Raw genomic sequence first — 57671 nt, forward strand, 5'->3', positions numbered from 1 at the left:
GCGAGTCGGCCAACCGCCCCAGCGACTCGATCAACCGGGTCTGTTGGGCCTCGATGACCCGCGCCGCCGCCGCTTGCGCGTTTTGTATCGCTTCGTTGATGCGTAGCGCCACCGTCTCGATGCCCAGTCGTAGCAGGCCGTCGTCGATGTGCGGTCCGGTAAGCCATTGGTGCCCGTCGACCGTCACTTGGACGGTGCCCGATTCGTCTGAGCCCTTGAAGGATTCGGCTTTGAGATTGTCGGCCTGCGCGTCCCCCATCGACTGGATCTGCTCGGCCGTGCGCAGCACCTAAGCCACGACCGGGTGCATCTCGGTGTTCATCTGGCGGTCCTTATTAGTCGTTGCTGCCGTAGCGGGTGGCGAAAACGTCTGCCTGCACGCGAATAGCTTGGTCCGGCGACCGCAGCTGCGTCATTCCGGTCTGCAGTGCGTCGGTGATGAACTCTTCATCTTCTCGATCCGAGATCCCCAGGTGCCGGAACGCGTCGAGCACAAAGGAGTGCTGAATCGACAGCGCCCGTTGCCGAGCCAGGTCCCCGATGGCGAATATCTCTGCGGCGAGGCTGGATTCGGTCATCTTCGCCGCATCGGGTGACAGCTCGACCAACGAGATTCTGCCGTCCATGGTCGCCGTCACCGACACGGTCTCGGGGGGATTCGTCACCTTCGCCGTCGGCATCGCGCCGTCGTCGTCTCCGGCGTCGGCGGCCCCGACGTCACCGTCGTTCTCGACGAGCGCGTCGATCAATTCGCCTCCGGCGTCCGCGGCCGGCGCCGACTCGACCAACGAATCGATGAGCGACGGTTCGGCGTTGTCGTGGCCGGTCTCGTCTCCGAAGTCCAGGAACGAGCCGCTTTCCCGGCCGAACCCGTCATCGAAGCCGTAGTGCGCATCGCTTTCGGGCTCCGGGTTGTCGCCGAAATCCCAAGCGGCAGAATTCCCGTCGTCGCCGTGCTGCGTGGTTTCCACTGTAGCGTCTGCCCTTCCGAACGTCTGGGGTTGTCGAACTCAGCCCGGCAGAATCTGTTGGTCGCGGTTGTCGCTCGTCTGGGTGTCGGTGCTGATGTAGGCGGTCGCGCTGGCCCGTAATTTTCCGGCCAGGTCGGTGCACACACCGGCCATGTTGGTGCACGGCGCTTCGCGTTCGCTCTCCGTGTTGAACATGACCCCCCAGAAGACCGCGTAGATCAATCCGTGATCCCAGACCAGTTTGTAGGCCAGCCCGTTGGTTGTTGCCGTCGCATTGTCGATTTCGGCCGCGGCTTCTTCCTTCTCGACGGCCAATTGCTCTAAGTACACGGTCGCTACTTCAATTTGGTTTGCCATGGCCTTCTTTCCTCGACGTTCTCAGCGGACGCGTTCGCTCGCCTGTGCGGTGCCGTCGACCGCGGTGTAGACCGGCGCGCGCTCGGAAGTCTGGCCGCCCGTGGCCGCGCCGTCGGGATCGCTTGGGAGGACGTCCTCCTCGGCGGCAGCAGCCTTCGGGGCGGGGCCCGTCTTCGCCGGTGCACTCGTCTTCGACGGGCTCGGCGAACCCGACACCGCGCTCGGCATTCGGCCGACGGCGGGCATGGCGTAGGCCGGTGAGCCGCCGGTTTGCGGCGCCGCGCCTTCCGACGACGGCGCGCCCGGCCAGTCACCGGGGGCGCTTTCACCTTCCCGGGTGGTCGGGGCGCCCGCGGACGACGCGGCCCGCTGATGGTAGTCGGCCAGCACCGCCTCCGACCTTTCCTGCATGTCCACATACCACGTCAGCACCTCGTGTTGTCGGTTGATGTCTCCCCTCCTCCCGTACTCGTCGTACCAGAAGTCGGCGATGTAGAGCTCGTAGGAGGTGGGGTGGACCGTGACGGCCCACTTGTGGGCGTCCACCACGCCCCTGGCTTGGCTGGCGATCTGGTAACACGAGCTGTTGCCCAGCTGGATCAGATACTTCTTCTGTTGGTCGAAATTGGCTTCGACCGCCGCCGACGACTCGCCCTCCCAATACTCGAAGGGGCGGAACCGTTGCATGACGGCGTCCGTTTGCAACGCCAGCACATAGCTGTTCCAGTCGCCCTCGAACCTGGTGTACGCCGGGCCCTGGTCGGGCGCCTCGATATCGTCGATCGCCTGCCGGAGGTCGTAATAGCCGTCATAGCCGGGTGTTTGGGGCGGCGACGCGAATTCTTCGTCGCCGCCGCTTTTCTGCGCGACAGGTGTGCTCGCGGACTCGGGCGTGGCCGACGACCCCTCGGTGAGCGCGTCGGCGGCGGCCTGATCGGCTTCCTCGTAGGCCAGCGCCGCGTTGCGCAGCGACTGCGCCAGCAGCAGATATTCGGCCTCGGCTCGTTTGATGCTCTCGCGAACCGCGCTGGCGTTGTAGTTCAGCTGCGTGCCGGAATCCACGACGAAGGAAATGTCGCACGACAGCTGCGGATTCTGCTGCGGCGGAGTGGGCAGCGGCACCTCGAGCTCGGCGGCCCTGGCCATCAGCTCGTCGTACTCGACCTTCAACATCTCAGCCATGGACGACTCTCCTTCTTCGTCGAAGTCATCACCGCGAGATCGAACGAGCGCTGGCCCGCGCGAGCGAGGCTCATCGTAATCCAGCAAAGCCCTCGTCGCAGCGCAGTCGTGCGGCCGCGGCCGGGGCGACTAGGCCAGTCGAGTGACCTCGACGACCACGTCGAGATCGGTTGCGCCCTGCCCCGAGAAGATGCTTTCGAGCGAGGCCACATCGGTGTAGTCACGGCCGACGCCCACACCGACGTACTGCTCGGTGATCTCGGTGTTGTTGGTGGGGTCGTAGTTCCACCACCCACCGGTCCAGGCCTGAACCCACGCGTGGCTTCGGCCGTCCACCGTTTCCCCGACGACCGCGTTCCGCTTGGGATGCAGATAGCCCGACACGTAGCGAGACGGAATTCCCATCTCGCGCAACAGCATCAGCGTCAAATGGACGAAGTCCTGGCAAACGCCCCGGCCCGCCTTGAGGGCGTCGATACCGGGCGAGTGCACCCCGGTGGTGCCCGGAAGGTAGTCCAGCTCGCCGTTGACCCAGTCGGCCGCGGCGATCACCGCTTCCTGCGGCTCATAGCTGTTGACGATCTTCTTGCCGACGGAACCGAGCCGCTTGCTGGTCGGCGTGTACTCGGTGGGCTGGAGCAGTTCGTCGAATCGGTCGATCACGCCCGCCGACCGCAGGTCCTTCCAGCTGACGTCCTTCGCGGCGGGCTCGGGCTGTTCGGTCTCGACCACCGACGACGACGTCACCGTCAGATCGGTGTGCGGCGCATGCAGATCGAACGCCGTGACGGCGGTGCCCCAATAGTCGATGTACCGGTAGGACCGGGTGGCCGGAATGGTCTCCACCCGGTTGAGGATCACGTTTTGCCGGGTGTCCGAACTCGGCGTCAACCGGGCCTCGTTGTAGGACGCGGTCACCGCCGACTGGTAGGCGAACCCGGTGGTGTGCACCACCCGCAGCCGCCACATCAGGTGTCCCCGTTCCGGGCGACCATTGCGGCACAATGACCCGCATCCGACCATGCCACCCATGGCGTGACATGAAAGTACTGCAGCGACAACGCATCTCCAACATCGCGGTAGGTCGTCTGGAGGCCGGCCAGGCGAGTCTCGAGCGTGTCGAGTAACACTCCCGGCGGCAGGAACTCCAGGTCGCTGCGGGCCTGCCCCAGCAGCCGCTGCGCTTCAGGGGTGGCCCCCACCCGGCTCGTCGGGTTGCGCACCAAGTCTTCGATGCTCTCTTCGGCGAGCTTCAGCGAATAGAACACCGACCGCGGGAACAACCGGTCCAGCATCATGAACTCGACCACCCGACCGGCGTCCAACGCGCCGCGATAGGTGCGCAGATAGGTGTCGTGGGCGCCCGCCGAGCGCAGCAGCGTCACCCACGCCGGGCAGGAGGCGCTATCCCCCACCCGAGACAGCAAGAGCCGCACCGTCATATCGACGCGCTCGATCGCGCGGCCCAACAACATGAATCGGTAGCCGTCGTCACGCGAGAGCATCGAGTCGGCCAGGCCGGCGAACATCGCGGCCCTGCCCTCGATGAAGGACAGAAACTCATGTGGCCCAAGGTGTTTGGCGGCGTGCTCGCGTTCGGGCAGCGCATGGTAGGTGGTGTTGAGGCATTCCCAGATCTCGATGGACGTCACTTCTCGCGCCGACTTCGCATTTTCGCGCGCCGCCGTGATCGCGTCGGCAATCGAGCTGCCGCCGTTGTTTTCGGTGCTGTAGGCCACCATGTCGGTCAACGACCAGACATCCAGGTTGTGGTCCGGGGCCTCGATGCCGAGCACCCGCAGCAGCAGCCGCGACGCCTGGTCGGGGTCGACGCTGGAATCCTCCAGCAATTGGTGCAGCGCGCCGTCCAGAATGCGCGCGGTGTCATCGGCCCGCTCCACGTAGCGGCCGATCCAGTAGAGCGCCTCGGCATTTCGCGCCAACATCAGCGAACCGTCCTCTGCTGTTGTTGCTGCTGCTGTTGCTGTTTTTGCTCCTGCTTTCTGCGGGGCTTGTCTTCCGGAGGATGCTCGGCCTGCAGCGACTGCTGGGGTGGCTCCGCCGAGTCGTCGGGCTCGGGGTCCGTCATGGATTTCGGCAACGAACGCACCACCTCGGCGGCGCCCAGCTCGCGATCGGCGGCCGACGCCCGCGGCGCCAGCACCCAGGTGTCCTTGGAGCCCCCGCCCTGACTCGAGTTGACCACCCGTGACCCCTCGACCAACGCCACCCGGCTCAGCCCGCCCGGCAACACCCACACCTCGTCGCCGTCGTTGACCGCGAACGGCCGCAGGTCGACGTAGCGCGGCGCCAGCACGTTGTCGATCCGCGTCGGCACGGTCGACAGCTCCATCATCGGCTGCGCAATCCAGCTGCGCGGATCCTCGCGGATCTTCTTCCGGACGGCCGCCAGTTCTTCTCGGATGCCTCCGGACCGAACACGATGCCGTACCCGCCGGATCCCTCGACCGGTTTGATGACGAGTTCGTCGACCCGGTCGAGGACCTCCTCGCGCTCGTCATCCAGCCAGCACCGGTAGGTGTCCACGTTGGCCAGCAGCGGCTTCTCGCCGAGGTAGTACTCGATCATCGTCGGCACGTAGGTGTAGACGAGCTTGTCGTCGCCCACAGCGTTGCCGATCGCGCTGGAGATCACGACATTGCCGGCGCGGGCGGCGTTGACCAAACCGGCCACCCCCAGCACCGAGTCGCCGCGGAACTGCAGCGGATCGAGGAAGATGTCGTCGATGCGCCGATAGATGACGTCGACCTGGCGCTCCCCCTCGGTGGTGCGCATGTACACCTGGTTGTCCCGGCAGAACAGGTCACGGCCCTCGACCAGTTCGACGCCCATCTGTCGAGCGAGCAGGGAGTGCTCGAAGTACGCCGAGTTGTAGACGCCGGGGGTCAGCACCACCACGGTCGGGTCGGCCTCGTTGGTGGCCGCGGAATTGCGCAGCGCCCACAGCAGGTGCGAGGCGTAGTCGTCGACGGCCCGCACCCGGTGGGTGGCGAACAGGTTGGGGAAGACCCGGGCCATGGTGCGCCGGTTCTCCATCACATACGACACGCCTGAGGGCGAGCGCAGGTTGTCTTCGAGCACCCGCCAGGTGCCCTTCTCGTCGCGGATCAGGTCGATGCCGGCGACGTGGATGCGCACGCCATTGGGCGGGACGATGCCGAAGGCCTGGCGGTGAAAGTGCTCGCAGGAGGTGACCAGGCGACGCGGGATCACGCCGTCGTTCAGGATCTCCTGGTCGCCGTAGATGTCGTCGAGATACATCTCCAGGGCTTTGACCCGTTGGACGATGCCGCGCTCGAGCCGGTTCCATTCGGCTGCCGAGATCACGCGCGGCACCAGGTCCAGCGGAAATGGCCGCTCCTGACCCGATAGCGAGAACGTGATGCCCTGGTCGATGAACGCCCGGTGCCAGCGCGTCGGCACGAGCTCGCAGGTCCGAGGCGTCCGAGGGCGCCAGCTCGGCGTAGATGCCCTTGTACGGGCCCCGGACGTTGCCCTGCGCGTCGAACATCTCGTCGAAGGCCATCTCGTAGGCGTCCGACGAGTTGTATCCGCGGAAGATGCGCTCGGAGCGCGCCAACGGTCGTGCCGCACCCCGCGACCCCCGACTGGCTTTCTCAACCTGGCTCGGAAGACTCACTTTTAGGATGCTGCCGCAAATCGACGTTATGGCAGGCCACGAGTTCCCGTTTTGGGAGAAAACGTAACCGACTGCTAGCCTGAGCAGTCGCAATCGGGTGTGGGGCGCCCCCCGAAACGAACACCGCAACACCACATCGACGAAGGACAGTTCCGCATGGCCAACATCAAGTCGCAGCAGAAGCGCATCAAGACCAACGAGCGCGCCCGACTGCGCAACAAGTCGGTGAAGTCCTCGCTGCGCACCGCCGTGCGCGCGTTCCGTGAGGCCGCCGAGGCCGGCGACAAGGACAAGGCCGCGGAGTTGCTGGTGTCGACCAACCGCAAGCTGGACAAGGCGGCCACCAAGGGCGTCATCCACAAGAACCAGGCCGCGAACAAGAAGTCGGCGCTGGCGCGGTCCCTCAACAAGATCTGATCCCTGGGCTATCGGCCCCGGTCGGCCACCAATTCGGCCACTTTCCGGACCGCGGACTCCAGCGCGTAGTCAGCTTCCGCGGCGGTTCCCTTGACGTCGGCGTTGAGCTCCGCCACCACTTTCATCGCGGCCGCCACGCTGTCGCGCGACCAGCGCCGGGCCTGTTTCTGCGCTTTCTGCACCCGCCAGGGCGGCATGCCCAGCTGCCCGGCCAGCCGGTACGGGTCACCGGAGAGCGGGCCCACCCGGCCGATGGTGTGGATGGCCTCGGCCAGCGCGTCGGCCAGCACCACCAACGGCTCGCCGCGCATCATCGCCCACCGCAACGCCTCGGCCGCGCCGGCGACGTCGCCGGCCACGGCCTTGTCCGCGATGTCGAAGCCCTTCACCTCGGCCTTGCCGCTGTGATAGCGGCGCACCGCGGCCTCGTCGACCTCGCCGCCGGTGTCGGCGACCAGCTGTGAGCAGGCCGAGGCCAGCTCGCGCACGTCGGAGCCGACGGCGTCCAGCAGGGCGGTCACGATGTCCTCGTCGACCTTGACTCGCAACGCGCGAAACTCTCTGCGGATGAAGTCGACGCGTTCGCTCAACTTGGTGATCCGGGCGCAGGGATGCACCTGGGCGCCCAGCGCCTTCAACTGGTCGGCCAGCGACTTGGCCCGCCCGCCGCCGGAGTGCACCACCACCAGCGTGGTGGCCGGCGGCAGGTCGGCGGCCACCGTGGCGATCATCGCGACCGCGTCCTTGCCGGCTTCGGCCGCGGCCTCCAGCACGACGATGCGTTCGTCGGCGAACAGCGACGGGCTCAGCAGCTCGGCGAGCTCGAACGTGCTGACATCGCCGGCCCGCATCCGGTTGACCGGGATGTCGGGGTTCTCAGAGGTGCCGGCGCGATCGCGCGCCGCCCGCAGCACGTCGGCCACGGCCCGTTCGACCAGCAGATCCTCGTCCCCCAGGACCAAGTGCAACGCTGACGCCTCGCTCACCCCACGATGGTGTCACGCAGGGCCGACCAATCTGCGCGGGGATCCAGCAGCTCCGACGCCGTCCAGGCCAGCGCGCACAGCACCACGACCAGCCCCGCCGCCCGGGTCGAGGCGCGAAACCAGGGCCGCCGCCACAGCACCGCGGCCAGCACCAGCAGCAGCGCGGTCGAAAAGCCGACCAGCAGCACGCCGGCCAGGCCGTCGGGTACCGGCACGGTCGCCGCGAGCGCATGCGCCGCCACGTGCGCCACCTTGGCCACCCACCACACCTCCGGGCCGGTGAAACGCATCAGCAGCTGTGCACCGGGCGGCCACAGCACGCACAGCACGGCCGCAGCGCTGCCCAGCACGGTGACGGGTGCGATGACCGGCGCCGCGGCCAGGTTGGCGGCCACGGCCACCAGGCTGAACCGGCCCGAGATGCCGGCGACCAATGGCGCGGTCACCACCTGCGCGGCCAACGCAACCGCGAGGCCATCTGCCAGCGGCTTGGGGCAGCCTTTGGCGGCCAGCCGACGCGACCAGCCCGGCGCGACGACGATCAGCGCGCCCGTCGCCAGCACCGACAGCGCGAAGCCGGCATCGACGGCCAGCTGGGGACCGACCGCGAGCAGTAGCAGCACCGTGGCCGACAGCGCGGGGATCGCTTGGCGCCGGCGGGCGGTCAGCATCCCCGCCATCGCGATGGCGCCCATCACCGCCGCCCGCAGCGCGCTCGCGGTCGGCTCGACGACGATCACGAACGCCAGCAGGGCCACCCCGGCCAGCAGCACGGCCGCCCGCGGGCCGATCAGCCGCCCGGCGAACAGCGCCGCCACGCACACGATCGTGACGTTGGCCCCCGATACCACCGTCAGGTGGGTCAGGCCGGCCGCACGGAATTCGCCGACGGTCTCGGCGGTGAGGGCCGAGGTGTCGCCGAGGACCAGGGCGCCCAGCAGCGCCGCCGGCGCGGCGGTCAGGTCGTGGCGACCGGGGCGGTTGATCCGCGCGGAGAACCGCAGCGGCTGGCCCACCCGCACGTCGAAATCCGATGCCCCCGCGAAATCGGTTACCCGGCCGGATATCTCGTCATCGCGCAGCCGTTGCAGAGTGGCACGAAACGTCAGCCGGCCCGAGCCCAGCGAGAGCGGGCTCTCGCTGGGCGTTACCGTCACCGGGGCGATCGTCCCGAATGCCGCGGTGATCGGATGGCGAGCCACCGCGTCGGCGCGCAACGCGATCGCCACCAGCCCGGCCGCGACGGCCCGGCCCCGCGGGTGGCGTCCGGACCGGCGCGCCGTGCACCACGCCACGGGGCCGGCCGCGGCGACCAACGCCAGGGAACACGATGCCAACGCCCGCCCGACCGGCCACACGATGCCGCAGGCGGTGACGATCCAGCCGGTCAGCGCGGCCGGTACCAGCCGCACATTGAGGCGGGCGAGTTCCAGGCCCGGCGCCGGCGCCGCCAGGTCAGACACGAACCAGGGTCCGCAGCTTGTCCAGCCGCGAGGGGCCGATGCCGTCGACGTCGGCGAGCTGGTCGACGCTGGTGAACTTGCCGTTGGCCTGCCGCCAGTTCACGATCGCGGCGGCGGTGACCGGCCCGACCCCGGGCAGGTCGTCCAGCTGCTCGACGGTCGCGGTATTGAGGTCGAGCACCTCGCCGGTCTTCGGCCGGGCCGAACCCTTCACCGACCCCGTCGGTGCCGGCGTCTTGGCCGCCGGCGTCGCGCCGGTCGTCACCGAGCTGCCCAGCGCAGCGGGCTGCCCCGACACGGGCGCCAGCCCGACCACGATCTGCTCGCCGGCGCCGAGCGGGCGAGCCATGTTGAGTTCGATGGTGTCGGCGCCGTCCATCACACCCCCGGCGGCCTGCACCGCATCGGCGATCCGGGCGCCGGATGTCAACGTGACCAGGCCCGGCTTGTGCACCAGACCGACCACGCTGACCACCACCGGCCGGTCCGGGTCGGGACTCGCCGAGGATCTCGGGCTTGCCGTGGACGCCTTCTCGACCGGCGGCAGTTTCGCCGACATGACCGGTGCGGGTGGTCGCGGGTCAGCGTGAAAATCGTGATCAGCACGGCCAGCGCGGCAGCAGCGAGTTCTGATCCTCGTCGAGCTCCGGCTCCGCGGCGGGCGAATCGATATCCGGGTCGGCGCCGAGGCGCCGATGCAGCCGCTCGGCGGGAAGTTCTGTTCGCATGCGGCCGACGGTAGGTGCGCCGACCACCACAGCGGCCTCGACCGGGGGCGTCTGAACCGCTCGCTGTGGATTAACCGGAGGCTGTGCACCAGCACAGCGCGGGATGGGTCAAGATGGAACTCGGAGCGCACGACCGGACAGCCGTCACAAACCGTGGTCGACACGCTCAAACCCCAGGCAAAGGAGTCTGCATACAACTGGCGCTGACGCCGGAGGAAGCCGCGTTCCGCGACGAACTTCGCCACATGTTCACGACCAAGATCCCGCAAGACGCGCGCGACCGGGTACGCCAGGGCTCGGCGGAAGTGGTGCACGACGACGTCGTCACCAGCCACAAGATCCTGCACGAGCACGGCCTGGCCGTCCCGAGCTGGCCGGTCGAGTGGGGCGGCAAGGACTGGACCCCCACCCAGCACCAGATCTGGGCCGACGAACTGCAGCTGGCATGTGTCCCCGAGCCGCTGAACTTCAACACCAAGATGGTGGGCCCGGTGATCGCCGAGTTCGGTTCTCAGGAGCTCAAGGAGCGCTTCCTGCCGCCGACGGCCAGCCTCGACATCTGGTGGTGCCAGGGCTTTTCCGAGCCCGAGGCCGGTTCCGACCTGGCCTCGCTGCGCACCACCGCCGTCCGCGACGGCGACAGCTACGTCGTCAACGGCCAGAAAACCTGGACCACCTTGGGCCAGTACGCCGACTGGATCTTCTGCCTGGTCCGCACCGACCCGCAGGCGCCCAAGCGCCAGGCGGGTATCTCGTTTCTGCTGTTCGACATGAAGACGCCGGGTATCACCGTGCGGCCCATCAAGACGATCGACGGCGGCCACGAGGTCAACGAGCTGTTCTTCGAAGACGTCCGGGTGCCCACCAATCAGCTTGTCGGAGAAGAGAACAAGGGCTGGACCTACGCGAAGTTCCTGCTGGGCAACGAGCGCACCGGCATCGCCGGCGTGGGTCGCACCAAGGTGCGGCTGGCCGAGGTGAAGAAATTCGCGGCGCAAGCCGGCGTGCTCGACGACCCACTGTTCGCGGCCCGGCTGGCCGAAGCCGAAAACGATTTGCTGGCACTGGAACTCACGCAGGCGCGGGTGGTGACCGATTCCGCGGACGGGCAGCCCAACCCGGCGTCGTCGGTGCTCAAGTTGCGCGGCAGCCAGTTGCAACAGATCGCCACCGAGCTTCTTGTTGAGGTCGCCGGCGCGGACGCGTTGGCCGCCGACGGGGACGACCTCGCGTCTCCGGCCTGGGCGCAACACAGCGCGCCGCGCTACCTCAACTACCGCAAGACGTCGATCTACGGCGGCAGCAGCGAGGTGCAGCGCAACATCATCGCGTCCAGCATTCTGGGATTGTGAGGCAGCCATGGACTTTCAGTTGACTGACGAGCGGGCCTGCTGCGCGACACGACCCGCGATCTGTTGTCCCGCAGCTACGACCCGGAGAGCCGCATCAAGGTCATCGGCTCTGATCTGGGCTGGAGCCGGGAGGTCTGGAGTCAGCTTGCCGATACCGGGATCCTCGGCCTGGGCTTCGACCCGGACGAGGCGGGACAGATCGAGATCATGGTCGTGCTCACCGAGGCCGGGCGCCGGTTGGCCCCCGAGCCGATCCTGCATGCCGCGTTGGCGCCCGGTGCGCTGATCGCCGAGCTCGGCACCGACGCCCAGAAAGGGCAACTCGACGACGTCGCGGCGGGACAACGACTGCTGGCCTTCGCCTACCTGGAGCCGGGTCAGCGCAGGCCGACCACCACGGTCACGACTCAGGCTGCGCGACAAGGTGATTCGTGGACGTTGACCGGCCGCAAGAACCCGGTGCTGGCCGGCGACTGCGCCGACGCGTTGGTGGTCAGCGCCACGCTGCCGGACGGCGGCACCGGGCTGTTTCTGGTCGACGCGAAGGTGGTCACCCGTCATCCGTTCCGGATCTTCGACGGTCAACGTGGCGCGCAGGTCGACCTCGACGGCGCGGCCGCCGAACCGTTGGGCGACGCGGTCGACGTGTCGGATGCCATCAGCGGTGCCATCGTTCGCATCCAGTCGGGGCTCTGCGCCGAAGCGGTCGGCGCGATGGAGGAAGCGCTGCGGCTGACCACCGATTACCTCAAGACCCGCAAGCAGTTCGGGGTCACGCTCAACAAGTTCCAGGCGCTGACCCAGCGGGCCGCCGACATGTATGTGTCGCTGGAAATGGCGCGCAGCATGAGCCTGTACGCCGCGATGTCGATCGCCGACGGGAACCTCGACCCGCTGATCGCGTCGCGGGCCGACGTGCAGATCGGCCGGTCGGGCCGCCACATCGCGCAGGAGTCGATCCAGATGCACGGCGGAATCGGGGTGACCGCCGAATATCCGGTGAGCCACTACGCGGCCCGGCTTACCGCAATCGAGCACACGCTGGGCACCTCGGTCGATCACGTGCACAACCTGATCGACCACCTCGCCGACTACGACCTGGCCCGGCTCTAAGCAGCCGTTACGGCCGAACGTCGAGTTGTCGGGCCGGAACTCGAGCTTTTCGCCCGACAACTCGACGTTCGCGCGTCAGCTCGCCTCCTGCGACGGCGAGTCCGACGGCGCCTACGACGGCGCGTCCGACGGCGGTTCCGCGTCGGGCAGCTGAGCCACCAGATACTCGGCCAGTCCCCCGATGGTCGGGTAGTCGAATACCGCGGTGGCGTTGATCGTGAACTTGCCACCGAACTGGCTGTGCAACCGGTTACGCAGTTCGATCGCCATCAGCGAATCGGTGCCCAGGTCCAGGAACCGGCTGGTCGCCGCCGGCGGCTGGGCAAGACGCAGGAAGTTCTGCACCTCGCGTTGCAGGAACTCGGTGACGAAACCGGCTCGCTGCGGCACCGGGATCTCCATCAGCTGCTTGAGCAACTCGCTGTCACCGGTCACTTCCCCTGCGGCACTGGGCAACACGAGGTCGAGGATGGGCGGACGCGAACTGCCCAGCACCTTCGCGGCGCGCTGCCAGTTCGCCTTGAGGACGGTGGCCTGGCCCGTTCCGTTGGCGACGACCTCGCCCATCGCACTCAGCGCGGCCGACGGCTCCAGCGGCATCAGGCCCTGCGCACTGATATTGGCGATCGCTGCCTCCGACGAGGCCATGCCGCCTTGGGCCCAGGGACCGAAGTTGATCCCGGTGGCGGGCAGGCCCTGCGCCCTGCGGTGGGCGACCAGGCCGTCGAGTAACGCGTTGGCGGTCGCGTAGTTGGACTGCCCCGGCGAACCGAACAGACTAGACACCGAGGACGAAACGATGAAGAAGTCCAGCTCGTCGTCCTTGGTCAGCCGGTCCAAGTGGCAGGCGCCAAACGCCTTGGGCGCCATCGTTGTTCGGAATCGGTCCAGGCTCTGCCGGGACAGCAGCGCATCGTCGAGCACACCGGCCAGATGAGCCACACCCGCCAATGGCGGCAGCTCGGCGCGGATGCGCTCCAGCAGCTGCTCGACCTCGGACTCGTCGCTGACGTCGGCCGGGAAAACGTGAACGCGGCACTTGTGGCGCTCGGTGATCTCCTCGATCAACCGCAGCGCGTCCCCCTCGGGCGCGCGCCGGCTGGTCAACACGATGTCACCGGCACCGAGCTGAGCCAGATACGACGCCGTGTGCAGGCCGATCGCGCCGAGCCCGCCGGTGATCAGATAGCTCCGATCGGCCTTCGGCTGCAACGGATTCGGGATCTGCACCACGATCTTCCCGATGTGGCGCGCCTGCTGCATGCGCCGAAACGCGGCTCTGGCCTCGGTGACCGGGTAGATCTCGGCGGGCAGTGGCGCCCACTCGCCCTTGCCCAGCCCTTCGGACACCTCGGTCAACAAGCCGCGAATACGCTCGGGCTCCTGGACGGTCACCGTGTCCAGCGCCACGATCTCGTAGGCGATGTCCGGGCGCACCTCGGCCATCTGCTCGGGTGTCCAGATGTCGCGCTTGGCGATCTCGGCGAACCGGCCGTTTTGGGCGGTGGCCCGCACCGTCGCCTCGAGAAAGCCCTCGTTCGTCAGGCTGTTGAGCACCACGTCGACGCCGGCGCCATCCGTGTCGGCGAGAATCTGGTCAGCGAAATCCGTTGTGCGCGAGTCATACACGTATTTCACACCCAGCTTGCGCAGCGTCGCGCGTTTGTAGGTGCTCGCGGTGGCGAAGACGACCGCACCCTGCTGCTGAGCCATCTGGATGGCGGCCAAGCCGACGCCACCGCTGGCGGCGTGGATAAGCACCCGATCACCGGGCTGCAGCTGCGCCCAGTCGAACGCGAGCCGGACCGTCAGTGCCGCAGCGGGAATTGTCGCCGCCTCGACCGCGCTCACGCCGTCGGGAATCGGCGCCAGCAACTGGTGCGGGACGTTGAACCGGCTGGCGAACGCACCCTGCATGAAGCCGTAGACGCGCTGGCCCACCTCGAGCCCGGCGACCCCGGCGCCCAATTGGGTTACGGTTCCGGCGAAGTCGCCCCCGATCGGGCCCGGGTCGCCCGGGTAGAGGCCCAGTACATTGAGCACATCCCGGAAGTTGAGGCCGGCGGCCTCCACCCGGACCTGGACATAACTCTCGTCCGGCGCGGGCACCTCCGCCTCGGTCAGCCGCAGGTTGTCGATCGCACCGCGTTCGGTGGGCACCAGCACGTAGTCGGACGAGCGCGGCACCGTCAGGTGACCGCCGCGCGCCCACGGTAACAGCCGGGAGGCCAGCAACTTCCCTTGTCGTAGCGCCAGTTCGGGTTCGTCTACCGGTGTGGCCAGCAGGTCGGCCAACGCCTGCACGGCCTCGTCGGATCCGTCGCAGTCGACCAGCTTGCAGCGCAGCGCCAGTTCCTCGTTGATCGCGGTGCGCCCGAATCCCCACAGCGCCGCCTGGACCGGATCGACCGGCTCACCGGACTCGGTGGCCACGGCCCGCTCGGTGACGATCCACAGTCCGCCAGGCAGTTTCACTCCGCCACCGTGGGGGCCGCGTTGCACCGCGTGCACGGCGCTGAGCAGGTTGGCGAGCTCGGTCTCGACCCGCGCGGCGATGTCGTCGCCCGACTCCGCCCCGTTCGGCGCGGCGCTGCGCCAGACCACGCCCGAGAACGGCAGCCCACGCTCGTGAGCTTGTGCCAGCAGCCGCCCCAACGGCTCGGGATCGGTTCGGTCGAACGCGATGCAGCTTGGCACCGCGGCGGCCAGTTCGTCGAACCCGGCGATCAGCCAGGTGCCGTGCGCGCCCGCGGCGTCGTCGCGCGGCGCCAGCGGCACCTCGTGCCAGCCGAGGGTGTAGAGCAGCCGGGTCGCGTCGCCGCCCAAACCGCGCAGCAAGGCCTCGCGGGGTGCGCGTTTGACCGTGAACTCGCGAATCCCGCCCAGGTGGAGGCCATCTCGGTCGATGTACTCGAGGTCGAACACCTGGGTTTCGCTGTCCAGGGCGCTGGTGTGCCACTTCGCACGGCAGTAGAACCGGCGCGGCATCTTCTCCCGCAGCGCCACCTGCCCGTAGCGCAGCGGCAGGTACAGATCGTTTACGCCCTGTTCGGCCGCCAGCACGGCCGGGAACGCGGGGAACGCGACGCCGGTGCACAAATCCATCAGCACCGGGTGCATCGGCTCGGTACCGAGTTGTTCGGCGAGTTCTTCACCGACGACGATGTCGCCGATCGCCTCACCCTCGCCGAGCCACAGCGACTTCAGCGAGCCGGACCAACTCGGCCCCCAGGCCAGCTCCAAGTCGGAGAACGTCTCGAACAGCTCCTGCGGCCGCATCCGGCTCAGCCGCTCGATCGCCTCGTCCACCGGATCGATCTCGGACACCGGCTCATCGTCGACTCCGGCGACCACGGTGCCTTCGGCGTTCAACGACCATTCGGCGACGCGCTCACCGTACGGCCGGCTGTGCACCTGGAACTTCCACCCGGCGCCGTCCTCCAGCGGGTGCAACGTCAGCTGCAACTCACGAGAACTCTTGTCGAGCAGGATGATCGGCTCGTAGAAGAAGACATCCTGGGCCCGCGCCGGAGTCCCGACCGCGGCCAACGCCATGGCCGCATACGTCGCCCCCGGGACGACGACGGTGCCGTAGATGACGTGGTCGGAAAGCCACGGCTGGGATTTGACGGACAGCCTGCTGGTGTAGACGGAGTCACCCGAGGCGAGTTCGTTTGCGCTACCCACAATTCCGGACACCACGGGCCCGTGGAAACCGGAGTTCGCGATCCCGGACGTCTTGGGCCAAAAGCGGCGGCGCTGGAATGGATAGGTGGGCAACTCGAGTCGTCGACCGGCCCGACGATGTAGCGCAGCGAAATCGGGGCGATGCCCGCTGACGTAGGCCGCAGCCAGCGCGTCGGCGATCTGGCGCCGGTCGCCGACGCCCTTGCGCAGCGAGACGATCGCGCGGGGGGCGGCCAGATGCTCCGGCCAGACCTGCACCGCGGCCGCGGTCAACACCGGTTGCGGCCCGATCTCCATGATCACCGAGCAGCCGAGCGCCGCCACGGTGCGCACGCTTTCGGCGAACTGCACCGGCTGGCGAGAATGCCGCCGCCAGTACTGCGCGTCGAGCGGGGTCCGGGCGGTGAGCACGGCGCCGGTGCGATTGCAGACCAACGGCAGCGTCGGCGCGGCGAACTCCAGTTGTGCTGCGTACGATTCGAGTTCGTCGAGAATCGGATCCAGCAGCTCGGAGTGGAAGGCGTGGCTGGTTTCCAGCCAGGTGCAGCGGATGCCCTCGTCGCTGAACGTGGCGACGATCTTCTCGAGGTCCTCACCCGGCCCCGACAGGACGGTGTTGGGTCCGTTGTAGGCGCCGACCGACACCCGCGGGAATTCGCTGGCGATCTGCTCGACGTGCTTGGCGTCGGTGAACACCGCCACCATGCGCCCGCCTTCGGGCAGGCTGCCGAACATCCGGCCGCGCTCGGCCATCAGCCGTGCGCCGTCCTCGACGCTGAAAACTCCGGCCACACAAGCCGCCGCGTACTGGCCGACGCTATGTCCCAGCACCACATCGGGAGCGATGCCCCACGACTGCCACAGCCGGGCCAGCCCCATCTCGATGGCGAACAGCGCGGGCTGGGCGAACGACGTGTGCCGCACCGCTTCCCCGGCTTCACGATCGGTGGCGAAGAGCACCTCCAGCAACGGACGCGGCAGCATGCCCTCGAGCGCCTCCGCACACCGTGTCACGGTCTCGCCGAAAACCGGTTCGGTGTCGAACAATTCACGCGCCATCCCGGGATACTGGCTGCCCTGGCCGGTGAACAACCATGCCGTCGTCGGGTAGTGGGTGTGCTCGCCACGGACGACGCCGGGCCGCAGCCGGTTCTGGGCCAGCTCGGCCAGGCCCTGGCGGGCGGCCTCGACCGAATCCACCACCAGCGCGGCGCGATGCTCGAAGTGCGAACGACCCGTGCCGGCGGTCAGGCAGACGTCGGCCAGGTCGACATCCGGATGGGCGCTCAGCCAGGTCTCGTAGCGTTGCGCCAACGCCACCAGTGCTTCCGGGGACCGGGCGGACAACGCCAGCACGTTGATTTCGCCGCCCTCTGTCGAGTCGGCCGGATCGGACTGCCCCGCTCGAGCGGGCGCCTCCTCGATCAGCACGTGTGCGTTCGTGCCGGTGAATCCGAACGAACTCACCCCGGCGCGCCGCGGCCGGCCGTTGGTCTGCCACGGGGTCGACTCACCCACCACCCGCACCGGCAACGAGTCCCACGGGATGTGCGGCGACGGCGTGTCGAAATGCAGGCTCCGCGGCAGCAATTCGTGCTGCAGCGACAACACGACCTTGATCAGACCCGCCGCGCCCGAGGCCGCCTCGGTGTGCCCGATATTGGTCTTCACCGATCCCATCAGCAGCGGCCGCTCGCGGGCACCGCCGTAGGCGGCCGCGGCCGCCTGCACCTCGATCGGATCACCGAGCGGGGTACCGGTCCCGTGCGCCTCCAGGTAGTCGACGTCGGAGCCGGCTAGGCCGGCGCGGGCCAGCGCCGCCCCGATAAGCCGTTGCTGGGCACCACCATTGGGAACGGTCAGGCCGCTGGAGGCGCCATCCTGGTTGACCGAGCTGCCCGGAATGACGGCAAGGACCCGATCGCCGTCGCGCTGCGCGTCGCCGAACCGCTTGAGCACCAGGATTCCGCAGCCTTCACTGCGCACATAGCCGTCGGCGGAGGCATCGAAGGTCTTGCACCGCCCGACCGGGGAGAGCATCCTGGCGCGCGACGCCGCGATGACCGTCGCCGGACTCAGCAAGACGTTCACGCCACCGGCCAACGCGAGGTCGCAGTCACCTGAGTGCAATGCCTGACAGGCCTGATGCACGGCCACCAGGGCCGAACTGCATGCGGTGTCGACCGCGACAGCCGGTCCTTCGAATCCGAGCGCGAAGGCAACCCGGCCCGAAATGGCGTTGAGCGCGTTGCCGGTGATGAAGTACGGCTCGATCTTGTCGATCGGCTCCGCGTACAGCAGGTGCGCGTACTCGTTGGCGGCCACCCCGGCGAAGATGCCGGTCCGGCTGCCACGCAGGGCGGCCGGCGAGTAGCCCGCCCTTTCCAAGCCCTCCCAAACGGTTTCGAGCATCAGTCGCTGTTGCGGTTCGATCCAAACCGCTTCGCGCGGAGAGATTCCGAAGAATTCCGGATCGAACCCGTCGATGTCGTCCAGGAATCCGCCGAAGCGGGTGTAGGTCTTGCCCGGCGTCTCCGGATCCGGGTCGTAGATCTCGTCGATGTCGAAGCGCTCTTCCGGCACTTCGCGGATGGCGTCGACGCCGCCAGACAGCAACTCCCAGAACGCTTCCGGGTCGGCTGCGCCGGGGAAGCGGCAGGACACCGCGACGACCGCGATCGGTTCGTCGGTCCGGGTCGTCACCGCCGCCGGCTGCGGCGCCGCCGTCTGCTCGCTGAGCTCGAGCACGTCGCCGAGCAGGTAGTCGGCCACGTCGGACAGCCGGGGGTGATCCATCACCATGGTGACGGGTATCTCCTTGCCGACACCGTGCTCGATGCGCCGCCGCATCTCCACGGCCATCAGCGAGTCCATGCCGAGGTCGAAGAACCCGGCATCCTCGCGGATCTCGGCGGCGTCGACTCGCGTCACCTCGGCCACCGCGTCACGCAGGTAGTCGGTCAACAGCTTCTTCCGTTGCTGCACTGGGGCGTTGGTGAGTCGCTCGACGAGCTGGGTCTTGCCCGACGGCGTCACGGCCGGCACCGCCTCGGGCACCTCGCGTGCCAATTCGGTCAGGAAGGCCCGGCGGCCGGTCTGCTCGTAGAGCGGCAGGAAGCGGGCCCATTCCACCCGTGCTACCACCCCGTGCGCCGACGACGACGTTACGACGTCGGCCAGTCCCGCCAGCGCATCGGCGGGTGACAACGTCCGGATCCCGCGCTGATCCAATTTCGCGCGGGACTCCGCGTCGGCCATTCCCGCCGCCCAGGGACCGAAGTTCACGCTGGCGCCGCAAACGCCGCGCTCACGCAGGCGCCAGGACAGCCCGTCCAGGAACGCGTTGGCCGCGCCGTAGGCGGTCTGGCCGTACCCGCCCCAGACCGAGGCGATCGAGGAGGTGCTGACGAAGAAGTCCAGCGCCAGGTCGGCCGCGGCTTCACTCAGATGCCAAGCGCCCCACACCTTCCCGGCGAAGACGCGGTCCAGCTCGGCTTGATCGAGATTGCCGAGCGGGGTGGTGCCGATCTCACCGGCGGCGTGGACGATCCCGGCCAACGGCGGCAGTTCGGCCGACACCCGAGCCAGCAGCCGGGCGACGTCGTGCGCGTCGGCGACGTCGGCCGCGAAAACCCGGACATCACAGCCATGTTGGTGGGCCAGCGCATCGATCCGCTGTTGCACGGCTTCGCTAGGGGCACGGCGGCTGGTCAGCACCAGATTCCCGGCGCCGTGGGCGGCCAGGTACCCGGCGATCTCCAGGCCGATCGACCCCAACCCGCCGGTCACCAGATACGTTGCGTCGGTGCGTAGTTGCCACGGTGTCACGCTCGGCCGCTCCGGCCGTCGCACCAATCGGGGGACGTAGACGGATTGATCGCGCAGCGCCAGCTGGTCTTCGCGCGAGGCCGAGGCGTGCGACGCCGAGATCCGGTCGACGAGGCGCGCCCATTCGTCGGTGGTGCCCTCCGCCAGATCGGCCAGCCCGCCCCACAGCTGGGGATGCTCCAGCGACGCGGCGCGTCCAAATCCCCACAGGCAGCTCTGGTCCGGCGCCACGGTGTCCGTGTCGGTGACTCGCTGTGCGCCACGAGTCACCAGCAAGATCGGGGCGCGCAGGTCGGCGGCGACGGCGGCGCGGAACAGCCGCCGGGTGCCGTCCAGGATTCGATGTTGCATCCGCAACAGCGACCGCATCGACGGCGGGCGCTCGGCGTCCACCGCCGCGACGTGCACGACACGCAGCGCCGAATCCGCCGCGGCGCGCAACGCTGCTGCGAGTTGCTCCTCGTCGGCGTCGGACGCCGGCAACCCGAGGACCCGATAAGGCTGCCCGGTCGCGGCGAGCGCCTCGGTCAACGGCGCGAGCGCCGGCGAATCCTCGCCAATGACCAGCCAACTGGCTTGCCCACCGACTTTCGCAGTGGTGGGAACCTTCTCCCACCGGATCTCGTAGCGATCGTCGGCGATGGACTGGGTGGTGCGTTCCTGGTTGTGTTGTGCGGCAAGCTTGGTCAGCACGCTCAGCGTCTGCTGATCGCCGCTGCCACCGTCGAGCAGGGCCGCGAGTTCCTCGATGCGACCGTCCTCGAGCAGGCGGACGGCCTCGGTGCGCGGTCGGCCAAGCTGCTGTGGTTGGTCGGCGCGGTCCCGATCATCGGAGAACCAGTACTGGCGGCGCTCGAACGGATAGGTGGGCAGGTCGACTTTGCCCGCATGCGCCCGGCCCAAGGTGGTGAATGCGGGCAGCTGGCCCAAGACATACGCCTCGGCGACGGCTTCGGTGATCTGCCGGTGGTCGGCGGTGTTTCGGCGCAGCGACGCGATCGCCCGCGGCGCGGTGGCCGGGTCCGGCCACGCACCCAGGGCCGCGGCGGTGAGCACCGGTCGCGGACCGATCTCGAGCAACACCTTGCAATTGAGTTCGGCGAGGGTGTGCACACTCTTGGCGAATTGCACCGGCTGGCGCGCGTGACGGCGCCAATAGGCGCCGTCGAGCCGCACACTGCGGCCGAGCGCGGCGCCGGTGCGGTTGTCGATCAGAATCCGTTGTGGCGCACCGAATTTGAACCGGTCGGCAAATGCTTCGAATTCGTCCAGGATCGGGTCCAGCAGCGCCGAGTGGAACGCGTGGCTGGTGTCCAGCCAGTCACACCGCACACCGTCGGCGACCAGCGGTGCCACCGCCTGCTCCAGATCCGCTGCGGGTCCGGACAATACGGTGTTGGCACCGTTGTAGGCGGCCACCAATAGGCTGGGAAATTCATTGGTCAGGTTCTCGACCCGCTCCGCGGCGGTGTGCACCGCGACCATCCGACCACCAGTGGGCAAGCTGCCGAAGAGACGCCCGCGCTCGGCCATCAGCAGTGCGCCGTCCTCGATGCTGACCACGCCCGCGACGCAGGCGGCCGCGTACTGGCCGACGCTGTGGCCCAGCACGACGTCCGGCTCGAAGCCCCACGATTGCCAAAGCCGGGCCACGCCCATCTCCAGCGCGAACAAGGCGGGCTGCGCGTAGGAGGTCTGCCGCAGCGTCGCTTCGCCGTCCGGGCCGTCCACGTCGAAAACCACATTCAGCAGTGGCTTTTCCAGAACGTCGGCGACCGCGGCGGCGCAACGGTTCAGCGTCTCGGCGAACACCGGCTCGGTGTCGAACAACTCCCGGGCCATTCCGGGGTATTGGCTGCCTTGGCCGGTGAACAGCCACGCCGTCTTCGGTGTGTCGTGGGATTTCCCGCGGAACAGGCCGGGTGCCGGGCGGTCGTCGGCGAGCGCGCCGAGCAATTCCATCGCGGACTCTCGCGAATTGACCACCAACGCGGCGCGGTGCTCCATATGCGCTCGAGCGCTCCCGGCGGTGAAGCACATGTCCGCCAGCGTGGCCTCGGGGTGCGCGCTCAACCAGCTGCGGTAGTCGTCGGCGAGGCGCGCCAACGCGGCCGGCGTCCGCGCGGAGACGGGAAGGATGCTGAACCGCCGGTCACCGAGCGACTCGACCGGTGCCGTGCGATGCGATGCCGCTGGCTCGGGCGCGTCGGAGAGAATGACGTGGGCGTTCGTCCCGGCGAACCCGAAGGAGCTGATTCCCGCGATGCGCGGGCGGCCGTTGCGTTCCCAGGCGGTGGCCTCCTTGACCACTTGCACCGCGAGCCGGTTCCAGGGGATGTGCGGCGACGGGTTCTCGAAGTTCAGGTGTCGGGGCAGCAACTCATTCTCGAGAGCCAGTATGACTTTGATCACACCCGCGATACCCGCGGCGGCTTCCAGGTGCCCGATGTTGGTCTTCACCGAGCCCATCAGCAGCGGTTCGCCCGGCTCGCGCCCGGCGCCGAGCACCTCACCCGCGGCCTGCGCCTCGATCGGGTCGCCCAGCGACGTCCCGGTGCCGTGCGCTTCCAGGTAGCCGACGTCGCGGGGTTGTAGGCCGGCGCGCTTGAGCGCCTCGGCGATGACCCGTTGCTGGGCAACGCCGTTCGGCACGGTCAACCCGCCCGATGCGCCGTCCTGGTTGATCGCACTGCCGCGGATCACCGCCCGAATCCGGTCACCGTCGCGCATCGCGTCGTCGAGGCGTTTGATCACGATGACGCCGCATCCCTCGCCGCGCACATAACCGTCGGCGGCCGCATCGAATGTCTTGCACCGGCCGTCCGGCGCCAGCATGTGCGCGCTGGAGAAGGTGATCATGGTCGCCGGCGTGAGCAGCACGTTCGCGCCCCCGGCCAGCGCCAAGTCGCATTCGCCCAAGCGCAGCGCCTGGCACGCCTGATGGATCGCGACCAGCGACGAGCTGCACGCGGTGTCGACGGCGACCGCGGGACCTTGCAGCCCCAGCCGGTAGCTGATCCGACCCGCCGCCGCGGCGTTCGACGTCCCGATGGCCATGTAGGCCTCGATCTCGGGATAAGTCAGCGCATCGGATGCCATGCCCAGGTAGTCGTGGGTCGCCAACCCGACGAAGACGCCGGTGTTGCTGTTGGCCAGCGACGTTGGCGCGATGCCCGAATGCTCCACCGCACGCCATGCCGTCTCGAGCAGCAGCCGGTGCTGCGGGTCCATCAACCGGACCTCGCGCGTCGACATCCCGAAAAACGGTGCGTCGAAGCCCGTCACGTCGTCGACGAAACCCGCCCGACGGGTGACGACCTTGCCGGGTGCACCGGGCTCCGGGTCGAAGAATTCGTCGACATCCCAGCGGTCCTGCGGCACCTCGGATATCGCATCCCGGCCCTGCCGCAACACATCCCAGAACTCATTCGCGTCGGCAGCACCCGGAAAACGCGCGGCGTAGCCAACGATCGCGAAAGCCGCTGCCGGGTCGCCCTGATCTTCAACGGAAGCCATGCGGTTGCCCTCCCTGCCCTTGGCCAGTCAAGATCCGCTCCGCGGGTGGCTCGGTCGGCTTCTCGAAGCACCTTTCCGAAAGCCAGCACTGCCCCCATTGCAGCGCCCCCGCCGCGCGACGAAGCCAGTGCGGTTGCCGCTCTGCGCTTCTTGCCCCGCCGTTCGATCGTCGCGACGGCCCGTCGGATCTCTGAGTGAGTGTAGGCCGTGGCCCAACGCATGTTCGCGAAGGCGATCGCCCGGCGGGTTATCTTGGTGACGCCGCCAATGGCCGGACCGGGACCGTTTAAACCGAGGGGGACGTAGTTTTGCGCATCGGGAAAATTACGATCGGCGCACTCGACGATTGGACGCTGACCCCGGGCGCTGTCACCTCGTGGCACCCGACGGACGCGGCAAAAGACAAGGTCCGGCAGGCGCCGGTCAGCTCGGTGCCGGTCAGCTACATGCAGGGTCAGCATCTTCGTAACTACTGCGACCGGGCGGCCGAGGGGCTGAACTTCTCCCGGCAAATCATCGCGACCTGTGAGTTGCCTGGGACTTGTGATGTCGCGGCCATGAACCACGCCGTCAACGCCTATCTGCGTCGACACGACACGTTCCGCAGTTGGTTCGAGCGCACCGCTAGCGGCGAGTTCGTCCGGCATACGCTGCGCGATCCGGCTGATATCGAGTTCGAGCCAATCGATCACGGCCCGATGACCGTCGACGAAATCCACGCTCACGTCGTGGCCATACCGAACCCGCTGGAGTGGGGCTGTTTCACGTTCGGGATCATCCAGAGCGAGAGCCACTTCACCTTCTTCGCGGCCATGGATCACGTGCATGGGGATGCGACATTGGTCGGCACCACGATGATGGAAGCCAACGGCATGTATTCGGCACTGAGCAGCGGCGGTGAGCCCCTTGTTCTCCCCGATGCCGGCAGCTTCGACGACTTTTGCGTCCGCGAGCGCGAATACACGTCGACTTTGACCGTCGATTCGCCCGAGGTGCGCGCGTGGATTGAGTTCGCCGACAACAACAATGGCGGTTTTCCGGAATTTCCGCTGCCACTGGGCAACCCGTCGGAATCCAGTGGCAGTCAGATGACCTCCGAACTGCTGATGGACGTGGCCGAGACGCAGCGATTCGAAGCGGCCTGCACGGACGCCGGTGCGCGCTTCGTCGGCGGCTTGTTCGCCTGCTTTGCTCTGCTGGAGCATGAATTCACCGGCGCTCTCACCTATTACGGGCTCACACCCAGGGATTCGCGCACCGCCGCGGACAATTTCATGACGCAGGGCTGGTTTACCGGCTTGATTCCGATCACCGTGCCCATCGCCGCGGCCTCTTTCGGCGATGCGGCCTGGGCAGCGCAGGCGTCCTTCGATTCGGGCCTCAACATGGCGAAGGTACCCTATTACCGGGTATTGGAATTGGCGCCGTGGTTGAACTGGCCGCGGCCGAATTTTCCGGTGTCGAACTTCTTCCACGGCGGCGCCGCGCCGCTCAACGCCATTCTTGCCGCGGCCGACCTGGGCCTTGCGAACAATATCGGAATCTATCCCGACGGCCGGTATTCCTATCAGCTGACCATCTATGTCTTCCGGTACGACGAGGGCACGGTCATGGCGATCATGCACCCCGACAATCCGGTCACGCAGAAGTCGGTCGGCCGCTATATGGCGGCGATGAAGTCCGTGTGCGGGCGGGTCGCGGGCCGTGGGCACTGGGGACGCGTCGCGTAGCGTGGGTCCATCCGATGGCTGAAGCTTTTCTGACTTGCGGTGGGGCACGCCACGGACGAGCCCGGCTTAACAGCGGGCCGGCGAGCGTCGCCGGCGGGCGCACCCGATTGCGCCGACCGGGGGCGAGGATGACATGCGACGGCTAGCCGATTTTGTGGTGCGGTGGCCCTGGGCGGTCATCGGGCTGTGGATCGCGGTTGCGGTCGCGCTGCCGCTGACGTTTCCCTCCCTGGGCGAGATGGCCGAAAAGCATCCACTGGCCATCCTGCCCAGCGACGCACCCTCGAGTGTCACCGCTAAAGAGATGACCAAGGCGTTCAACGAATCGGGCTCAGAAGACCTGCTGCTGGTCGTCCTGACCGACGACAAGGGGTTGAGCCCCGCCGACGAAGCCACCTACCGCAAACTGGTGGACACGCTGCGCCACGACACCCGCGACGTCGTGATGGTGCAGGATTTCATCAGCACACCGCCGCTGCGCTCCGTCGTGACCAGCAAGGATCACAAAGCGTGGGTGTTGCCGGTCGGCGTTGCGGGCGAGTTGGGCACCCCCCAGGCCTACGCCGCGTTCAACCGGGTCAGCGACATCATCCAGCACTCCGTCTCGGGAAGTCCCCTGTCGGTCAACATCACCGGGCCCGCGGCAACCGTCGCCGACCTCACCGTCGCCGGCAACAAGGAGCGGCTACCGATCGAGCTGGCGATCGCCGTTCTGGTGCTCATCGTGTTGCTGGTGATTTACGGCAGCGCGGTCACCATGCTGCTGCCGCTGCTGACGATCGGGGCCTCGCTGGTAATCGCGCAGGCGGTGGTGGCAGCCTACTCACAATTGACCGGCTCGGGAGTCTCGAACCAGTCGATCGTATTTCTGAGCGCCATAATGGCCGGCGCCGGAACGGATTACGCGGTCTTCCTGATCAGTCGCTACCACGACTATTTGCGATCAGGTGCCGATTTCGACCAGGCGATCAAACGCGCGATGATGTCGATCGGAAAAGTGATCGGCGCGTCGGCCGCCACCGTCGGCATCACTTTCCTGCTGATCAGCTTCGCCCGGATGGGCGTGTTCAAAACGGTGGGGGCGTCGTCGGCGATCGGGGTCGGCGTGGCGTTTTTGGCCGCGGTGACGCTGCTGCCGGCGATTCTGGTGCTCGCCGGACCGCGCGGCTGGGTCAGACCGCGGCGCGAACTGACCGCCCGGTTCTGGCGGCGATCGGGTATCCGCATCGTGCGCCGCCCCAAAGCCAATCTGGTCGCCAGCGCGCTGGTGCTGATCATCCTGGCCAGCTGCGCCGGCTTGGTGCATTACAACTACGACGACCGCAAGGCGCTACGGTCCTCCGCGCCGAGCTCGATCGGCTACGCCGCGCTGGATCGTCACTTCCCGGTGAACCAGTCCGTTCCGGAGTACATCCTCATCCGGTCACCGCACGACCTTCGCACACCGAAGGCCCTGGCAGACCTGGAGCAGATGGCGGACCGAGTCAGCCAGCTACCGAATGTCGCTGCGGTCAGCGGCATTACGCGTCCCACCGGGAATGTGCCCGAACAGTTCCGGGCCACCTATCAGGCGGGCGCCATCGGCACGCTGCTGGCCGGCGGGTCCACCATGATCAACGATCACACCAGTGACCTCAACCGGCTGGCGGCCGGGGCGGGCACGATGGCCGACACCCTCGGCGACGTCCGAGGCCAGGTCGCCCAGCTCGCGGCCAGCCTGGAGGAACTGCAAACCGCCTTCTCCTCGGCGAAGAGCCAGTACACCGGCGACGCTTTGGTGAAGCAGGTCGACATCGCGGCCCAGCTCGTCGATCATGTCAACTCACTCAGCAACGCGATGGGCAGGAATTTCTCGGCAGCCAAGAACGTGTTCGCGTGGATAGGTCCGGTGCTGACGGCGCTGCGGGGCAACCCGGTGTGCGATGCCGATCAGTCGTGCAGCTCCACCCGCGGGGCCTTCGAGCAGTTGGTGGGCTCGCGCGATCAGGCGGATCTCGACGCGATCAACGATTTGGCCCACCAACTGCAGGACTTCCAGGACAAGCGGGCGCTGAAAGCGTCGACGGACCGCGTCCGTGCCGCGTTGGGCAAGCTCACCAAGGTGATGCACTCGATGGGGATGGACAAACCCGGTGGCCTGCAAGCGAATTTGAACAGCATGCAAGACGGGGCGAACCGGCTGGCCGGGGGAAGCCGGCAGATAGCCGACGCCGTGGCCCAACTCGTCGACCAAGTCAAGCAGCTCGGCGCCGGGCTCGGCGAGTCCGCGACGTTTCTGTTGTCGCTGAAGCGGGATGCGGCGCAACCGGCGATGGCGGGGTTCAACATCCCGCCACAGCTGCTGCGGTTGGAGGAGTTCCAAAAGGCGGCCAAGGTATTCATCTCGCCGGACGGCCATTCGGTGCGGTATCTGGTTCAAACCAAACTGAACCCGTTCAGCACCGAAGCCATGGACCAGGTCAACGCGATCACCGCGGCGGCTCGAGGTGCACAACCGAATACCGCGCTGTCGGACGCCAAGATCTCGATGGCCGGCTACACCGTCGGCCTGAAAGAGACCCGCGACTACTACCAGCACGACATCCAGTTCATCATCGCGGTAACCCTACTCGTCGTGCTGGTGACCTTGATCGCACTGCTGCGCGCGATCGTCGCGCCGCTGTATCTGGTTGCTTCCGTGGTCATTTCGTATTTGTCGGCGGTCGGCATCGGCGTACTGGTATTCCAATACCTGCTGGGCCAGCAATTGCATTGGAGCGTGCCCCCGCTGGCATTCGTGGTGCTGGTCGCGGTGGGAGCCGACTACAACATGCTGCTGGTGTCGCGGATGCGTGAGGAGTCCGAACACAGCATGCGCTACAGCATCATTCGCACCCTGAGTTCCACCGGCGGGGTGATCACCGCGGCGGGTCTGATCTTCGCTGCCTCGATGTGTGGTCTGTTGTTCTCCAGCATCGGCACCGTGGTCCAGGGTGGGTTCGTGATCGGCGTGGGGATTTTGCTGGACACCTTCTTGGTACGCACCATCACGGTTCCGGCCATCGCTGCGCTGGTCGGGCCAGCCAACTGGTGGCCGTCACGCATGGGTGCGCGGCGGTTTGCCCTCCGACGCGCCGAGCCACAACCCGTTTAGGGCACACGCATGATTTATGTGAGACTACGAGACGAATCCGAGCGGTCAGGATCAACAATGAAGAAGCTACTCGCTAGAGTTTCGGCGCTGGTAACCGTCGGCGCCACAGGGTATTTCGGCGTCGGAACCGCGTCGGCCGATGACACGTCCATCGGTGGCTCGCCGACCCCTGGAGCGCCGGGTGACCAGACGGCGTTCGCACTCGGCGGCGCACACGTGCTGGGCATCCCCTACGACGAGTACATCCGCCAAGAAGGCGCGCAGTGGTTTCCCGGCCAGCAGCGTGAGATCGTCCGATACCCGGCGGGCCAGGTGCAGGGCCATGTGCTGGAACGGCTCTTCCCGGGTATCGGGCGGTTCGACGAATTCTTCCCCGGTCTGGGTCTGGACGGCCCCAGCGTCGGCGAGTCGGTCGCCGTGGGCGTTGACAACCTCGATGCGGCGATCCGCGCGGGTCGCCGCGGAACGGCGATCGGCTTGTCCGAGGGCGGGTTCGTGGTCGATGGCGAGCAGGCGCGGCTGGCGAACGACCCGACCGCTCCCCCGCCGGACCGGCTGAACTTCGCCACCTTCGGCGACCCGATCAGGCGACACGCCTTCGGTCAGAGCTTCCTGAGCGCCATGTTCCCCGTGGGCAGCACCGTTCCCGCGCTCGACTACACGATGCCACCGCCGTACGAAAGTCAGCACGACACCAACAGATTCGTGGCCGCGTACGACTCGATCGCGGACTTCCCCGACCGGCCGGACAACCTGTTCGCGCTCGCCAACACGCTGCTGGGCCTGGCCACCGGTCATACCGCCGTGGCGTTCACCAACCCGAGCATGGTGCCGCCGCAGAACATCCGAACCTTCGTCAACTCCCACGGCGCCAAGGACACCACGATCATGGTCCCGGAAAAGCACCTGCCCCTTGTCATGCCGCTGAAGTACGTCGGGATCGACGAAGACACGCTGAACAAGCTCGACGCGATCCTGATCCCGCGGGTGAACGCGGGCTACTCGCGAAGCGACGACCCCGCGACCGCTCCGGTTCAGGTCGACCCCGTGCACGGCTTCGACCCCGCGGAAGTCACCGCACCGGCCAACCAGGCGACCTTCAGCGGCGGCGCGGATCCGCTGTCCCAGATCCTCGCGGGTGCCTCGTCCGTGTTGTCCCACGGCACCGGCTGACCGCGCGCCGATGTCTGGATCGTCGATTCTCGCCATGCTGCACGGCCGGGCCAGCATGCGCCCGCATGAGGTCGCATACCGGTTCACCGATTACACGGGGAACTGGGAGGGTGTCTCCGAGAGTCTCACCTGGTCGCAGGTATCGCGCCGAACTCTCAACGTGGCACGCGATCTGGGGCCGCACGGGTCGATCGGCGACCGGGCGGTGATCTTGGCTCCCCAGGGCCTGGACTACATTGCGGCCTTCTTGGGATCGATGCAGGCCGGGCTCATCGCGGTGCCGCTCCCGTTGCCGCATCGCGGCTCGAGCCAGGAACGGGTGGGTGCGGTCCTGGCCGACACGTCGCCCTCGGTTGTCCTCACCACCTCCGCTCACGTCGAAGATGTCGCCGAGTATGTCGACCAGGCACACCTGGACGACGTTCCGAAGGTCGTCGAAATCGATTCGATGAATCGCGACGTCGACGTCGAAACAGGCGCTCCGACAGACGATTTACCTGACATCGCGTACCTGCAGTACAGCTCGGGTTCGACCCGCACGCCGACCGGGGTGAAGATCTCGCACCGAAACCTCGAAGTGAATTTCGAGCAGCTGATGCACAGCTTCTTCGCCGACTCGCGAACCGCGCTCCCACCGGAAACCTCGATCGTGTCGTGGCTGCCCTTCTACCACGACATGGGTTTGGTGCTGGGCGTCTGCGCCCCGATTCTCAGCGGTTATCGCGCCGAGCTGACCGGTCCGGTCGGATTTTTGGAGAGGCCGGCCCGGTGGATGCGGGCGCTGGCCGAAAATCCCCACAGCTGGTCGTCGGCGCCCAACTTCGCCTTCGACCTGGCCGCGCGCAAAACCACCGACCAGGACCTGGCCGGGCTCGACCTCGGCGACGTGCTGGGCATCATCAGCGGTGCCGAGCGGGTCGAGCCGGCGACCCTGCGGCGCTTCGTAGATCGGTTCACGCACTTCAATTTTCGTGATCACATGATGCGTCCGTCCTACGGCATGGCCGAGGCCACGGTTTTCGTGGCGACCGGCACCTGGAGTGAGTCGTCGCCGGCGGCGTACTTCGATTCCGCGGCGCTCGGCGCGGGCCGCGTCCAGCGCTGTGCGGCCGGTAAGGGCACTGCGCTAGTCAAATACCGGCTGCCGCAATCCCCGACGGTGCGCATCGTCGACGGTGAGACGAATCGCGAATGCGCGCCGGACTCGGTCGGCGAGATCTGGGTGCATGGCGAGAATGTCGCCGACGGCTATTGGGGCAAGCCGCCGTCAGAGCAGCGCTGCTTCGGCGCCACGCTCGTCGACCCGTCGCCCGGTACACCAATGGGGCCGTGGTTGCGCACCGGCGACCTGGGTTTCGTGCACTCCGGTGAGTTGTTCATCGTCGGCCGCATCAAGGATCTGCTGATCATCCGCGGGCGCAATCACTATCCCGAGGACATCGAGGCGACGATCCAAGAGATCACGCGGGGCCGGGTCGCGGCGATTTCGGTTCCGGTGGACGGCACCGAGCAGTTGGTCGCCGTCGTCGAGCTCAAACAGCGCACCCACGAGGACGCCGCGCGGTGGCTCAGCGACGTCACGAGCAAGGTCACCTCGGCGGTCTCCAACGCGCACGGCCTGAATGTCGGGGATCTCGTGCTGGTGCCGCCCGGATCGATTCCGACCACGACGAGCGGCAAGATCCGCCGCGCCGCCTGTGTCGACCAGTACCGGCAGGGCCAATTCGTCCGGCTGGGCGTCTGAGCCGCGACACCCGCGCACCGGGGCGAGGCATCCTTCGCATAATGGTTCCACCCCCGCAGCGGCAAAGGAGCCACGATGAGCACAGCCAGCACAGACCGTCCGTTACGCGTCATCCAGTGGACGACCGGCAACATCGGGCGGCGGTCGCTGCACGCCATCATCGGGCGGCCCGACATGGAACTGGTCGGGGTGGACGCGCACGGAGCCGACAAGGTCGGTGTCGATGCCGCCGACCTGTCTGGCTGGCCCGAGCCGACCGGGGTGCGGGCCACCAACGACATCGACGCGTTGATCGCCCTGGGCGCCGACGCGTGTTGCTATAACCCGTTGTGGCCCAACATCGACGAGCTGGTGCGGCTGCTGGAATCCGGCGTCAACGTGTGCACCAGCGCGGCCTGGATCACCGGCGGCAAGCAGACGCCGGAGGATCGCAAGCGCATCGAAGACGGCTGCCGGAAAGGCAATTCGACGATCTTCGGCAGCGGCGCGCACCCCGGCATGACCAACATGGTGGGCATGGTGCTGTCCGCGTCCTGCGAGCGTGTCGACGAGATCCGGATCACCGAGTCAGTGGACCGCTCGACCTACGAATCCGCGGAAACCTCAGACGGCGATGGGTTTCTCACAGGACCCCGACACACCGGGATTGGCGGAAAGCGTGCGGTCCGAAAGCGAGGTGTTCGCCGAATCGGCGGCCATGATGGCCGACGCGATCGGCGCCAAGCTGGACAGGATGACCTTCGACGTCACGTTCACCGCGGCCACCGGCGACTCCGATCTGGGCTTCATGAAGATCCCCGCGGGCACGGTCGCGGGCGTGTAGCTTCCACCGTGGCTGGGAAGGCGACCGCAACGTCGTCAGCGTCGGATTCAACTGGACGATGGGTAACCACGTCGTCCCGCCCAAACCGCTGGAGCACGGCCACGTCATTCAGGTCTTCGGAATGCCCAACATGCCGACCGTGCTGCACTGCCTGCCGTCGAAGGATTGGACGGAGCCCGGGTTCATGGGCCTCGGCATGATCTATACCGCGATGCCGGTCACCAACGCCGTCCCGCCGTGGTGGCCGCCGAGCCCGGGATCGTGACCCTGGCCAATTTGCCGCCGGTCACCGGGCGTCTGGCACGCTAGCCATATGACTTTGGCCAGAGACAGCGCACCCCGGAGGAACGGTTCCGTCCTTTAAGGTTTAGAGTACTTAGCCGAGCGAAGGTTCCGCCGACAATTAGGGTTGTCGACGTGGTGGTGAGCTTTCCAAGGCAGGACGGCAGGCCCCGCAGCGGTGAGCGGAAGGGCGGTCAAGGTGAGCGGTTCGCCGAAGTCTGATGCCATATCCCAGGTGCTCAAGCGGGCGTGGATTCCGCTGCTGCTGACGGTGGTACTGGCAGTCTCGGCGTTGGTCGTCTCGCGGCTGCACAGGATCTTTGGCTCGGAAGACCTCAACGCCAATGCCGGCAAGGGAATCGAAATCGTGCAGTTCAATCCGAAGGTCGTCGTGTACGAAATCTCGGGCCCGCCGGGTGCCACCGCGAACATCAACTACTGGGACGAAAACGCCAACACGCACCAGATCAACAACGCCTCGCTACCGTGGACGGTCACGATCTCGACCACGCTGCCCTCGGTGAGCGCCAACATCATGGCCCAAAGCGATAGCAGCCAGATCGGCTGCAAAATCACTGTGGACGGCGTCGTCCGCGATCAGCAAAAGTCCGACGGCCAAAACGCCCAAACCTTCTGCTTGGTGAAATCCGCATGACCGACGTCAACAAAACCGACCGCGACCTGAGCACGCAGGACACCGGTCCGATTCGGACCAAGAGCCCCAGCATGGCCGATCGCGGCCACCGGCCCTACCTGCCCCACGCGATCCGCATCTTCGCGGTGCCGATCATCCTGATCTGGGTGGCCGTCACGGTCCTGGTCAACGTCATCGTTCCCACCCTGGAAGTCGTCGGCGAGGCACACTCGGCGCCGATGACGCCGCTGGATGCGCCGTCGATGAAGGCGATGATGCGGATGGGCCACAACTTCCGCGAATTCGACTCCAACAGCACCGTGATGATCGTGCTGGAAGGCCAACAGCCGCTCGGCCCCGATGCACACCAATACTACGACAAGCTGATTCGCCAACTCCGCCAGGATCCCAAGCACGTTCAGCACATTCAGGATTTCTGGGGCGACCGACTGACGGCGGCGGGCGCCCAGAGCACCGACGCCAAAGGCGCCTACGTGCAGCTCAACCTCGCCGGTAACCAAGGCACCACGCTGGCCAATGAATCCGTCGACGCCGTTCGCAAGGTGATCGACGAGAACAAGGCACCGCCCGGGGTGAAGGCCTACGTCACCGGACCCGCGGCACTGTCCGACGACATTCACATCATCGGTAACGCCAGCCTGGCCAAGATCACGCTGTTCACCCTGGGTGCCATCGCGATCATGTTGCTGCTGGTCTACCGGTCCTTCGTCACCACGCTGGTCCAGCTGTTCATGACCTTTGTGGCGCTGGCCTGTGCACGCGGGGTGGTCGCGGTCCTGGGCTACCACAACGCATTCGGGCTCACCACGTTCGCCGCCAACATCCTCACCATGCTGGCGATCGCGGCGGGAACGGACTACAGCATCTTTCTCGTCGGCCGCTATCAGGAGGCCTTGCGGGCCGGCGAGGATCGAGAAACGGCGTACTACACCACATTCAAGGGGGTTGCCCCGGTCGTCTTGGGCTCGGGCCTGACGATTGCCGGCGCAACCTACTGCCTGAGCTTTTCGCGGCTGCCCTGGTTCAACACCATGGGCGCCCCCGTGGCGATCGGCATGCTGGTGGTGGTCGCGGCCGGCCTGACCCTGGGCCCCGCCGTGATCTTCGTCGGCTGTCGCTTCCACCTGTTCGAGACCAAGCGGGTGGCCAAGCAGGGGCGGCTATGGCGACGGGTGGGAACCGCCGTAGTGCGTTGGCCCGCACCGGTTCTCGCCGTGTCCGCCGCGGTCGTGCTGGTCGGCATGGTTGCCCTGCCGAGTTATGTGACCAGCTACAACGATCGGCACTACCTGCCGTTGTCGGCCCCGTCCAACCAAGGACAAGAGGCGGCGAACCGGCACTTCTCCGAGGCGCGCGTGAATCCGGACCTGCTGATGGTCGAATCCGACCATGACATGCGAAACACCGCCGACATGCTGGTGTTGGACCGGGTGGCCAAAAACGAGATGCGCACGCTCGGCATCGCCATGGTCCAGGACATCACCCGGCCACTGGGCATTCCGATCCAGCACAGTTCGATACCGTTTCAGAACAGCGTCCAGAGTCAGATCACGATGCAGAACATGGGCTTCCTCAAGGAGCGCATGAACGACATCCTCAAGATGGCCGATGATCTGCAGACCCAGATCGACACCACGCAGCGCCAATACGAGGTGTCGATGGATCTGGCCAACGCGGCCGAGGACAGCGCTAACACCACGGCGGTGACGTCGGAGATCACCGACAACCTGCGCAACCACATCGCGGATTTCGACGACACCTTCCGGCCGGTGCGCACCTACTTCTATTGGGAGAAGCACTGTTTCGACATTCCGTTGTGCTACGGGCTGCGATCCCTGTTCGACACGCTGGACGGCTTCGACCAACTCGCCGAGCAGTTCCACTACCTCACCACCGACATCAAGCACACCGCCAAAGCGTCACGCGACCTGACTGCGCTGTTCCCCACGTTGATCACCACGCTGAAGACCACCAGGGGCATCACGCTGACGCTGTACCAGACGTTCAGGGCGATGATCAACCAGATGGAGGCGATGAGCAACACCGCCATCGTGATGGGGCAAAGCTTCGACCAGTCGAAGAACGACGACTTCTTCTACCTGCCTCCCGAAGCGTTCGACAACCCGGATTTCCAGACGGGTCTACGCATGTTCCTGTCGCAGGACGGTAAGTCGGCCCGGTTCTTCATCACCCATCAGGACGATCCGATGACGCCGGCAGGCATTTCACGGGTGGACGCCGAACGCACCGCGGCGCAAGAGGCGTTGAAGCAATCGTCGCTGTCGGATGCCCGGGTATATCTGGGCGGAGCCGCCGCGACCTTCCGGGACATGGCCGACGGCGAGAAGTACGACCTGATGATCGCGGTGGTATCGGCGCTGACGCTGATCTTCATGATCATGCTGCTGCTGACCCGCAGCGTGGTGGCCGCGCTGGTGATCGTCGGCACCGCGGCCAGTTCCATCGCCGCATCGTTCGGGCTGTCGGTGCTGATCTGGCAGGATCTGTTGGGCATCAAGATCCACTGGATCGTGATGGCGCTGTCGGTGATCATCCTGCTGGCGGTCGGATCCGACTACAACCTGCTGCTGGTATCGCGGTTCAAGGAAGAGATCCACGGCGGGCTCAAGACCGGAATCATCCGTTCGATGGCCGGCACCGGCGGGGTGGTGACGGCCGCGGGCCTGGTGTTCGCGTTCACGATGGCGGCCATGCTCGGAAGCGAACTGCGAGTGCTGGGACAGTTCGGGTCGACCGTCTGCATCGGTCTGCTGCTCGACACGCTGATCGTGCGCACGCTGTTGATGCCGTCGATCGCGACACTGCTCGGGCGCTGGTTCTGGTGGCCGCAGGTCGTACATCCGCGCGGTGACTACGGCCTGCCGCCGGCGCCCAAGGCCGCGGCACCGGCCGCGTCAGCTGCCCGGAGCTAAATCCAGGCAGACCGCGACGGCTCCGGGGCCAACGTGCACGCCGAGCACCGGGCCCAGCGAGGTGACGATGGCCGGGTCGCAGCCCGGTAACCGTTGGGCCAGCGCGGCAGCGACCTCGTTCGCGCCGTCGGGGTTCACCACGTGGTGCACCGCCACGGCCGCGGTGCCGTCGTCGACGATCTCGCAGACCCGGTCCAGCATCGCCGCTGTCGCCCTGCCCACGGTCCGTACCCGTTGGGCCAGAACGAGTTTGCCGTCCTCGATGCGCAGCAGCGGCTTGAGTGACAGCGCGGTGCCCAGCCATGCCTTGGCCCCGCCGATCCGGCCGCTGCGCCGCAGATTGTCCAGGCCGTGCACCACGATGAACGCGCGACCGCGGCGCACCGCCGAGCTCGCGGCGGCCACCACCGCGTCCAGGTCAGCGCCGTTGGCCGCCGCCCAGGCCGCGGCCAACGCGACGAAGCCGGTGCCCATCGCCGCCGACCTGGAGTCGACAACCCGTACCGCCGGGCCTATTTCGGCCGCGGCCCGTTCACCGACGCCACAGGTGCCCGACAGCGCCGACGAAATATGGACGGCCACCACACCATCCCCGCCGGAGTCGGCCAGCGCCTGGCGGTAGGCGGCGCCGAGTTCGGCCGGAGTGGCCGCCGCGGTGGTGGCGTGGTGCCAGTAGACGTCGTCGGGAATTTCGTCCACACCGTCACGCAGATCGCCGCCGTCGAGCAGGACATGAAGCGGGACAACGCGTATCGCCCACTTCTCGAGCAGATCGGCCGGGAGGCGCGACGAGGCATCGGTCACCACCACGACGGTCATCTGCTCAGCCGCGCGGTTTCTCGACCGGTACGGTGGACTTCTGGAAGGCCTCGGCCAACGCCTTGAGCATCAACTCCGCGACGGCCTGGTGAGCTTCGAAATTCCAGTGGATGCCGTCGGGATTGCCTCGGCCACTCATCACCTCGTCGGCCACCGCCGCTTTGAGATCCACCAACGGAATGTCGTGCTGCTGTGCCCATTCCGTGATCGCGGCCGCCGTCCCGGCGCGGCGGTGGTGGGCCTTGCCGTAGGTCTCCGCGATATGCACCGACGGCAACGATGCCACGATCGGGATACCCGGACGGTTGAAATCGATTGCGCCCCGGGTCTGTTCGAGGTACTCGGCGGTCAGATGGGGCGGTAGGGCGGGCCGGGCCACCGGCGAGAGCCTGGGCTGCAGCCAACCGTAGCCGTCGCGAACCCAACGCCGCAGCCACGGCGGGCGGACGTAGCGGATCAATTCACGCAACGCGGTCGGCAGCACCGACGGCAGCGAATCCATCCCACAGGTCGCGAAGATCACCGCGCCCGCCCTGGGCAGCGCGGCCCACGACCGCGGGTCCTGGGTGGCGGCCCACCACACGTCGCGACAGGTCCAGCCGATGCGGCCGATCAGCTCCACATCCCAATCCAATTGCGAGGCAACGATATTGGGCCAGATACGGGGATCGTCGGCGGGCAGTCCCCCGCTGGGGCCGTAGTAGGACAGCGAGTCGGCGAAGACCAGCAGCGTGGGTCGTACCTCGGCGGACATCGTGTTCAGCCCTGCACCGAAGCGTTCCACACGTCCAGGCGCCAGCGGATACCGCCGAACTCGGCGTCGGAATCCGGCGAGTGGCCGGAGAGCTGCACCCAGCTGGCGTTGCCCATACCGCCCAGGATCGGCCAGTTGACGACCGGAAGTTTCAGCAGCGCAGCCGACAACGCGGCGATCAGGCCGCCGTGGGCGACCAGAATCACCGGCCGGTCGGGCTCGTCGGCCTCTCCCCAACCCGGTTCGCCGGCCACCAGCTCGGCGACCAGCGGCACGCTGCGGGCGGCGACGTCGAGCCGGCTCTCCCCACCGTGCGGTGCCCAGCTGGCGTCGTCGCGCCAGCTGGCGCGGGCGCCCGGGGCCTGCGCGTCGACCTCGGCATGGGTCAGGCCCTGCCATTCACCCAGGTGTGTCTCGCGCAGCCGCTCGTCCACCCGCACCGGCAGGCCGGTGCGCTCCCCCAACGTGACCGCGGTGTCATAGGCGCGATGCAGATCCGACGACACGATCAACAGCGGCTGCAACTTGCCCAGCACCTCGGCCGCGGCGGCCGCCTGCGCGCGGCCCAATTCGGTGAGTGCGGAGTCCAACTGCCCCTGCATGCGGCTGCCGGCGTTGAAGTCGGTTTGACCGTGCCGCAGCATCAACAGTCGACGGATCATTGCGCGCTCGCCGAATCAGGCGGACCGCCAGCCAAATCCACCGGTATCACCGGACAGTCACCCCACAAGCGGTCCAGTGCGTAGAAGTTGCGGTCGTCCTGGTGCTGTATGTGCACGACGATGTCGCGGTAATCCAGCAGCGTCCAGCGCCCCTCCCGAGCACCCTCACGGCGGGCGGGTTTGTAGCCGGCCTTCTGCATCTTCTCCTCGACCTCGTCGACGATCGCGTTGACTTGCCGCTCGTTGGACGCCGAGGCAATCACGAAGCAGTCGGTGATGACCAATTGTCCCGAGACGTCGATCACCACAACGTCGTTCGCGAGCTTGGCAGCCGCCGCGTTCGCCGCGATCGTCGCCATGTCGACGGCTTCCCGGTTGGCGCTCACGGGTTGTTCCCCGCGGCAATACTGGACTCCGTCGGGCCGAGTGTCGCTTTGGCCTCTCCCGCGACGGAGCCGCGGTACAGCCGGCGCTTGGAGACGTACTGCACGACGCCGTCGGGCATCAGGTACCACAGCGGGCGGCGCTCGGCGGCACGCTGACGGCAGTCGGTCGACGAAATCGCCAGCGCCGGAATCTCAACCAGGGTCAACGCATCCTTGGCCAGCTCGCAGAGCACCTCGGTGATGTGCTCGTGGCGCAGCTCGTAGCCGGGCCGGCTGACGCCGATGAACCGTGCCAGTTCGAACAGCACTTCCCAACCCTGCCAGGACAGGATCGACGACAGCGCGTCGGCCCCGGTGATGAAGAACAGCTCGGAATCCGGGTTCAGCGCGTGCAGGTCCTGCAACGTGTCCTTGGTGTAGGTGGGGCCACCGCGGTCGATGTCGACCCGGCTGACCGAAAACCGGGGATTGGAGGCGGTCGCGATCACCGTCATCAGGTACCGGTCCTCGGCGGCGGAGACATTGCGGGTCTTCTGCCACGGCTGACCGCTGGGCACGAACACCACCTCGTCGAGGTCGAACAGGTCGGCCACCTCACTGGCGGCAACCAGGTGCCCGTAATGGATGGGGTCGAACGTCCCACCCATTACTCCCAGCCTGCGGCGCCGCTTTTGCACGATGTGCCAGCTTACCGGGCCGCACGGGCCGGGCGGTCGCCGCGCCGTGGTCCCACCCGCCACATCAGTTTCCGCGTCGACCCGCGGCCGACGATTCGGGGTGTGGTCGCAAACCCCTGCTACGCGGACTGGGTCGTGTTCGACGCGCGGATCGAGATGCGCCGGCTCGTTTATCAGACGACGACGTGATCAGACCGGCAGCAGCTGGTCGATCACCGTGGCGAGCTGCTTGGCAGACCGGCATTCGTGCATGGTGATCACTTCTTCATAGCGCGGCACGGCCGAATCCCCGCTGCCCCACAGGTGTCGGGGCTCGGGGTTGAGCCAGTGCGCGTGCCGGGCGGCGGTGACCATGTCGGACAGCACGTCGATGGCCGGGTCGCGGTAGTTGGTGCGACCGTCGCCGAGCACCAGCAGGGAGCTGCGCGGCGACAACACATTCGGATTGGCCTGCACGAACGACACGAACGCGTTGCCGTAGTCGGAGTGGCCGTCGCGGCTGTAGACGCCGGCTTCGCGGGTGATCCGCTGAATCGCCACGGCCAGATCGCAATCCGGGGAGAACATGTGGGTGACCTCGTCGGTGGTGTCGATGAACGCGAACACCCGCACCCGTGAAAACTGTTGGCGCAGCGCGTGTACCAGCAGCAGGGTGAAGTGGCTGAACCCGGCCACCGAGCCGGACACGTCGCACAGCACGACCAGTTCCGGGCGCGCCGGACGGGGTTTCGCCAGCACCACGTCGATCGGCACACCGCCGGTGGACATCGACTTGCGCAGCGTCTTGCGCCGGTCGATCGTCCCAGCCCGGCTGCGGCGCCGCCGGGCCGCCAGCCGCGTCGCCAGCGTGCGCGCCAGCGGCGCCACCACCCGCTGCATCTGGCGCAGCTGGTCACCGGAGGCCCGCAGAAACTCGACGTTCTCGGCAAGCTGTGGGATGCCGTACATCTGCACGTGGTCGCGGCCGAGCTGCTCGGCGGTCCGCCGCTTGGTCTCGGCGTCGACCAGCTTACGTAACTGGGTAATTCGCTGTGCGGCAAGCGCTTTGGCAATCTGCTCTTGGGTGGGGCTCGGCTCGTCACCGTACGGGGCGAGCAGCTTGCCCTCCAGCTCGTCCAACGCCATCGCCTTGAGCGCCTGATACGACGAGAACGACGGGCCGCGGCTGGAACTGTATTTGCCGTAGGCCTCCACGATCCGCGCGATCATCGCGACGAGTCGCTCGTCCATGTCAGCCAGGTCCTCGTTCTGGGTGAGCAGATCGACCAGCATTTGGCGCATCGCGTCGACGTCGTCGGCGGGCAGGGCGTCGCTGTTTGCACCGGCCCCGCTGTCGTCGTCGACGACGACCGCCCGCGCACCCATCGCCGCGGGGAACCACAGGTCGAACATCGCGTCGTAGGTGTCGCGGTGATCGGGTTGGCGCAGCACCGCACACGCGATGCCCTCGCGCAGCACCTCGCGGTCAGCCAGCCCGAGGGTGGCCATCACCCGGCCGGCGTCCACCGTCTCCGACGGCCCCACCGAAATCCCCACTCCGCGAAGCGCTTCCACGAATCCCACCAGGTGGCCGGGCAACCCGTGCGGGGCGAGCGGCCTGGTGGGGCGGATGCGGCGCGGGGGCATCAGTTCAGCCTGAGTTCCCCGGCCGCGCGTTGCTGGTCGGATTGGTGTTTGAGGACCACGCCCAGCGTCTGGGCCACGACCGCGTCGTCGATGGTGTCCAGGCCCAGCGCCAGCAGCGTGCGGCCTCAGTCGATGGTCTCGGCGATCGACGGCACCTTCTTGAGCTGCATGCCGCGCATAACGCCGATGATGCGCACCAGCTCCTCGGCCAGATGCGCGGGCAGCTCGGGGACCCGGGACAGCAGGATGCGCCGTTCCAGGCCGGGCGTGGGGAAGTCGATGTGCAGGAACAGGCAGCGACGCTTGAGCGCCTCGGACAGTTCGCGGGTGGCGTTGGAGGTCAGCACCACCAGAGGGGTGCGCTCGGCGGTGATCGTGCCCAGTTCGGGAACGGTGACCGCGAAGTCGGAGAGCACCTCGAGCAACAGGCCCTCGATCTCGATGTCGGCCTTATCGGTCTCGTCGATCAGCAGCACCGTGGGCTCGGTGCGCCGGATCGCAGTCAACAGCGGGCGCTGCAGCAGGAACTCCTCGCTGAACACGTCGTCTTTGGTCGGGTCCCAGTCGCCGGAGCCGGCCTGGATGCGCAGGATCTGCTTGGCGTGGTTCCACTCGTACAGTGCGCGCGCCTCGTCGACCCCCTCGTAGCACTGCAGCCGCACCAGGCCGGAGCCGGTGGCTTGCGCGATGGCACGCGCCAGCTCGGTCTTCCCGACCCCGGCGGGACCCTCGACCAGCAGCGGCTTGCCCAGCCGGTCGGCGAGGAACACGGCGGTCGCGGTGGCCGTGTCGGGCAGGTAGCCGGTCTCGGCCAACCGCCGCGACACGTCGCTGATGTCCGCGAACAGCGGGGCGGACCGGGCGGGCACGCTCACAATCTCAGTTCTCCTAAACGCTTTTCGTGGGCTAGGCCGGGCGAACCTGGCCGTCCCCCCAGGCGATCCATTTGGTCGAGGTCAGTTCGGGCAGGCCCATGGGACCGCGGGCATGCAGCTTCTGCGTCGAGATGCCGATCTCGGCGCCGTAGCCGAATTGCTCGCCGTCGGTGAACGACGTCGATGCGTTGACCATCACGGCCGCCGCATCGACGCAGTCGGAAAATCGTTGGGCCGCCGCCATATTGGTGGTGACGATGGCCTCGGTGTGCCCGGTGCCGTATTCGTTGATGTGGGCGATCGCGGCGTCGACGCCATCGACCACGGCCACCGCGATGTCCATCGACAGGTACTCGCGGCGCAAGTTGTCCTCGTCGGGATCCAGATGCACGGTCACCCCGGCGTCCTGCAGGGCCGCCACCAGCCGGGGCGCCGCGTGCCCGGCGATCGCGGCGTCCACCAACAGCGTCTCGGCGGCGTTGCACACGCTGGGCCGCCGGGTCTTGGAGTTCAGCAGAATCCGTTCCGCCACATCCAGGTCGGCGCCCGCGTCCACGTAGACGTGGCAGTTGCCCACACCGGTCTCGATGGTGGGCACCTGCGCGTCGCGTACCACCGTGTCGATCAGGCTCGCTCCCCCGCGCGGGATCACCACGTCGACCAGGCCACGCGCCTGGATCAGGTGCGTGACCGTGGAGCGGTCGTCGGAGGAGAGCAGCTGGACCGCGTCGGCGGGCAAGTCCTCGCTGACCAGGGAGCCCCGCAGCACCTCGACCAGCGCCTGGTTGGATCGTGCCGCCGAGGAACTGCCCCGCAGCAGGACGGCATTGCCCGACTTGAGCGCCAGCCCGAACGCGTCGACGGTGACATTGGGCCGGCCCTCGTAGATCATGCCAATCACGCCCAGCGGGACCCGCTGCTCACGCAGTTGCAGCCCGTTGGGCAACGTGTAACCGCGCAGCACCTCCCCGACCGGATCGGGCAGCCCCGCAACCTGGCGCAGACCTGCGGCGATTCCGTCGACCCGGCTGGGGTCCAGCGCCAACCGATCCAGCATCGCGGTCGGCGTCCCGGCGGCGCGCGCCGCCTTGAGATCTTCGGCATTCGCGGCCAGGATCTGACGGGTGTTGGCGGTGATCGCCTCGGCCGCGGACTGCAGCGCCTGATCCTTGGCGACCGTCGGCAACAACGCCAGCGCACGGGACGCGGCGCGGGCGCGACGGGCGGCGTTGTGGACCTCCTGACGCAAGTCAGGACGCGATGGCGCTTGCAGACTCATTGATCCAGGGTATCGGGCCTGAGCCGGCCAGGTAAGGCGGCCTGGGTGCGGGTCAGGCTCACCCGACGCGTTCACCCCGCGCGGCTTGCCGCACTCTCTGCTGCCGCTCCTCGAGGATGTTGCCAAAGTCCTGCAGCAGCAACGGTTCCCGCTTCACGAGATGCTCGAGGTGCTCGCGATCGATGATCAACGCGGTGACCTCTTCCAATGCATAGGCGCTGGCGAGATTCGGTTGCCGGGTCAGCGCGGTCAGCCCCAGGAACGAGCCCGCCTCCAGCGTGCTGATCGGCACCACCGATCCGTCCTCGGCCGTCGCCATCATCTGCACCCGCCCGGCGATCAGGAACGTCATCCCCGCCGGCACCTGCCCGGCGTACTCGACGATCTCCTCGGCGCCGTAGAGGACCACGCGCGCCGAGGAGTGCAGCGCCTGCTGGTCGGCGACGCCGAGCCGCAACGCCGGCGCCACCACGGTCTGCAACGCGTCTTCGACCCGTTCCCTGGTCGAGTAGTCGTCGTCGGCGTCGTCGAGGTGGAGTTCTTCCCGCCGTGCGGCGTACCAGATCCAGCGCAGAAAGGTCGAGCGGGCGCTGCCGTCGTCGGCGGGCGAGTTCAGCCCGATGCTGGTGACGTACTCGCCCTTGCCGACCGGAACCGAACGCGGAACGCTGCCCGCCTGCAGTTGCGGCAGCTCGCCCGCGACACGGTTCAGCATCGCGCAGACCCGGTCGGGCGGGTCGGCGACGGCGAACTGCGTCTTGATCGACAGCTTGTGGGAACCGGGCGGACGACTGAGATTCGTGAACGAGGTACTGGCCAGCATCGAGTTTGGCACGACCCGGATTCCGCTGCCGATTTGGATGTGTACGGCGCGCCAGTTCACCTCGACGACGCGGCCGCGCTCGTTGGACGAATCCAGCCAGTCGTCGATGCGGAAGGGCTGCTCGAACAACATGAACAGGCCCGACACGATCTGGCCGACGGAGTTCTGCAGCATCAAGCCCAACACGACCGAGGTCACGCCCAGCGCGGTGAACAGACCTCCGACCCGCACACCCCAGACGGCGGACAAGATGACGGCCAGGCCGATACCGATCAGCGCGAACCGGGCGACATCGAGGAAGATCGTGGGCAGTCGTTTGCGCCAGCTGTCTTGGGGGGCGCCCTCGAATACGGTCGCGTTGAGCCCGGACAGCAACATGACCAGCACCAAAAAGCCGAACACTGTCGAAAGGATGCGCACCAAACCGTCTGCGGCCGAGACTTGCGCGGCGTTGACCAGCAGCAGCAACAGCGCGCCCAGGGGCAACACGAAGTTGCGCAGCAGACCGACCTGTTTGGCCAGGCGATTGTTCCGGCGAAGCAGCGCGTGGTGCAGCTCGGTGATCACGATCAGCGTGAACGGGAATCCGACCGCTACGCCGACTGCCCAGTAGAACCACGACGAGTAGAATGCGTTCATTGCCGCTCCGACAACCGATAGATCGCCTGATCCGATCCGCCGACCGAGATCGTGCCGGCGGGCGTGAATTGCCGGACATCCCGCATCGCCTCGTACACCCGAGAGGTGACATAGATACCGGGTTGCGGTGCGCCACTGTGCATTTGGTAAGCCAGGCTGACCGCGCCGCCCCACATGTCGAAGACGAGACCCGATCGGCCCACCAGTCCGCTGACCACGTTGCCGGTGTTGATGCCGACCCGCAGCTTCAGCTCGTGCGAGGTTTGTCTGTTGAACCGATCGATGATCTGCCGCATCTCCAGCGCGAAGTCGAGGCTTCGGTGGATGCTGTCCAATCGTGGCGTGACCACTCCGCAGCTGGCGAGGTAACCGTTGTGGAAGGTGCGAATCCGTTCGATGCCCATCGCTTCGGCCGCCGCATCGAATTGACGGAACAGCTCGTCGACGATGCCGACCAGTTCGTCGCCGGAGAGATCGACCGAAATCTCGTCCAGCCCAACGATATCGGCGTAGATGATAGCCACGTCTTGGTGCTTTTGTGCAATGGTCTCCTGGCCCTCGCGATAGCGTTGCGCGACCGACTCCGGAATCAACGCCAGCAACAGCCGGTCGTTTTCTTTCCGCTGCTCATTGAGCAGCTCGTCCTTGATCGCCAGATTCCGGCTCATCTCGTTGAAAGCCATAGTGAGGTCCCCGATTTCGTCGCGCGACATGACCGGGATGTTGACCTCGTAGTCACCGGAGCTGATCTTCTGAGTACCCGCCTGGAGCCGCCGGACTGGCCGCAGCATGATCTGGGCAAGCACCATCGAGGCGACGCACACGATGAAGATCATCGACGCGACACCGATCACCAGTGTTTTGCTGAATCTGCCGAGCCGCGCGAAAGCATCGGAATCGTCACGCGTCACCAGAATCGACCAATGCAGATCCGAGTCCGGCACCGTAAACGGGGCGTAGGCCTCCATCTCGTTGTTGCCGGTGTAATCGGTGGCGGTGACGGTGCCCAACTGCCCGCGCTGGGCAGCACGAAGGCCCGGGGTTTGTACCGGCTGCACCAGAATCGTGGTGCCCAACTTGACCGCCATGTCCGCGACGTCGGGCCGCGTTCCGGCGGCGACGGCTTCCTTACGATATTCCGCCGGGTCCTCAAGAAATAGCCGGGAATCGGAGCGCATCAAGCCGTCGGGGCCCACCAGATAGGACTCGGTCGACGGGCCCATGCCGGCGGCGTTCCACTGCTTCTCCGCGGTCATGATCCGGTTGATTTTCGGAGTCGGCACCGGCCACGCCATGACGCCGTCGATCCGGCCGTTCATGCCGATCGGTGACACCACCCAACCGGTGGGGGCGTCCAGTGCCGGTTGATAGGTCTGGAAGTCGGTGATCCAGACGAAGTCGACATCGTTGGAGCGTAACGCCTTTTGGAATGCATCGCGCAGATTGGACTCGCGATACGGGCCGGTCAGAATGTTGGTGCCGAGGTCGGGTCCCTTGGCCGCCGAATAGACGACATTGCCCTGCATGTCCATCAACAGCAGATCCCGGTACTCGAACCGGGTGACGATGCCACGCATATAAAAGTCGAATCGGGCGTTGGCCACCGACCATGCACTGCCGTCGCCCGCATCCACGACAGGCGAATCGTCACCGCCCGGCCGCGGCGCCGCGGTGTAGTTCGCCTGAAGGTATTTCTGCGCGTTGGAACTAGGCAGCACCGCATTGATATCGACCGTTTCGCCGGTGATCCGTTTGATCGGTTTGATCATGCTGTTGTCGTAGTAGTTGACGAGCGCCTGTTGCTGGGCGGGGCTGATCGTCGCGTTGCCCAACTGATTGAAGCCGTTGCCAAACGCCTCCATTGCCTGCACGATGCTGAACCCGCCGCTGTAGACGAGTAGCGAATTCGTGATCTGCTTGAACAGCGTGTGCAACTGCCGCTTCTGCGATTCGCGTAACTCGATCAGCCGCTCGGCCACGACCTGCCGCAGCGCAGTACGACCGGTGACCGCCCCGATCAGGCCGACCACCGAAACGGAAAAAATGCTGCAGATCAGCAGCTTGGATTGGATGCCTACCCGGAAACGTCGGCGGCGAAACCGTTGACTTTTCCGACGTTCACCCGTTGACGTCATTGCCTCCTAAACCGGGGCGGATTCGGCGTCGGTCACCTCGCTCGATCCCACGCACGTCCCCTTTCCATAAGGCGATTGCAGCGCTGCTAACACAGCAGACTAGCGCGCGGACATCACAAAATCGGCGTTTGCGCCCCGCCGCCGAATCCGAAAACACCGGCAACGTGGGACTAACGTTGAAGAAATGACACGGGTCTGTGTCGTCGGCAGCGTGAACATGGACATCACCTGCGACGTCGCCGCCCTTCCCCGGCCGGGCGAGACGGTGCTCGCGTCGTCACTGCGCTACGCACCGGGCGGCAAAGGTGGCAACCAGGCGGTGGCCGCAGCACGCGCGGGGCACGGGTGCAGTTCGTCGGCGCGGTCGGCGACGACGCGGCCGCCGAACCGCTGCGGACACACCTGTTGGTCAACGGCGTCGGGCTGGACGCGACGGCAGCCGTGCCCGGCCCCAGTGGTACGACGATCGTCGTGGTCGACGCCGGCGCGGAGAACACCATCGTGGTGGCGCCCGGGGCCAACGGGCAGCTGACGCTGAGCAGCGCCGCCAGCCGCGCGCTCGCCGACTGCGACGTGCTGTTGACTCAGTTGGAGATTCCGCTCGCCACCGCGGTGGCCGCAGCACGCGAGGCCAAAGCGGCCGGCGCGGCCGTCATCGTCAATGCCTCGCCGAGCCACCACGAGCGAAACGCGCTGACCGAACTGGTGGACCTTGCCGACGTCGTGATCACCAACGAGGCCGAAGCCAACGAATTGCCTTGGCGTCCAGCTCATTTGGTAACGACTCTGGGCTCCCGCGGTGCCCGCTACGTCAGTCCGGACGACGAGCTCTGGATCCCGGCGCCAGAGGTCAACCCGGTGGACACCACCGGCGCCGGCGACGTCTTCGCGGGAGTGCTGGCGGCGCATTGGCCGCGCGACCCGGGGTCACGAGCACGGCGACTGGTCACACTGCAGCGAGCCTGCACCGCGGCCGCGCTGTCGACACTGGTGCCCGGGGCCGGTGACTGCGCACCGCATCGCGACGCCATCGACGCGGCAATGCCCGACCCCGCACGATGAGCGCCGCCGTTGTCGCCCTGGTGCTCTTCGGCGTCTTCGGCGCGCTCGGATTCGGTTGGCACAGTTGGCTGCAACGCCGGCGCACCGGGTCCGCCGGATCACGGGTGGGGTAATGCACTGGATGGCCGGGGCCGGCTTCGTGCTGGCACTTGCCGCGAGCCCACGGCGACGCGTATCGGGCCCATAGGCTACCGTCGGTCGATTCGTCCCGGGTGTCGGGCCAATTGGCTAGCGCGGGTCCCGGCGCACGTCGTGAGCGATCGCCAGGCCGTCGCCCGTCTCCAGCTCCACGGCCGATTGACTCATCAGCACGCGACTGCGGTTCGGCGACAACAGAATCGACAGGTAGTGATGCGGGCGGTCCGCCACGAACGCAAGGCGGTTGACCCGCAGCAGCGCGGTGCCGATCGCGGTGTCGAGGAGGTGGGCGTAGCGTGGGCCGGCAATCTCGGCGGTGATCTCGTGCCGCAGCCGGTGCACCACTACCCCGGCATCCGACAGCAGCTCGTAGAGCGGCTTGCGCCGCAACGCGCGCTCGGCTAGCTTGTCCGCCAATTCGTTTGGCAGCCACGCCTCGGTGACCATCAATGGCTCACCGGTTCGCCGCTGGCGCCGCACCCGCCCGATGTGCAGCAGCTCGTCGGACGTCTCGAGCGCGTCGGCGACGGCACGCGGCGGGCGGCGGTGCGCGTCAAGCTCGAGCACGTCGACCTCCGTCTCGAACTGAGCCTGCCGCAACCCGTCCATGTACGAGCCGCCCGCCACCGGCAGATCGGCCGGGGCGTACTCTCGCACGAACGAACCGACGCCCTGCCGGCGCTCGATGTATCCCTGCTCTGCCAGGGCGGCCAGCGCGCGGCGAACGGTGATGCGCGAGACGCCGAACTGATCGCACAGCGTCTGCTCGGTGGGCAACGCGTCGCCGGGTGCCAGCACGCCGCGGTCGATCTCGTCGTGCAGCACCAAAAACAGTTGTCGATGCAGTGGCACCCCGGCGCCGGCGGACACCGGACCGCCTTCGGCATTGGCCCCCTGCATGCTCGCCATGCTTCCACACCACCGCCCTTGCGCTCGCCCGGGCGCCTGGCGACCTGGGTCGCCGAGCTCACCCTTGACGACGTCCCACCGGAGGCGTCCGCCCGGGCGAAATATCTCCTGCTCGACGGGCTGGGCTGCGCTTTGGTCGGCGCCCAGCTGCCGTGGTCGCGCATCGCCACCGCCGCGGTCCTCGGGCTGGAGGGCGCCGGTGACACCGTCGTCATCGGCACCGGCAAGACCACCGCGGCACCTTGACCGCCACCTACGAGCGCTAGGCGCGGCAGGCGCCCGTACACCCCCTGACCTGCGGTTGGCAGTAACTGGCAGCGCCTGACGTCGATCTGGCAGCGCGTTGCGAGCAACGTCGGTGACATCCACCAACGAGAAGGGAACATTATGTCCGCCACCACCGTTGACCGCGCCGGCACTCGCGACGGTCTGCTGCGCCTGGCAATGCGCGCCGACGCCGCCATCACCGGCCTGGTCGGCCTAGCCGGCGTCCCGCTGGCCGGTTACCTGGCCTCGACGTCCGGCACCACGAAAGCATTCGAGTACTGCATGGCCGCGTTCTTTGTCACCTACGGCGCGCTGGTGCTCTGGTTGGCCTCGCTGCCGTCTGTGCGCCGCGCGGGCATGGCCGTCGTGTTGGGCAACCTGCTCTACACCGTAACCGCCGTGGTCCTGGTACTCGCCGATGTCTTCCCGCTGACCGCCACCGGTGTGGTGCTCACCCTGGGTTCCGGCATCTACACGCTGTTCTTCGCCGAGCTGCAATACCAGGGCTGGCGCCGCACGAAGGCATAACCTCACCGCTCGTTCGCCAGCGTATGCGCACTGCGACAACCGGGCCCTTGGATTCGCAGTGCACTTACGCTCGCGGTAACCGGGCGCTAGTCCTCGGGCACCTCGCGGTCGATCTCGTCGAGCCAGATGCGCGCCGACATATCCGACGGGGCGCGCCAGTCGCCGCGCGGCGACAGCGCGCCCCCGTGAGAAACTTTGGGGCCGTTGGGCAATGCCGAGCGTTTGAACTGACTGAACGAGTAGAACCGTTGCACGAAGACCTGCAGCCAGTGCCGGATCTCCTTGATCGAATAGGACGGTCGTTTGTCCTCGGGGAATCCGGCCGGCCAGGTGCCCTGATCGGGATCGCTCCACGCATGCCAGGCCAGGAACGCGATCTTCGACGGCCGGAATCCGAAGCGTAACACGTGAAACAGCGAAAAGTCTTGCAAGGCATACGGTCCGACCTTCGCCTCGCTGCTCTGCAGCTGCTCTTCCTCGCCGGTCGGAATCAGTTCGGGGGTGATTTCGGTGTCGAGCACCGAAAGCAACACGTCGGTGACGTCCGACTCGAACTGCCCCGACGCGACGACCCAGCGAATCAGGTGCTGGATCAGCGTCTTGGGCACCCCGCCGTTGACGTTGTAGTGCGACATCTGGTCGCCGACACCGTAGGTCGACCAACCCAGGCCGAGCTCGGACAGATCGCCGGTGCCCAGCACGATCCCGCCGCGTTGGTTGGCCAGCCGGAACAGGTAGTCGGTGCGCAGGCCGGCCTGGACGTTCTCGAAGGTGACGTCGTAGACCTTCTCGCCGCGGGAGAAGGGATGGTCCATCTCCATGAGCATCAGGGCCGCGGTGTCGCGGATGTCGATCTCGGCGAAGGTGACACCGAGCGCGCGGCACAGCTCGATTGCGTTGCGCTTGGTGCGCTCACCGGTCGCGAAACCGGGCAGGGTGAACGCCAGAATGTCGCTGCGCGGCCGCTTTTCGCGGTCCATCGCACGCGCGGCGACGATCAGGGCATGCGTCGAATCCAGCCCGCCGGAGATCCCGATGACGACCTTGGGGTAGTTCAGCGCACGCAACCGCTGCTCGAGCCCGGAGACCTGGATGTTATAGGCCTCATAGCAATCCTGTTCCAGCCGTTGCGGATCGGCGGGGACGAACGGGAAACGCTCGATCGTTCGCCGGAGTCCGATGTCACCGCCGGGCGGGTCGAGCCGAAACTCGATGCGCCGGAACGACTCCACCGACGGCCGATGATGGCGCCGGTTGTCGTCGAATGTGCCCATCCGTACCCGCTCGGCGCGCAGCAGCCCCGTGTCGACGTCGGCCACCGATCGGCGCTCCCCCTTGGGGAACCGTTCGGATTCGGCCAGCAGCACCCCATTTTCGAAGATCATGGTCTGCCCGTCCCAGGCCAGGTCGGTCGTCGACTCGCCCTCGCCGGCGGCGGCATAGACATAGGCGGCCAGGCACCGCGACGACGCCGAACGGGCCAGCAGGCGGCGGTCCTCGGCCCGCCCGATCGTGATCGGGCTACCGGACAGGTTCGCCAGCACCGTCGCGCCGGCTAGGGCCGCTTCCGCGCTGGGCGGAATCGGCACCCACATGTCCTCGCAGATTTCGACGTGCAGCACGAAATCGGGGAAATCGGATGCGGAGAACAGCAGATCGGGGCCGAACGGTGCGTCGACGTCGCCGATGCGGATGATGCCATGCTCGTCGTCGCCGGGCGCGATCTGGCGGTGCTCGTAGAACTCGCGATAGGTGGGCAGGTACGACTTGGGTGCCACCCCGAGTACCGCGCCGCGGTGGATGACGACGGCGGTGTTGTAGATGCGCTGCCGATACCGCAACGGCGCACCCACCACCAGGATGGGCAACAACTCGGTGGACGCCGCGACGATGTCGGCCAGCGCGGCTTCCACGTCCTCGAGCAGCAGGTCCTGCAAGACGATGTCCTCGATGGAGTACCCGCACAGCGTCAATTCGGGGAAGACGGCCACTGCGACGCCGTCGTCGTGACAGTCGCGGGCCAGTCGCAACACCGAGGCAGCATTGGCCGCCGGATCGCCGAGCGTGGCGTTGTGTGTGCACGCCGCGACCCGGACAAAGCCCTGGCTGTAGCTGTTGTAAAAGTCCATCGCCCTTCCATTGTCCCGCAACCGGTGTCAACAAGTATTCGCCGGGTATCACACCTGCATGAGTAAAACCGCTGTGCTGGTGGTCGACATGATGAATAGCTATAAGCATCCCGACGCCGAAGTACTGATACCCAATGTCGGCAACATCATCGCCCACATGCCCTTGCCGATCTGGTTCGCCGCGCGCGAAGCCGACGGCGTGGACCTAATCTATGTCAACGACAACTACGGCGATTTTTCCGCCGAGTTCGGTGACCTGGTGGAAGCGGCATGCAACGGCAAACGTCCCGACCTGGTGAAACCGATCGTGCCGAGGAAAGACAGCCGGATGCTGACCAAGGTGCGGCACAGCGCGTTCTATTCGACGCCGCTGGCCTATCTCCTCAATCGTCTCGAGACCGAGCGGCTGATCCTGACCGGGCAGGTTACCGAGCAGTGCATCTTGTACAGCGCGCTCGACGCGTACGTGCGCCATCTACAGGTGGTGATCCCCACCGTCGCCGTCGCACACATCGACGAGGAACTCGGCGCCGCGGCGCTGAAGATGATGGAACGCAACATGTCCGCCGAGCTGACGACGGCGGCGGACTGCATCGGGTGATGATGTCCCCGTCAGAAACTCTTGTGTTACAAGGGAATTAGGCTAAGAGAACCAAGGCGACGCCTGCCGCAGCTTGCAATGACGCTGCATGCGTGAGTGACTAGCTTCTTCCGGTGTGAGCTCTACACTTATCGAGGTGGTGGATGCGCTCCGGGTCAATGGTGAAGGGCTGCAGGTTCTCGCAGCGCATTGCGACGTAGTTTCGCAGAGTTTGCTAGCAGCGACTGCGCGTCCCAAGGTGGGGCTACCTGTCCAGGCAACTTCTGTCGCCGTTGGATCGGCATATTCGGCCGTCGACGAGGTAGCCGCTGCCTTGGCGGGCGTTGCCCAGGCACGCGCAGTCAAAGCCGCGGCAGCAGGTGCTGAGTTTGGTGCCACCGACCGCGCCGGCGCACAAGACGTTGCCGTACTCGGGCAGGTGTGACCGGTAGTCGGAGTCGTCGGCGTGGGGGTGCCGAGCTTGTCCGAGATTCAAGCTTGGGACGTTGCGCACCTGCAGAAGGCCGCCAGCGACTGGACGGCGACTGGCGAGCATTGGGAGACGTCTTTCTCGACCATTCATCGGGCTTCCATATCGCCGGGCGGGACGGTCTGGGTAGGTGCCGCTGCCGAGGCGACCCAGGAACGCGCCTTCGCTGATCTCGTGACGGTTCGCGGCCTGGCCGATGTCCTGCACGAATCCACGGCGATAGCGCGCCGAGGTGCCGAGACTCTCTCGTCCGCCAAGCAGAGTGTGCTGGATGCCGTCAGGGACGCCAGCGCCGCCGGATATGTAGTGGGCGAAGACCTGTCGGTGACACCGTCACGCGGCGGTACTGCAGAGCAGGTCCAAGCGCAGGTTTATGCCACCCGAATTCAACAGCGCGCTGTGCAGCTAGCCGCCCATGATCAAGAGATCGCCGCCAGAATCACGGCCGCCATCGCGCCCCTTAACACGGTGCCTTTCGCCGAACCGGCCGCAGGGCCGCACGACGGCAAGCCGACAATTCATCCCGTCGATCTGCACACGTTCAAAGATGCTCCGAATCCAGAACCCGAACCTCCCCCGGGCGGTTGGAGCAGCGATCCGTTGATGCGAGCTGCCCAAAAGATTGCCTATGGCCACGCGAGCGCGCCCGACGGACACTTAGGCCAGTTTCCCGGGATGACTAAGGACCAGCTTGCCAAGCTAATACACGACATGTTCACCGGCGATCAGAAGGACTTGATCGTTGGCCGGGCTAGAGACGGTGCGCCGGTGCTGTACGACCCAAAAACAATGTGGTCGTGATCCGTGATCCGGGAGGCCTCGACTGCGGAACAGTTTTTAAGCCAGACAACGGAATCGGGTACGTGTTAGGCGACGAGGCTAACCGCCCAAAGATTGTCGCCCGCGAACCATCGATTCCGCCGGGACAACTTTCGGATGGTCAAGTCCCGAAACCCATCGAGCCTTCACGGACTGTCCCAACCGAATCCGCCCTCCTCCGCACCCAGATCCCCAGTTGAAGTGCAACCCGCACCCAGGCCACAAGCACCGGCAGTCAAGGAAGGGCCGGTAATTGCGGGCGGACCCGGAGCACCCTTTGGGCCAACCTTGGCGCCACCCCCGCACTGGCATGGGCCGCATGTACTTGGCGATGCTGCAGACGAACCGTGGGAAGACGACCACCATTGATCTCCGAACACGCAGTTAGGCTGACACTATGACCACGACGGAGCTCATCGACATCGAGCTGACCGACGATGAGCGCGACCTACTTTCCCACGGGCTCAATGAATACGGCGGGTCGATTCAGTACAAGCCGATTCTGACTCGAGCCCTTGGTCTGCCAGACCGTGCCAGCTTCGAAGCGCTTCTCGACCGTCTCAGGAGAGCCATTGGCCGGAAGGAACCTCTGTCCAAGGTTGACTGGGCCCGCGCGGTCTTTCTCACCGAAGTGTCGTGGGCTAGCAACCTGGTTGGCTCCGGCCTGGACTTCAGAACTAACTTTCACGACGACGAAGCGGCTCCGTTGATGCGCGCCATCCAGCGCAAGGTCGGTCTTTATGGCGTCGGAGGAAGTCTGCTAATACCTGAGCACGCTGACCCGGAAGGATAGTCACGCCGGGCGTCGCGGCGACGACCGAGAATATCCGTGCTAGATGTACATTTCGAGCGAGATCACCAGCGTCCTAGCCGGTGTCAACATATCGACGTAGTGGTGACCCCTGCCAGCATGCTGACTCATGCCTGTCAACAACTCGCTAAGTTCAAGCGCCTTGCCGCTGTCGAGGCGCCACATCACTGTGTCGTTCTCATCATGGAACTCAATGTTCTGAACCGCTGCTCTCGATGAGGAAATGGTTAGTCGTTCCATCAAGTTCGAGCCGCGACGGACCCTCTTTCACCGCAAGAGTCAGCGCTGCGAGAAAGGCATTCAACCCGGCGGCATCTAAGGCCAACAACACCGCGTCGTCGCCGAAGTAGAAGCCCTCAGCGAGGCTTGCACGAACCAGGGTCATGTCTCCATGGTTCCTCAGCCGCGTCAGCGTGGCCCCTCAGACGACTGACGTAACGAATGCCGATCACGCGGCGATAACGGAAAGGTAACGGGCCGGTGCAGCGATTTCAGCGAGGTGCAACGGATGAAGACGAACGGGATTGTCGCCGCCCTCGCCGTGGGCACCGCGCTCTCACTGGGACCATCACTGGCGACGGCACCGGCTAACGGAGATCCGGCAACGGCCATCGGCCGCGCCACCGACCACAACCCACTCGGCGCCGACTACGAGGGCTACTGCACTTGGGGGGCAAGAACAGATACACGCCCACACCGGCTACTACGTCAGGGCGCTCACGGGCGATGCCGAAATCTGGGCGAACCAAGCTCGAGCGGCGGGCTGGACGGTGGTGGACAACCCGCAACCACACTCGGTCGCCGTCTTCAGCAGCTCGCTTGTCGGGGGCGTCGGACACGTCGCCTGGGTCGACGCCGTCAATGGCAACACCATCACGATCACCGAAATGAACAGCGGTTATGGGGCCAACGCGTCAAATGGCTACAGCACCACGGGTTTTCACGAATTCGACACGCGCACGCTTAAAGCTGGCCGCGGAATCAGCTACATTTTGATCCCCTGATCGCGTGGTAGTCACCAGGGCCGCAGTCGCGGCAGCCAGGCCGGCACGTTGAGCTTGTACTCCTCGTACTCGTCGCCGTATTGCCTTGTCAGGGTTGGCTGTTCGTACAAGAGGACAAAAGTCGCGAAGGCGATCCACACGATCGCGGCGTACGCGAGTAGTCCCGGACTGCGAAACAGCAACGCCTGCCCGAGGATCACCAGCACGAGTCCGACATACATCGGGTTGCGAACATAGCGATTGAACCCGGTGACCACCAGATGTTCGGTGGGTGCAACAGGCGCGGGTGTACCACCGGCCCTGGCGAACTGCGCAAACGCGTGGATCAGCGGGATCAGCCCCGCGACGATCAGGACGACGCCGGCTGCCTGTGCCCATCGCAACAGCACGCCACCGTTGGGCAGCACCCAACCGGTGATCAGCCAGGGAATCACACCGATAACGGTCCCCGGAGCCACCACAAAGAACGCCGCCGATCCGACGCTCGCCGCAGATGTCCGCATGGTCTCTCCTCCTAACACTTCCCCACTTGTGGAATTCTGCGATCCACGGTAACGCCGCGCCGGCAGAAAGTCCACACCTGTAGAGTTTTGTGCCATGTCACCCATCGGACGACGCCCGGGAAAGACGGACACCCGCGACCAGATCCTGCTGACCGCGCGCCGCCTGTTCTCCGAACGCGGCTACGAGAAGACCTCGCTTCGTGATATCGCCACCGAGGCGCGGGTGGACACCGCGTTGATTCGGCACTATTTCGGTACCAAGGCCGACCTATTCCGGACCACGATCGGGTGGCCGTTCGACCCGCAGCAGGTGGCCGATCGCATCGCGGAAGGCGACGGTGACGAGCTTGGCCGGCGACTCAGTGAGGTGTTCTTCCAGTTTTGGGAGCAGCCCGACACCCGCGCCTCACTGCTGGCAATTCTGCGTGGCGCGGCCACGCATGAGGAATCCGCCACTCTGGTACGGCAATTCATCCAGGGCCAGCTGTATCACCACATCGCTGCGGCCCTACCGCAACCCGACGCCCAGCTGGGCATCGACCTCGCGATGGCACAACTGCTGGGCATCGCGTTCTTGCGGCACATCCTTCAAGTTGAACCGCTGGCTTCCACACCGGTATCCGAACTCACCGCTCGCGTCGTACCCGTGCTCGACATGCATTTCGGGACCGCCTGACCCGTCCGTTCAGCCGGCACTGGGTATCCGCTCACTTAGTGGGCCGCAACGGATGTCGAATCGCTCGCGCACCGTGTCGAGAACACGGCGCTGCCGTTCTCGTTCGCGGCGATGGGTGAGCACGAACCGCGCGACGCCCGGCAATCGGCGCGGTAGCGGGTACCACTTATCGAAATCAAGAGCGTTCTCGCTGAACACACTCCTGGGCACGTTGTCATAGATCAGGCTGAGGTTGTGCTGGACGAGCGCGAACAGCACATACGGGAACGCCATCGGCGCCTTGTCCCGTAGCCCCTGCCAGTCGACTTCGTACAGCGGAATTTCGCGGAGCTTGTCCAAGAGCAGCAGATGCCCCAGGAAGTACCCCATGAACGCCGGCAAGTGCAAGACGGCCGAGCGGGCGTTGATCGAAACGACTGCGCCACTGGGCGAAACGTACGGCTCGTACGGGTACTTGTCGGCGATTTTGACATATCCCGTGCAGTTGACCACCCAACTGCCCGGCTCGATCGCCTTCGTCGATCCGCTGCGGAATACCAACTGGGTCGAGCCGTTGCAATCGACCACATCGTCGAGATAATCCATGACGACGTCGTTGAGGCCCGCGGAGATCGTGTCGTTTTCGGCCTCGGACAACACCCCCAACACGAAGTTGTCCGATTGGGGCGTCAGGTACGTGCCATAGGTTGCGCGGTACCAGTCCTGAACCTCAGATTCGTTCGTGCCGTCGAACCGGCGACCCAGTTGTGCGGCCAGAGTGCTCGGCATTGTGCCCGTCCACCATCTCCGGGAACCGCTCGGTAAGAGGCGGTCTCGGCTGGAGAAGAAAGTCCCCGCCCGGCGACCAGATTCACCTGGCGACCGGGATAGGCCGTGATCAGTGCGTGGGCGGTGTCCATCGCGGTCTTCCCGCCACCGATGATCCACACGGGCGCACGGCTTTCCCGGATGTCCCCCGACCGCAGATCGCAGTAGTCGGGCGACACCGAATGAACCCGTTCGCTGGAGATGGCGAGGGGTTCGTTGGGCGTGATTGCCAGGCCATAGGCTTTGATCAATTGCTTGGCCTCGACGACGAGCATCCGGCCGTCAGCACCCCGGCAGGTGGCCCGCACGACTCCGTTCACCTCGTCCTGCGACTCGAATTCCCAACCGAAGTACTCGTCGACCCGCACGCGTTCGGCCAGCACGTCGACGCAGTGCCGGAAGTGGTCGAGCACCTCTCGCTTGGTCGCCAAGTGAGGGCGGTCCTGGCCGAGGGTCCACTCGATGTTGCCGGCGGCGAACATCGGATGCGGTTGGTGGAGGCGCACATATGAATACACGTCGACCCACATGCCGCCCGG

39 protein-coding genes and 7 pseudogenes (2 of these 46 cut by a window edge) are annotated in these 57671 nt (G+C 66.5%); 18 read left to right on the top strand and 28 right to left on the bottom strand.

Translation table 11 applies throughout. The features are described from left to right. The 7 genes and pseudogenes from T428_RS35345 to T428_RS26535 all read right to left on the bottom strand — a co-directional run. Nucleotides 1-289: the 5' portion of a YbaB/EbfC family nucleoid-associated protein gene (locus T428_RS35345; protein WP_281173751.1), read on the bottom strand. It extends 47 nt beyond the left edge of the window; 289 of the gene's 336 nt are visible here — the first part of the coding sequence; its start codon is at nt 287-289; its stop codon lies beyond the left edge, outside the window. 46 nt (nt 290-335) lie between these two features. Then, nucleotides 336-971 (bottom strand): hypothetical protein, encoded by a 636-nt coding sequence (locus tag T428_RS26530; protein WP_025736065.1) that lies wholly within the window; start codon nt 969-971, stop codon nt 336-338. Nucleotides 972-1010: 39 nt separating this feature from the next. Further along, on the bottom strand, nt 1011-1328 hold the full coding sequence (locus T428_RS0108035; RefSeq protein WP_084298673.1) for a type VII secretion target: 318 nt from the start codon (nt 1326-1328) through the stop codon (nt 1011-1013). Between the two features lie 21 nt (nt 1329-1349). Further along, nucleotides 1350-2510: a PPE domain-containing protein gene (locus tag T428_RS0108040; protein ID WP_025736067.1), complete on the bottom strand. Its 1161-nt coding sequence runs from the start codon at nt 2508-2510 to the stop codon at nt 1350-1352. A gap of 129 nt (nt 2511-2639) precedes the next feature. Further along, complete coding sequence (locus tag T428_RS0108045; protein ID WP_025736068.1) at nt 2640-3479, bottom strand: transglutaminase family protein; 840 nt, start codon at nt 3477-3479, stop codon at nt 2640-2642. Further along, nucleotides 3479-4456 (bottom strand): alpha-E domain-containing protein, encoded by a 978-nt coding sequence (locus T428_RS0108050; RefSeq protein WP_025736069.1) that lies wholly within the window; start codon nt 4454-4456, stop codon nt 3479-3481. The genes T428_RS0108045 and T428_RS0108050 overlap by 1 nt, the downstream gene beginning before the upstream one ends. Continuing rightward, nucleotides 4456-6180 (bottom strand): annotated as a pseudogene (locus tag T428_RS26535) (circularly permuted type 2 ATP-grasp protein). Before T428_RS26535 ends, T428_RS0108050 begins: the two are co-directional and overlap by 1 nt. Nucleotides 6181-6327: 147 nt before the next feature. Here T428_RS26535 and rpsT point away from each other — a divergent pair. Continuing rightward, nucleotides 6328-6588: a 30S ribosomal protein S20 gene (rpsT, locus tag T428_RS0108060; protein ID WP_025736070.1), complete on the top strand. Its 261-nt coding sequence runs from the start codon at nt 6328-6330 to the stop codon at nt 6586-6588. Nucleotides 6589-6596: 8 nt separating this feature from the next. Here the strand turns inward: rpsT and holA are convergent, their stop codons facing one another. The 3 genes and pseudogenes from holA to T428_RS26540 all read right to left on the bottom strand — a co-directional run bounded on the left by holA (nt 6597) and on the right by T428_RS26540 (nt 9765). Beyond that, nucleotides 6597-7556 carry a DNA polymerase III subunit delta gene (gene holA / locus T428_RS0108065; protein ID WP_084298690.1) on the bottom strand — a complete coding sequence of 320 codons (960 nt, stop codon included), beginning with the start codon at nt 7554-7556 and terminating at the stop codon, nt 6597-6599. A 14-nt stretch (nt 7557-7570) separates the two neighbouring features. Beyond that, entirely contained in the window at nt 7571-8986 is a 1416-nt protein-coding gene (locus tag T428_RS0108070) for a ComEC/Rec2 family competence protein (protein WP_025736072.1), read from the bottom strand. A gap of 43 nt (nt 8987-9029) precedes the next feature. After that, nucleotides 9030-9765: pseudogene (locus T428_RS26540) on the bottom strand (ComEA family DNA-binding protein). A 191-nt stretch (nt 9766-9956) separates the two neighbouring features. Here T428_RS26540 and T428_RS0108080 point away from each other — a divergent pair. Then, nucleotides 9957-11117 carry an acyl-CoA dehydrogenase family protein gene (locus T428_RS0108080; protein ID WP_025736073.1) on the top strand — a complete coding sequence of 387 codons (1161 nt, stop codon included), beginning with the start codon at nt 9957-9959 and terminating at the stop codon, nt 11115-11117. A 7-nt stretch (nt 11118-11124) separates the two neighbouring features. Further along, a pseudogene (locus tag T428_RS26545) lies at nt 11125-12230 on the top strand (acyl-CoA dehydrogenase family protein). A gap of 111 nt (nt 12231-12341) precedes the next feature. Here T428_RS26545 and T428_RS0108095 read toward each other — a convergent pair. Then, nucleotides 12342-23261 carry a type I polyketide synthase gene (locus T428_RS0108095; RefSeq protein WP_025736074.1) on the bottom strand — a complete coding sequence of 3640 codons (10920 nt, stop codon included), beginning with the start codon at nt 23259-23261 and terminating at the stop codon, nt 12342-12344. Nucleotides 23262-23569: 308 nt separating this feature from the next. On the opposite strand from T428_RS0108095, the gene T428_RS0108100 reads away from it, so the two are divergent. The 7 genes and pseudogenes from T428_RS0108100 to T428_RS0108140 all read left to right on the top strand — a co-directional run bounded on the left by T428_RS0108100 (nt 23570) and on the right by T428_RS0108140 (nt 35734). After that, nucleotides 23570-24991, top strand: a complete 1422-nt coding sequence (locus T428_RS0108100; protein WP_025736075.1) for a condensation domain-containing protein — start codon at nt 23570-23572, stop codon at nt 24989-24991. Nucleotides 24992-25124: 133 nt separating this feature from the next. Continuing rightward, nucleotides 25125-28124, top strand: coding sequence for an MMPL/RND family transporter (locus T428_RS0108105; RefSeq protein ID WP_025736076.1), 3000 nt, complete (start codon nt 25125-25127; stop codon nt 28122-28124). Between the two features lie 57 nt (nt 28125-28181). After that, nucleotides 28182-29297 (top strand): acyltransferase PE, encoded by a 1116-nt coding sequence (pe, locus tag T428_RS0108110; protein ID WP_025736077.1) that lies wholly within the window; start codon nt 28182-28184, stop codon nt 29295-29297. 10 nt (nt 29298-29307) lie between these two features. After that, nucleotides 29308-31041, top strand: a complete 1734-nt coding sequence (locus T428_RS0108115; protein ID WP_084298674.1) for an AMP-binding protein — start codon at nt 29308-29310, stop codon at nt 31039-31041. A gap of 75 nt (nt 31042-31116) precedes the next feature. Further along, a pseudogene (locus tag T428_RS26550) lies at nt 31117-32173 on the top strand (NAD(P)H-dependent amine dehydrogenase family protein). Between the two features lie 199 nt (nt 32174-32372). Beyond that, the gene (locus tag T428_RS0108135; protein ID WP_211243926.1) at nt 32373-32801 is read left to right on the top strand and encodes an MmpS family transport accessory protein; all 429 of its coding nucleotides are present in this window, start codon (nt 32373-32375) and stop codon (nt 32799-32801) included. Next, nucleotides 32798-35734: an MMPL/RND family transporter gene (locus tag T428_RS0108140; protein ID WP_025736083.1), complete on the top strand. Its 2937-nt coding sequence runs from the start codon at nt 32798-32800 to the stop codon at nt 35732-35734. The genes T428_RS0108135 and T428_RS0108140 overlap by 4 nt, the downstream gene beginning before the upstream one ends. On the opposite strand, the gene T428_RS0108145 is transcribed toward T428_RS0108140, so the two are convergent. The 10 genes and pseudogenes from T428_RS0108145 to T428_RS26560 form a co-directional block, all read right to left on the bottom strand. Further along, nucleotides 35717-36553, bottom strand: coding sequence for a DegV family protein (locus T428_RS0108145; RefSeq protein WP_025736084.1), 837 nt, complete (start codon nt 36551-36553; stop codon nt 35717-35719). The two genes, T428_RS0108140 and T428_RS0108145, sit on opposite strands and share 18 nt — an antisense overlap. Before the next feature lie 4 nt (nt 36554-36557). After that, nucleotides 36558-37307, bottom strand: a complete 750-nt coding sequence (gene octT / locus T428_RS0108150) for a diglucosylglycerate octanoyltransferase (protein WP_025736085.1) — start codon at nt 37305-37307, stop codon at nt 36558-36560. Nucleotides 37308-37312: 5 nt separating this feature from the next. Further along, entirely contained in the window at nt 37313-37969 is a 657-nt protein-coding gene (gene gpgP, locus T428_RS0108155) for a glucosyl-3-phosphoglycerate phosphatase (RefSeq protein WP_036467543.1), read from the bottom strand. Beyond that, complete coding sequence (rsfS, locus tag T428_RS0108160) at nt 37966-38355, bottom strand: ribosome silencing factor (RefSeq protein ID WP_025736087.1); 390 nt, start codon at nt 38353-38355, stop codon at nt 37966-37968. Before rsfS ends, gpgP begins: the two co-directional genes overlap by 4 nt. Then, nucleotides 38352-39032, bottom strand: coding sequence for a nicotinate-nucleotide adenylyltransferase (gene nadD, locus T428_RS0108165; RefSeq protein ID WP_084298691.1), 681 nt, complete (start codon nt 39030-39032; stop codon nt 38352-38354). The genes rsfS and nadD overlap by 4 nt, the downstream gene beginning before the upstream one ends. 189 nt (nt 39033-39221) lie before the next feature. Continuing rightward, nucleotides 39222-40658: a vWA domain-containing protein gene (locus T428_RS0108175; protein ID WP_025736089.1), complete on the bottom strand. Its 1437-nt coding sequence runs from the start codon at nt 40656-40658 to the stop codon at nt 39222-39224. Then, nucleotides 40658-41533 (bottom strand): annotated as a pseudogene (locus tag T428_RS26555) (AAA family ATPase). The gene T428_RS0108175 and the pseudogene T428_RS26555 overlap by 1 nt, the downstream one beginning before the upstream one ends. A gap of 31 nt (nt 41534-41564) precedes the next feature. Then, nucleotides 41565-42812: a glutamate-5-semialdehyde dehydrogenase gene (locus T428_RS0108185; RefSeq protein ID WP_025736090.1), complete on the bottom strand. Its 1248-nt coding sequence runs from the start codon at nt 42810-42812 to the stop codon at nt 41565-41567. A 58-nt stretch (nt 42813-42870) separates the two neighbouring features. Next, on the bottom strand, nt 42871-44274 hold the full coding sequence (locus T428_RS0108190) for a mechanosensitive ion channel domain-containing protein (protein ID WP_025736091.1): 1404 nt from the start codon (nt 44272-44274) through the stop codon (nt 42871-42873). Next, the gene (locus T428_RS26560) at nt 44271-46409 is read right to left on the bottom strand and encodes an adenylate/guanylate cyclase domain-containing protein (RefSeq protein ID WP_051465166.1); all 2139 of its coding nucleotides are present in this window, start codon (nt 46407-46409) and stop codon (nt 44271-44273) included. The genes T428_RS0108190 and T428_RS26560 overlap by 4 nt, the downstream gene beginning before the upstream one ends. Nucleotides 46410-46593: 184 nt before the next feature. Between T428_RS26560 and T428_RS26565 the strand changes: the two are divergent. Continuing rightward, nucleotides 46594-47471 (top strand): annotated as a pseudogene (locus T428_RS26565) (ribokinase). Between the two features lie 228 nt (nt 47472-47699). Here T428_RS26565 and T428_RS0108210 read toward each other — a convergent pair. Further along, nucleotides 47700-48518: a GntR family transcriptional regulator gene (locus tag T428_RS0108210; RefSeq protein ID WP_025736092.1), complete on the bottom strand. Its 819-nt coding sequence runs from the start codon at nt 48516-48518 to the stop codon at nt 47700-47702. On the opposite strand from T428_RS0108210, the pseudogene T428_RS0108215 reads away from it, so the two are divergent. Both T428_RS0108215 and T428_RS0108220 read left to right on the top strand, forming a co-directional pair. Further along, a pseudogene (locus T428_RS0108215) lies at nt 48504-48761 on the top strand (MmgE/PrpD family protein); the annotation flags it as partial. The gene T428_RS0108210 and the pseudogene T428_RS0108215 overlap by 15 nt on opposite strands. A gap of 144 nt (nt 48762-48905) precedes the next feature. Further along, nucleotides 48906-49313 carry a hypothetical protein gene (locus tag T428_RS0108220; RefSeq protein ID WP_025736094.1) on the top strand — a complete coding sequence of 136 codons (408 nt, stop codon included), beginning with the start codon at nt 48906-48908 and terminating at the stop codon, nt 49311-49313. Between the two features lie 86 nt (nt 49314-49399). Here T428_RS0108220 and T428_RS0108225 read toward each other — a convergent pair whose 3' ends face one another. Then, a complete protein-coding gene (locus T428_RS0108225; protein WP_025736095.1) occupies nt 49400-51442 on the bottom strand; it encodes an NAD(+) synthase in 2043 nt (680 codons plus the stop codon). Between the two features lie 58 nt (nt 51443-51500). Here T428_RS0108225 and T428_RS0108230 point away from each other — a divergent pair, with 58 nt between their 5' ends. Next, nucleotides 51501-52043 carry a cysteine hydrolase family protein gene (locus tag T428_RS0108230; protein WP_025736096.1) on the top strand — a complete coding sequence of 181 codons (543 nt, stop codon included), beginning with the start codon at nt 51501-51503 and terminating at the stop codon, nt 52041-52043. A 244-nt stretch (nt 52044-52287) separates the two neighbouring features. Here T428_RS0108230 and T428_RS33510 read toward each other — a convergent pair whose 3' ends face one another. Next, nucleotides 52288-52518: a hypothetical protein gene (locus tag T428_RS33510; RefSeq protein ID WP_156942897.1), complete on the bottom strand. Its 231-nt coding sequence runs from the start codon at nt 52516-52518 to the stop codon at nt 52288-52290. Between T428_RS33510 and T428_RS31005 the strand changes: the two genes are divergently transcribed. Both T428_RS31005 and T428_RS0108240 read left to right on the top strand, forming a co-directional pair. Next, nucleotides 52504-53313 carry a hypothetical protein gene (locus T428_RS31005; RefSeq protein ID WP_156942898.1) on the top strand — a complete coding sequence of 270 codons (810 nt, stop codon included), beginning with the start codon at nt 52504-52506 and terminating at the stop codon, nt 53311-53313. The genes T428_RS33510 and T428_RS31005 overlap by 15 nt on opposite strands. Nucleotides 53314-53728: 415 nt before the next feature. After that, nucleotides 53729-54124 (top strand): hypothetical protein, encoded by a 396-nt coding sequence (locus T428_RS0108240; RefSeq protein ID WP_025736098.1) that lies wholly within the window; start codon nt 53729-53731, stop codon nt 54122-54124. A gap of 208 nt (nt 54125-54332) precedes the next feature. On the opposite strand, the gene T428_RS0108250 is transcribed toward T428_RS0108240, so the two are convergent. Beyond that, complete coding sequence (locus tag T428_RS0108250) at nt 54333-54527, bottom strand: hypothetical protein (RefSeq protein WP_025736099.1); 195 nt, start codon at nt 54525-54527, stop codon at nt 54333-54335. A 139-nt stretch (nt 54528-54666) separates the two neighbouring features. Here T428_RS0108250 and T428_RS31840 point away from each other — a divergent pair, with 139 nt between their 5' ends. Next, entirely contained in the window at nt 54667-55146 is a 480-nt protein-coding gene (locus tag T428_RS31840) for a CHAP domain-containing protein (RefSeq protein ID WP_084298676.1), read from the top strand. Nucleotides 55147-55157: 11 nt separating this feature from the next. On the opposite strand, the gene T428_RS26575 is transcribed toward T428_RS31840, so the two are convergent. Next, nucleotides 55158-55649 carry a methyltransferase family protein gene (locus T428_RS26575; protein ID WP_036467548.1) on the bottom strand — a complete coding sequence of 164 codons (492 nt, stop codon included), beginning with the start codon at nt 55647-55649 and terminating at the stop codon, nt 55158-55160. Between the two features lie 94 nt (nt 55650-55743). On the opposite strand from T428_RS26575, the gene T428_RS0108265 reads away from it, so the two are divergent. Beyond that, nucleotides 55744-56325, top strand: a complete 582-nt coding sequence (locus T428_RS0108265; RefSeq protein ID WP_025736101.1) for a TetR/AcrR family transcriptional regulator — start codon at nt 55744-55746, stop codon at nt 56323-56325. A gap of 9 nt (nt 56326-56334) precedes the next feature. Here the strand turns inward: T428_RS0108265 and T428_RS35685 are convergent, their stop codons facing one another. Together T428_RS35685 and T428_RS35690 are read right to left on the bottom strand one after the other, a co-directional pair. Further along, on the bottom strand, nt 56335-56973 hold the full coding sequence (locus T428_RS35685; RefSeq protein ID WP_342666189.1) for a hypothetical protein: 639 nt from the start codon (nt 56971-56973) through the stop codon (nt 56335-56337). Between the two features lie 20 nt (nt 56974-56993). Further along, nucleotides 56994-57671, bottom strand: the 3' portion of a protein-coding gene (locus T428_RS35690) for an FAD-dependent oxidoreductase (protein WP_342666190.1). The gene runs 144 nt beyond the window's last position; 678 of the gene's 822 nt are visible here — the last part of the coding sequence; the start codon falls outside the window, past its right edge; the stop codon is at nt 56994-56996.

The organism is Mycobacterium genavense ATCC 51234 (assembly GCF_000526915.1).
GTDB lineage: Bacteria > Actinomycetota > Actinomycetes > Mycobacteriales > Mycobacteriaceae > Mycobacterium > Mycobacterium genavense.

Excerpts from the sequence above, each read along its gene's own strand:
- T428_RS0108220 (WP_025736094.1), top strand. The coding sequence starts at position 48,906 with ATGTCCGCCACCACCGTTGACCGCGCCGGCACTCGCGACGGTCTGCTG.
- T428_RS0108210 (WP_025736092.1), bottom strand. The coding sequence starts at position 48,518 with ATGGCGAGCATGCAGGGGGCCAATGCCGAAGGCGGTCCGGTGTCCGCC.
- T428_RS0108140 (WP_025736083.1), top strand. The coding sequence starts at position 32,798 with ATGACCGACGTCAACAAAACCGACCGCGACCTGAGCACGCAGGACACC.
- T428_RS0108105 (WP_025736076.1), top strand. The coding sequence starts at position 25,125 with ATGCGACGGCTAGCCGATTTTGTGGTGCGGTGGCCCTGGGCGGTCATC.
- T428_RS0108040 (WP_025736067.1), bottom strand. The coding sequence starts at position 2,510 with ATGGCTGAGATGTTGAAGGTCGAGTACGACGAGCTGATGGCCAGGGCC.
- rpsT (WP_025736070.1), top strand. The coding sequence starts at position 6,328 with ATGGCCAACATCAAGTCGCAGCAGAAGCGCATCAAGACCAACGAGCGC.
- octT (WP_025736085.1), bottom strand. The coding sequence starts at position 37,307 with ATGTCCGCCGAGGTACGACCCACGCTGCTGGTCTTCGCCGACTCGCTG.
- T428_RS0108145 (WP_025736084.1), bottom strand. The coding sequence starts at position 36,553 with ATGACCGTCGTGGTGGTGACCGATGCCTCGTCGCGCCTCCCGGCCGAT.
- T428_RS0108190 (WP_025736091.1), bottom strand. The coding sequence starts at position 44,274 with ATGAACGCATTCTACTCGTCGTGGTTCTACTGGGCAGTCGGCGTAGCG.
- T428_RS0108115 (WP_084298674.1), top strand. The coding sequence starts at position 29,308 with ATGTCTGGATCGTCGATTCTCGCCATGCTGCACGGCCGGGCCAGCATG.
- T428_RS0108095 (WP_025736074.1), bottom strand. The coding sequence starts at position 23,261 with ATGGCTTCCGTTGAAGATCAGGGCGACCCGGCAGCGGCTTTCGCGATC.
- T428_RS0108050 (WP_025736069.1), bottom strand. The coding sequence starts at position 4,456 with ATGTTGGCGCGAAATGCCGAGGCGCTCTACTGGATCGGCCGCTACGTG.
- T428_RS0108250 (WP_025736099.1), bottom strand. The coding sequence starts at position 54,527 with ATGACCCTGGTTCGTGCAAGCCTCGCTGAGGGCTTCTACTTCGGCGAC.
- T428_RS0108225 (WP_025736095.1), bottom strand. The coding sequence starts at position 51,442 with ATGGACTTTTACAACAGCTACAGCCAGGGCTTTGTCCGGGTCGCGGCG.
- pe (WP_025736077.1), top strand. The coding sequence starts at position 28,182 with ATGAAGAAGCTACTCGCTAGAGTTTCGGCGCTGGTAACCGTCGGCGCC.
- T428_RS0108175 (WP_025736089.1), bottom strand. The coding sequence starts at position 40,658 with ATGCCCCCGCGCCGCATCCGCCCCACCAGGCCGCTCGCCCCGCACGGG.
- T428_RS0108240 (WP_025736098.1), top strand. The coding sequence starts at position 53,729 with ATGACCACGACGGAGCTCATCGACATCGAGCTGACCGACGATGAGCGC.
- T428_RS0108045 (WP_025736068.1), bottom strand. The coding sequence starts at position 3,479 with ATGTGGCGGCTGCGGGTGGTGCACACCACCGGGTTCGCCTACCAGTCG.
- T428_RS0108230 (WP_025736096.1), top strand. The coding sequence starts at position 51,501 with ATGAGTAAAACCGCTGTGCTGGTGGTCGACATGATGAATAGCTATAAG.
- T428_RS26575 (WP_036467548.1), bottom strand. The coding sequence starts at position 55,649 with ATGCGGACATCTGCGGCGAGCGTCGGATCGGCGGCGTTCTTTGTGGTG.
- T428_RS0108035 (WP_084298673.1), bottom strand. The coding sequence starts at position 1,328 with ATGGCAAACCAAATTGAAGTAGCGACCGTGTACTTAGAGCAATTGGCC.
- T428_RS0108265 (WP_025736101.1), top strand. The coding sequence starts at position 55,744 with ATGTCACCCATCGGACGACGCCCGGGAAAGACGGACACCCGCGACCAG.
- gpgP (WP_036467543.1), bottom strand. The coding sequence starts at position 37,969 with ATGATCCGTCGACTGTTGATGCTGCGGCACGGTCAAACCGACTTCAAC.
- T428_RS26560 (WP_051465166.1), bottom strand. The coding sequence starts at position 46,409 with ATGACGTCAACGGGTGAACGTCGGAAAAGTCAACGGTTTCGCCGCCGA.
- T428_RS0108185 (WP_025736090.1), bottom strand. The coding sequence starts at position 42,812 with ATGAGTCTGCAAGCGCCATCGCGTCCTGACTTGCGTCAGGAGGTCCAC.